Origin of the sequence: Vagococcus allomyrinae (genome assembly GCF_017829975.1) — a bacterium.
GTDB classification, from domain to species: Bacteria; Bacillota; Bacilli; order Lactobacillales; family Vagococcaceae; genus Vagococcus_D; species Vagococcus_D allomyrinae.
The window spans coordinates 1-57671 of the sequence record NZ_JAEEGA010000011.1; the positions used below are offsets into that span (position 1 = coordinate 1).

The following is a 57671-nucleotide window of genomic DNA, read 5'->3' on the forward strand; positions in this document are numbered from 1 at the left end:
CTCTGATGAATGAATAAAAGAGAATAAAATAAGGTTCCAATCCCAAAATCAGGGATTGGACCCTTATTATTTTATCTCTAAAGATAAAAACGAAAGAAACCTATTCGTTTTTCAGCAGCCTCGAAAATTCCCTAAGTCTTTTTGTTTTGAGACAAGCAAGCCACTAACCTTTACCTGTCATCTAGTCCTGACTGCTTTATACCTTTCCCTTAAAATTATAGAGAGGTTTGATGATTTCCTTGATCTCGACCGTCGCCTCAATTTGATTCAAAATTTGTTTTTTCTTTTTATAAGCTCCTGGCGCTTCATCCAAGGTCTGTTTGGTAACTGATTGAGTCCAGATGCCTTTCATGGTCGCCTCATATTTTTCCAAGGATAATTGCTTTCTAGCTGCGGAACGACTTAATAGGCGCCCTGCCCCGTGAGGAGCCGATTGATTCCAGTCTGAATTGCCTTTACCAATTGCCAAAATGCTGCCATCACGCATGTTTAAGGGAATGATCACTGGTTGTCCTAATTCGGCTGAGGTAGCTCCTTTACGTAAAATCCCCCCCTTAACATCAATGTAATTGTGGGGACAGTCAAAAGTCTCCTGCACTTTTTTTCTCCCATTTCATGCCCTTTAAGATAATCTCAGCCATCACTTGCCGATTTCTGGCTGCATAAGCTTGGGCGATGGTCATATCACTTAAATAATCAGCCATTGGGGCGCCTGAAAGATGAGCTTGTTCTCTTAACAGCACCTCTTGAGCTCCTAGCACATTGTCCCTGTTCATTCGTCGTTGCTGCAGATACTTTCCGTAAGCCACTTCTTGATGATAATGGGCAACGTCTTGTCCCAAAGAACGACTGCCACTGTGAATAACGAGGTAAACCCCATCAACGCCCTCTGCTACTTCAATAAAATGATTGCCACCTCCCAGTGTTCCTAAGCTACGACGGGCCTGTTTATAATTGACTGGGGCTTGCAGTTGACCGTAATCAAAGTCAGCGACTGCCTGCCGGTGACTGGCCTTACCTGAAGGAATTCGATTGCGAATCAAACGCTCCAGTTTATCAAAATTTTTCTTTAAGCCTTTTTTTTCTAGCTTGACAACATAGACACCACAGCCAATATCCACCCCTACTAAACTAGGAATAAGCGATTCCTGAATCGTTAAAGTCGCGCCAATGACGCAACCCGCTCCACTGTGAACGTCTGGCATTATTCTGATCTGACTGCCTTTTAAACTAGCCAAGTCGCAGAGACTCTCCACTTGGCCAAGGGTACTTTTTTCTAAATGGTCGGTAAAGACCAGTGCTTCATTATTTTTTCCTTTAATGGTTATCACGTTAACATTCCTCTTTCTTTCCTAGAGGAATCTTTGTCCCCTAGGTGTTGTTTAATTCTTTCCTAATTTGTTTTTTTCCACTCATAAGTCTCACCTCATCTTTTTTTTTACGCAAAAAGACCACACTTCTCCTGAGAAAAGTGCGGCCTTCGATATTGCTATCTTTAGAAGGAGCAAGCTGCTTTCACATTGGCCCTTCTCTTTAGCTGACTTTTCCGATCGTAACTAACACTTAGTTTAAACATCTTGCTTCCTCCTTTCATTGTTTTTTTTTATTACTTTACTCATCTTACAAGAACTATCCCTTAAATGTCAAGGGGCTTTTTACTAGAGGTAATAACAGGTATAATCCGCGAAAGGTGCTGCCTTGACCTGAAAGACACTGTTAGCAGGTACTTCAAAGGACTCGCCAGCGGTATACGTTTGCCAGGCTGTTTCTCCCGGTAGTAGAACGGTTAACTCGCCAGCAGTAATGTCCATTTTTTCTTTTTCAGCGGTGTTAAACTGATACTCTCCTTGACACATAAACCCTAAGGTCAGCCGCTCACCATCTGCCAAATAGACAGTTCGACTTGTCACCTTCCCCTCAAAATAGACATTGGCTTGTTGTTCAATGGTTCCTTCAATTCTCATCTAATCGCTCCTACTCTTTTATGATAATTCACGGTTTCTTTCAGCAGCCGCTTTAACAGCATTCATGACTGTCGCTCTAAACTGGCCTGTTTCTAAGGCGTGGACAGCCTCAATGGTCGTCCCTCCTGGCGAACACACCATATCCTTCAGCTCAGCTGGATGCTTGCCTGATTCCAAGACCATTTTAGCCGATCCTAAGACGGTTTGAGCAGCAAACTGATAGGCTTGTGCCCTTGGTAAGCCAGCTAAAACGGCTCCATCTGCAAGGGCTTCGATAAAGAGGTAGACGTAAGCTGGTGCAGAACCGCTAACGCCAACTACGGCATCAATTAAATATTCTTGAACCAGTTCGACCTTCCCTAGACTACTTAGAATGGTCACAGCCAGAGCCTGCTCTTCCTCTGTGACATACTGATTAATCGATAAGGAAGACATCCCTTCACCGACTAAAGCTGGTGTATTTGGCATCACTCGCATAATCTTAGTGGCTGCTGGTAGTTCTTCAGCAATCGTTGCTAGGGTGACCCCAGCTGCGATGGACAGAATCACTTTTGTTTCATCAACCTCCGTTTTAATTGCCGACAGAACCGTCTTCATCATGTTGGGCTTGACGGCGATGATTGTCAGATCTACTTGACTTACCAAATCTGCTTCGGAAAGGGCTGTCCCGACGCCTAATTCCCCTTTAAGTTGAATCATTAACGGTTCAACATCATAAATAATGATATTCTTTTCGCTGTATAGCCCTGCTTTCAGCAAGCCTTTAATAATGGCTTGTCCCATATTTCCGGCGCCAATAAAGCCAATTTTTTCTGTCATCTTTTTCCCTCACTTCAGGTGCTTAACCACCGATTTTAACTGGTTGATAATGTGCTGTCCACAGGTTTTGTAGCTCCGCCATGCGTTCATCTGACGGTGCTTGAAAGCTCTGCGACTCTCGATTTAACCGGAGATATTTTTCTTTGCCAAACTCGTGATAAGGCAGCAGATGAACGGAACTTACAGCGATATTTTCGGCTTTTAACCAGCTGATCGTCGCGACTGCTGTCTCATCATCTGCATTAATGCCCTCGAGCATGATCAAACGTAAATCGATATTAGCTTGAGCCTCGCTCAGTTTTCTCAAATTAGCTAAGACCAGCTCATTAGAAGTACCTGTATAGGTTTCATGGAGCTGACTATCGATAAATTTCAAATCGTAGAGAAATAAATCCACATAAGGCAACAACCGCTCGTAGTTAGCAAAAGGTGCCACACCACATGTGTCGATTGCCACTGAGATGCCTTTGCGTTTTAGCTGCTTAACAAGTGGCTCAATAAAGGCCATGTCTTGGGTCATCACCTCTCCGCCAGACAGCGTAACGCCACCGCCAGATTGTTCATAAAACAACTGGTCTTTGGCGATTTCTTTAATCAGTTCTGGAAGAGTATAGGATTGACCAACCCGTTCCATTTTGCCATTTTTCTTAGGCATCTCTTCAATTTGATACAGTTGACTTTCAGGATTATGACACCAAGCACAACGGATCGGGCAGCCTTTAAAAAAAACGGTCGTGCGAATCCCTGGCCCATCATGAACGGAAAATTTTTGAATATTAAAAATTACTGGTACCGTCATCCTGCCACCTCTTTCTATTCCATCGTTCTTAGTTTAACCAAAATTTTGTTCGGTACGATTGATAATTTCATCTTGTAAGGCTCGGTCTAAATTATTGAAATAATCACTATAACCGGCCACCCGTACAATTAAGTTCTCATACTGTTCAGGATTTTTTTGTGCTTTGATCAACGTTTCTTTCTCAAAAACATTAAATTGAAGATGATGACCATCCATTGCAAAATAGGTTCTTAACAGCGACGCCATATGAGACAAACCATCTTCACCTGCTACGACTTGTGGGGTAAACTTCTGATTTAGCAAGGCACCACCTGTTTGTAGCTGATCCAATTTAGCCGCTGATTTAATAACAGCTGTTGGCCCTAAACGATCAGCCCCTTTTTCTGGTGAAATCCCATCTGGCAACGGAATACCTGCTTTCCGTCCATTAGGACTAGCTTCCATCACCTGTCCAAAGTAAACGTGACAAGTTGTCGGTAAATATTCAACAATCGTTTTGGCCCCTTTAGGTGTTGGACGTCCGCCGACAACTTTTTGCAAGGTCACATTAACATCTTTCAACAAATCATCTGCATAATCATCATCATTTCCATATTTCGGCGTGTCATTGTGAACTAGCTCAAACACCTCATCATAGCCCTCAAAATTATTCTTACAGGCCACGAGCAGTTCGTCCATGGTTAGGTTCTGCTCTTCAAATACTTGTTTTTTAATCGCCGCTAAAGAATCAGTAATCGTGGCAATTCCCACGCATTGAATATAGCTCGTGTTGTAACGGGCTCCACCGCTGTTATAATCCAGCCCGCGTTTGATACAATCATCGGTAATGACCGATAAGAGGGGTACTGGCATATGCTCCATATACATCCGTTCAATCAAATTATTACCAGCAACTTTCACGTCTACGACGTAATTCAGTTGCTTCTCAAACGCTGCAAAGACCTCCTCATAGCTGGTGAACTGGCGAGGGTCCCCTAGATCCAAAGCCACCTGCTTATGCGAATAAGGATCAAAGCCACGATTCAACACCAATTCAAAGACCTTCGGCACATTTAAGTAACCCGTTAAGACATAAGCTTCCTTGCCAGCTGTCCCTGTTTCGACACATCCGCTAGCGACCCCACTTTCTCGGGCATCGGCCATGGATTTCCCCATGTTTAACAACTCCTGAATAATCGCATCAGAATTATAAAAGGCTGGTTGCCCCCATCCTTTGCGTGAAATTTTGGCCGCTTCCCTTACAAAATTTTCCGGTGTTTTTCGCGAAATTTGCACATTGGAGCTTGGTTGCAGGAGCTTTAACTCATCCATTACTTCCAATATTAAATAACTGACTTCACTGACTCCTGAGGTGCCATCGGGACGTAAAGCACCTGTGTTAATGTTACAAAAATCCGTATACGTGGCACTTTCTTTTAAGGTAATGCCCACTTTAGGCGGTGCCGGCTGATTGTTAAACTGAATCCATAAATTCTCTAACAATTCAAAGGCTTCTTCCCGAGTCAAGGTACCTTCTGCTATTTCTTTGTCATAAAAAGGTTCCAAGTGCTGGTCCAGCTTACCTGGTGAATAGGCGTCCCAATTGTTCATTTCAACGGTCACCCCAATATGGGTAAACCAGTACATTTGAATTGCCTGTCTGAAGGTTTCAGGCTTATTAGCTGGCACCACGTCACAAACCTCTGCCAATTCCAGTAGTTCCTTGCGCCACTGGGGATCGGTTTCCTGAGCTGCCAGTTCACGAGCTAAAGCAGCATAGCGTTCCCCCATAATAATGACACCTTCACAAACTAGTTTCATGCCTTCTAATTCTTCTTTTTTAGCTAAAGCCTCCATGTCATGGTTAAAGTCTAGTTGAGCTATTTCCTGCTCAATCAAGTCAATCGAATCTTGAAAACCTCGTTGATAGATTTTACCATCGGCAACGGTATGACCAGGGCCTCGTTGCATTAAAAATTCTGTGTATAAGCCACCGTCAAATAAGCCATGCCATTCCTCAGGTAATAGACGATTCATCCGAGTCATCATGGCACGCTCATGCCAGTAAGGAATGATAACTTCCTTTTGAATTCGACGGTCTTCTTCCGAAACTTTGAAAAAAACTTTTTCTCGCTTATCCATATTTTCAAAGTCGGCCATCGTGTGACAACATAATTCAGGGAAAGTTGGCGCGGCCCACGGCTTGTGTCCTTTTTCACCTACAATTAATGACCCTTTTTCTAAATACAAACTACGATTTTCCATAATGTACTTAAATGCTTTACCACGTAAGATTGGTGTTGGACAACTTCCCTCATACATCTGATAGGCCTCAGTTAACAGGACGGCCCGTTCAATCGAGATTGACGGACTGCACTCTTGATCACTAATTTGACGCAATCGTTTGATTCTTTCAGTTGAACCTCGACGAGTTGGTTCTAATGTTAAAGTTGACATTTTTTTCCTCCTATACCTTTTAGTCGTGTCTTTTCTTTTGACAAGTCATGCTCACTAATTGTGAAAAAAGTAACTATAGATGGTAAAAAAAATAAGCAATTTCACTTTGATGAATATTTCCATGTCATTTTTCACTTAAAAATAATAAATCGTTTTCATTACCCATTATATATTCTTTGAAATAAATTTCAAGTGATTTTTTCACTACTCCGTGTGGATACCTGCTAAATTTTAATGACAATTTAGATTTGTCCACCATTAGATATTGACATTTTCGAAATCTAATTTATAGTTTAAGAGAATAGGTTCTTTTCCTTGCTCAAGTCTAATTATCACTCACAAACAGATTTGCTTACGCCAAAAAGGGGGCTTTAAGATGGAGAACATTGGGGAACTCGTCAAAAAACTGAGAAAAGAACACGGCTATACCTTAAAAGATCTCAGCCAAAAATTGAATTTGTCCGTGGGATTTCTCTCCCAATTTGAACGTGGTGTCACAACAATCGCCGTTGAGCATTTAGTTAAAATAGCCACTTTATTTAATGTGCCGATTAATCACTTTTTTACACAATCTCCTGCGCCTGAAGAAACCATCGTCCGCAGCTACGATCAAAAGGTCATGCGCATTATTAATGATACGGTTTATAAATCGCTCAGTCCTCACCCACAAGATAAACAGATGATGCCAAAGTTAATTGAAATGTTGCCCGCCTCAACAAATGAGCATGTCACCACTTATCCTCATGAAGGAGAGGAATTTGTTTATGTGCTAGCAGGCATCCTTACCCTCATTATCAATGGCGCTGAACAACAGCTTTACCCTGGTGACTCGGCCCATTACGCCTCCTCCCAGCCTCATAACTGGGCAAATTATACCAACATCGTCGTTAAGTTTTTAGTGCTACACACACCAAATGACTACTAAAAAATGCGCTTAGGGAGATGGCCCCAAGCGCATTTTTTGTGACTCAATTATTCTTATTTAATCCGTTTTTGATACGTACCTTCTGACGTGTTAATTTCTAATCTTTCGCCTGCTTCAATAAAGTCAGGGACGTTGACCACTAAACCTGTTTCCATAATGGCTGGTTTGCCAGAGCCTGTGACAGTCGCCCCTTTTATTGATGGCTGAGTTTCCGCCACTTCCAAAACAACTGTTGACGGTAAGGTGATACCAATCACTTCACTACCATAAAACTGAATTTTTACTTCCATATTATCCAACATAAATTTCAATTCATCTTCGATAATCGCTGTGGGAATTTCATATTGTTCATACGTTTCAGAATCCATAAAGTTGGCTGTGTCGTCTTGGCTATATAAATACTGAACGTCTTTGTTCTCGATGAAGGCTTTTTTGACTTTTTCATCAGGACGCATCGTTGTTTCTGTTGTAGCGCCTGAACGCACGTCTTTCAATTTCATCCGCATAACAGTATTCCCTTTACCTGGCTTGTGATGACTAGCCTCCAACACACGAATTAATTTTCCATCTTGCTCAAAGGTCATGCCGGCCTTTAAATCGATTATTGCTATCATAATATGATCTCCTTTTTCTTAAAAATCTGCGATTTAGTTTAACTAAACAACAGGCTTTTTTCTCTGTAGAGTGCTTCATTTCTTAAAAGACTCCAGCAAAAACAATTCTCATTTATTGTAACAAACTTACGAGCCTTATTCTAGGGGTAACTGCCCAGTCTAGCAAATTTTGCGTCAAAAAAAAGAAAATTTACCAGGATTATGCTAAAATGAGGCAAGCACTCTTAGAGAAAGTAGGGATAGTATGACACGAAAGGTAATTTTTTACGGGGCTATCAGTTTAGATGGATTTCTGGCTCGAGAAGATCAGCAATTGGATTGGCTGTTTGAAACCCCAGGGGGTGAAGAAACCGCTTATGACGAGTTTATTCAACAAATTGACACCACCATTATGGGACGCACTACCTATGAAGACGTATTATCCAAGTATAGTGGCCCAGAATTTATGTATCGAGATAAACGCAATTATGTTTTTTCTCATTCACTCCTTGGTCAAACACCAGCCGAACCTTCGGTAACCTACGTGGCGGGAGACATCGTTCCCTTCATTAAAGAGTTAAAGCAAGAAGAAGGTTCAGGAATTTGGCTAGTTGGCGGCGGCGCTTTGATTCGTCCGTTAATCGAAGAAAACTTAATTGACGAGTGGTATATTCAAATTGCCCCAGTTATTTTAGGCAAAGGCGTTCCCTTGTTTTTTGCTAGTCAAGCCGATCTGCGATTGGAATTAGTGGCCGTTAATCGCTATCAGCAGTTTGTTGAGATGCATTATCGAAAAAGGTCGACATGAAAAAATAAGCTTAGCCATTTACTTGACTAAGCTTATTTTTTATTTCTCCACCTTAACCGTCTCATAGTGATGTAACACCACTCGATATGTATTTGGCTGAACTGCATGCTCAAAAGCCTTAGCTGTTTCACAATAATCGTACATCTTTTCAATATAGGGTGTCATGTCGATAATTTTTTCGCCAATTAAACGAGTGGCTCGCAAGTTGTTCTCAATAGTTGGACTGACCGTGCCAATATATTCATATTCTTTGTTGTGAAGATGCCCAAAATCAACGGGAATTTTTTCTTTACTGTCCTGAGCACTATAAGCAATTAAGCGCCCATAAGGAGCTAGTGCATTCATACCATCAAGCCAGGCATTAGCCAGTGGAATCGTATTAATTACCACTTCAGCACCTCTTCCTGCTGTCACTTCTTTTACCCGTTCTACCAACTCTTCTTTATTGGGATCGATCACCAAATGGGCGCCTAGAGCCAAGGCCTTGTCCCGTCTTTGTTCATCTGGCTCACTAATGATGACCCTTGCCCCTTGTAACTGACATAACTGAGAATTTAGCAGCCCCATAATCCCGGCTCCGATAATCACCACCGTATCGCCAAATTTTAGTTTGGCTTTCTCCACACTGTGAATGCAGCATGCCAAAGGTTCTGTCAACGCCATTTCCTCAAAAGGAATCGCTTTTGAAACCTTGACTAATTGTTGGGTTTGAACTGCTAAGTATTGAGCCATGCCACCACCGATAATCGTTCCTTCAAATGGAAAGCGGGGTTTTGATGCATACCCATTTTGACATTGTGTTCCTTGACCGGTTTTACAAAAATCACATTCACCACAATAGTTGAATGTTGACACTACATGGTCGCCGACAAGATATTCTTTTACCTCTGCACCGACTGCTAGGACAACTCCAGCAGTTTCGTGACCGCCAACAAAAGGAAAACCAAAATGTTTTTTACCACTATAGGCTCGCTGCTCGACCGTGCATAATGAGCAAGCTTTCACTTGATACAACACTTCTTTCGGACCGATTTCCGGTAGCGGAAATTCTTTTAACCTTAAAGTCGCCACATCTTCTAAAACGAATGCCTTCATCCGATCTATCATGCTATTTCCTCCAATTCTCAGCTTTATTTTGAGAGCCAAAAAGCTGAATATTTTCGATCAACTTCTCTTTAAACCCTTGTCCCAAATAATTATACACGCCGTAAATACCATACTGGGATAAATCTTGTTTGTTTAACTCAACGACCATATTGCGTTTTAATTCATTGGAAAGATTGACTTTATTGATTCCTTCTCGGGCCAAACGTGACAAGTTTTCCTCTCCTGTTCCAGAACCACCATGGAGAACTAATGGGACAGGAACTTGCTCTCGCAACTCCTTTAACAAATCAAAACGAATATCAGGCTCACCTTTGTATACACCATGAGCTGTCCCAATCGCAACAGCTAAACAATCAACGCCAGTTTCTGCCACAAAGCGCACGGCTTCAGCTGGCACCGTCAGTCCTGAATAACCGTCAACCTCATAATTATCTGCCCCACCAACATGACCTAGCTCAGCTTCCACACTAACACCAACAGCATGAGCGATCTTAACCAGCTCTTTTACCTGACTGACATTTTCAGCAAAAGGCAGTTCTGATCGGTCAACCATAATTGAAGTAAAGCCAGCACGAATGGCCATAACGCAATTTTCAAAGTTTTTACCATGATCTAAATTAAGGGCAATTGGAACAGCTGAGCGCCTGATTAAGTCAGTGGCAATTCTGCCTAAGTAACAGATATCAGGATTAACGTGATAGGGTACGCCTAATATTAAAGGGCTGTTCATCTCTTCTGCCCCATCGATGGCGGCCCTTAAATTATGTTCATTATCAATATTGGGGGCCGCTACTGCATAATTGTCCACCCGTGCCTGATCTAATAGTTCCTTCATTGTGACTAACATATTTTCCCTCTTTTCTTAAATGATTAAACGGCTAGAATAGTCGTTAAACTGCCGATAATTCCCACAATAATTAGAAGCAACATGACTTTTGTTGTCGAAAGACCTTTGTCGATTAGTTTGTAACAACCCAAGGTTAGCAAAAGCGGGATTGCCCCCGGTAAAATCACATCAAAAAACTGTTCTTGTAGATTGAATGGGGTATTTCCTGGGATAATAATCCCTGTCTTAACCGTCACATAACTGGCAACTAAGCCCCCAATAACGATACAGCCCATTACTTTGGCACCATCGATAAAACGATTGATTAACCCACCTTCCAGTAAAGTTAAAATCGCCTCGCTGCCTTTTTTATACCCCAGCATAAAGCTAAAATGATTGATGCCTAAGACGATGACCGTCATACTAATCAGGTATAAAATCGGGCCTAGCACATTGCCACCTCGTGACATTCCGATAAAGAAAGATAACAATAAGGGGGTTAAAATCCCCTGCATGACCGTATCGCCAATTCCGGCTAAAGGCCCCATCAAGCTAGTCTTAACCGCCGTAATTGCCTCCTCATCCATGCCCTCAGCCCCGAGATATTTTTGTTCCTCCATGGCTCCAATTAACCCTGTAACAGCTGCCGCAAATTGATTTGAGGTATTATAAAAACCGGTATGACGTTGCAAAGCTTGACTCATTTCAACTGATTCTTCTTGATAAAACTTTTTAAAAAATGGCGTCATGGCATGGGCGAAGCCGATTCCTTGCATGCGCTCGTAATTATAAGCCCCTTGAGCGTGAAAGCCCCAAATAATACTGGAACGAATCAAATCACTGCGAGTGATCAAGCCACTGCTTTTGGCAATCGGAGCTGGAGGTTCATCATCTATTATTTGTGTCTCATTTTTCTCTTCTTTCTTTTTAAATTGTAAATACATGATAGTGATAATCAAGCCGATAAATCCTAAGGCAATATTGTCCAATTTGAAATACATAATCAGTAAAAATCCTAAGAAAAAATAGACTTTGGCCTCTCCATGAAAAATTGATTTCAACGTTAGCCCTAACCCCAAGGCTGGTAATAGGCCGCCGATTACCATTAAAGCACCCAGAACATTTTTACCTAAAAAACCTAAAATCCCTGCTACATAATCCGTCCCAAAATAAACAATCATAAAACAAGGTATGACGGTTATCAGAAAGAGTAAGGTCTGAGGAAACAGGACATTTACCAACCAAAACTTTTTGGCTTTTCCCTCTTGAGCATAGCGGTCAGCCAACTGAACAAAAAAAGTATTGACCGTCAATCTACCAAACCACAACAACGTTCCTAATAAACCGATTGGCACAGCAATCGCCAACGCCGCTTCCACATCAATGCCTGCTGTAATCCCTAATGTGGAACCGATAATCGCCGCTAGTGTGGAATCGCTGGGCATGGTGCCTCCAGCCGAGATATTTCCGATGTACAAAATGTTAATGGCTGCTCCAATCATCGTACCTGTTGCCGGATCACCTAAAATTAGTCCGACACAAAATCCTGCTACTAAAGGCTTATTAAAGGTAAAATACCCGACACCGATCACCGTCGACATTGCTAAAAAATAGATCATACTGATTAACAACCCTTGCAAGATACTCATTTTGCGCTCCTTTCCCGATGGGGTCTCACCCCAACTCACCTATTTGCTCTTTTCCAGTAATTCTTTCTCCACTTTAATCTGTCTATCATCTGGCACTAACTGATAGGATATCCTTGTTCCACCTGCCAACATTCGACTCATTGCAGCTCGTTCTTCATCAGAAGCAAAAACATTTTTAATCAACTGACGGCGGTTCTTATTTGCCCCCATTCCCCCTAAAATAATTTCTCGAATAACAATCTCAGCACTTTGCAACGTTTCAATAATTTCAGGTGTTTTGGTTAAAATAAAGATCGATTGAGGTTTTGCTGCTCCTTTTAAAAAGGTAATTGAGTCCTCAATTGTTTTGATAAGTAATTCGATATCAGAGGGTGCCGCAGCTTTATAAATCCTCGCCATCATAGTATTTTTTGCTAAGTCATTGTCAACAATCAAAATGGCGTCAGCCTTTAGATGTTTCAACCAGGCTGTGACCACTTGCCCATGAATCAAACGATCATCAATTCGTGTTAAGACAATCTTTTTCATCAGCTATTCCCCTTTCTTTAGTAAGTCATTGACATAAACAAAGGTCGTCTGCCCTTCTACTGCCAGTCGTTTTACGACTTGCTCAAGCCTTTCACTTTTTCGTGACATAAGGCATTCTAAAAGTATGGGCAAATTCACACCAGTAAAATGTTCGAAGTGATACTTTGCCATCAATGTACAGACATTGTTAAAGGGAGTACCATACATGATATCCGTCAGCACTAGCAACTCCTCGCCTGGAACGTTCTCCTTTAGTCTATCTTCAACTTCTGACTGAAAAGCGTCTAAACAGTGAGCTACATTCAGTGAAACACACTCTATTTTCTCTTGTTTTCCCGCTATCATTTCTGCGCTCTTCATTAGCTCATTTGCTAAACCGCCGTGAGACACAATGACTATCCTGTACATGTTGCTCCTCCTTTATCTCGATTAGTGTCCACTAAAAGTAAGCTCAAGCCAGCTAACTCACCTACAGTCTAGCGCCTTCATTATGCCCTTGCAACTTTCCTTTAGTTCCCGAGCAATGTCCTTTCTGTGTTGTTTTTTGTCGTTAAAAAGAACCTCAGCTCACAAAAAAAGACCCTAATTGGTCTATAAAAAAAAGTCTCACTGATTTTTGTCGCCAAATCCTCAAAAAATAGCACAGTTTATTTTAAGAGAAACTTATCTGTGTTAAAAAATCACCCGATTTCCCCTTAAAGCTGCACTAAATAACCCAAATTCGTCATCCTTTCCCTATAGCTTTTTATTAACTTTACGCTACTAAAAGAAAGATTGAACCTCTAATGATTTCTGCTAAAATGGAGGTATCAAATCAAGGAAGGAGTTTTATGATACTTATGATAGACATTTATCGCAATTCATTAAACAACCGAGAATTTGAATTACTCAACGCCATTCATCACGACACCTTAAGCAAATTAAAACTAAATGTGCTCAATGACATTGGCTGTGATGCCACCACTCTCAGCAATCAATTATTTATTGAACGATCGAATGTTTCTCGAACCCTTAATCGCTTATGTCGCAATGGTTTATTAACTAAAATTCAAGGCCGTCCGACGCTCTATTTTGATAAAACTGCTGTTGCTTATTATTTTCCTGAGGTTTTCCTGCCAGATATACTGCCACTTAACGTCACCTTATTAAGGTATTTAGAAGAAAATTACGCTTTTAATATTCGAACAGGGCATATCTTTGCAAATTTTTTTGGCACCTTGGAACAAGAAGCCTTATTTAACTTAACAGAGGAAGCCAAGGCAGCACTCTATTATCCATCTGAAAGCCTCTCTCTCTTATTGTATGGTCAGGAACATACAGGAAAAAGAGAATTTGCCAAACGCTTATTTGCAGTTGGTCTTAACAGAAGGCTTTTCCCTAACAAGGAGGCCTATTACTATCTCGATTGTAACGACTGTTCAGAGAGCACCTCTTTTAGCAAAACACTCGAAGCGATTTTGATGACGAAAACAACTAGGAAATTTATCGTGATAGACAGCTTTCATCTGTTAACTGATAAGGAACAGCATAAACTAAAAAAAATAATCAATGAAAAAAGCTATTTTTCCCCTCAAGAAAAAATGACCATCCGACCTAATTGCATGTTTTTATTGCTGACGTCTGAGCCTTCTTTTGATCCAAGTCAGTTCACAGATCCCTTTTCCATCACCTTAGATATGCCTTCTCTGGATCAGCGAACCATGAAAGAAAAGTTACTGTTTATTCTGTCCTTTTTCCAAAAAGAAGCCGATGCCATCCAGAAAATCATCCGCTTTTCTTATAACGTCCTAAACTGCTTCACCTTATCTCGCTATCCAAGAAATATTCTTAGTTTAGAACTGGAGATAAAACGAGCCATTGCTTTGGCTTTCCACCAACAAGTTGATCAAAAATCTCCGATTAATTTAACATTTGATCACTTATCAGATAACCTATTAAATAACATGCAAACTGATACCCAAATGATTGATGAACTTTACCATATTTATCATTTATTGACTTCTCCGATCGATAAAAATGACATTGTCTTGATGCCAAATCAAGAGTCTCTATTAACTCGTTTTATCGAGAAGAATATCTTATATGACCGTAATCACTTGCCTTACAACAAACTGCTGATTGCCACCTCTAAGGAATCAACAGACTCCCCAAGAGAGTTGGTACGACCACTACTTAAACAATTCTATAATAAAAAACTTAATTTGCAGCAACTCAGTCACCCGCAGTTGGTCACTGAGATTCAAGTCCATTTTAGTTCATTGGGTTTTGATCAGTCTGCAGCCTTATTAAACGGTCTAGTGGCCTATTTTGATCCGTTACTGAGCAATCAAGATGACTCCCTTGCTGACCACACTTACGAGTCAATGACAGCTGTCACTCAGGCATGTCGTGATTTTTTAAGTTATTTAAAACAGCAGTATCACTTTAAAGCAAATGAACATGAGGCACTTTTTTTGCAAACCTATATTGAAGATGCTTTACTGATAGCTCAAAACAGCAGACCAGCCATTGTAGTGGTAACGGGGACCCTTCCTAGAGGCGAGATCTATACAACCTTTGCTAATAGTTTGCCTTACACGACGAAAGTCATTTCCATGGAAGCGGCCCAGCTCTTACCCCATGCTCAGACGTTAACCAGTCATCTAAAGAGATTAGACGAGGGGAAGGGCATTGTTTTTTTGATCAATGATGACGTCCCTAAAGAAGTCCTCACGCTGTTGAGCACATATCCGCGAGATTATTTAGTTATCGATAAAATGACTATCCAAACCCTTGAAAAAGTGGTTCGTTTGTCTGATAATCCCTTTAACTTTATCGAGGACCTTAGCCGTGCTCTGCAACCTGACGGAACCTGCCTCACTGGCGGCCCAGACACTTTGATCCCGATTATCAAACAAGATATCTTAGATAAATCACTAGTCTTTTTAAACCCAACTAAAATTGTCGACTCTGCTGTTTCAGTGTTTTATGCCATTATTCACGAGCTACAAATGGCTTATGACGACAGCCTATTTATTCGTTTTCTGCTCCATGTTTCCTTTATGGTTGAACGAATGCTATTAGAGAATTGTTTAACGTATCAAAATATTAATCTTTTTATTAATGAACATCACGAAATTAACACGGTTATCGATCGCCAAATGACGATCATCAGAACCACTTACAATATTATTATTCCCCAATCTGAGATAGCGTATATTACTGAGATTTTTTTAGATGGCAAATAAGCATAAAAAAGGTCAACAACTTGCCCTGATGCAAGCTGTTGACCTTTCATTAATCTGCTTTCTTTCCGTTTGCCAACGCAAATAGGATTTTCACACTAAAGCGTTGTTCCTCTATCACAATCGCTCCTGTTGTCTGGTGCTGCCTTAAAGCATGTTCCACAATTGCTAAACCTAACCCCGTCCCAACCAGCTCCTTATTGCGGGACTCCTGCCCTACAACAAACGGTTGCCACAAGGTTTTTACCTCTGTCACAATCGCCTCCCCGGCTGCTAGCTGATTGCTTATTTCAAAAACTAACTGGGAGGTTTTTTTTTCCAATTTAATCTCAATTTCCTGACCAGCACTATATCGAATTCCATTACTTAACAAATTATCGATAATCAGCCCTAATAAATAGTCATTGCCTAAAATTAGTACTTTATCTTGCTGCCAATCAAAATTGGCGCTGACATTAACTTTTTTCTCCTTGGCTGTCAGCAAAAAAGCCACTCGTTCCAATTGTTTTCGCAAAACTGCCAAAAAATCAACCGTTGATAACGGAAAATCCACTTGGCTAATTCTGCTAAACTGCAACATATCTGAAACAATTCGATCCAGCTCTTCTGCTTGCTTTAAAATCACCTGATGATAAGAGCCATCGTCAATGCCATCTGCGATTCCTGAAGCATAGGCTTGAATTACTGCAATGGGGGTTTTTAACTCATGAGTTAAGTCAGCTGTCAGCTGGCGAATTTGCTGATTTTGCTGATTTAATCGTTCTTGATTTTGCTTCAAAGACTGACTCATAACATTAAGGCTGTGGGCTAAGTCTCCCAGTTCATTCGGTGGGTAATCAGTGATTGTCACATAATCTAACGCAGTAATTTTTTCTGCACTTTCTTTAATAACTGTCAATGGTTTTAACAAGTGTTTCGTTGTCATATAAATAAAGCTCATTCCAACTAATAGGACAACTCCTAAAGAAATAAAAAAGAAGCGATTCATAATAGCAGCTGTCTCAGAAAAATGAGCCATCGATGTTCCTACTACTACTACTTGTCGGTCAATAATAGCCATTTTGGCTAAATAGGAGGATTTCTGCTTCGGTTGATCATAGTTTCTGGTGATTTCAGGGGTTCCTTCTGCCAGTTTTTCCATGCTTTCCTCACTCAACCAAAACCGTGTTAACGCAATGCCTTTGCGTTTCATTTTCAACAGTAAATCATCGTTCAAATCATCCAAAATAAATTTGTCTGGCTCACTGGTGACGATGATAACACCGTATTTTTGTTCAAGGGTCTCAGGCTCTCCCTCCCCTGCTTTTAGTGCTGTCATGGCTTTACCAACATTGTGTTCAATCTGATTAGTGTAATAATTGGGCAAGAAAAAATAAGTCAAGGCCAACAAGCCAATAAACACCATAGTTAATACGCCAAAAAGAATGGCTGTCAGCCGTAGACTGATTTTATACTGCCGTTTCAAGTTGATACCCCACTCCTCTCATAGTTTTGATTGTCTCAAAGCCAATCTTTTCTCGCAGTCGTTTAATATGAGTGTCGACCGTCCGATCGTCGCCGTCATAATCCATTCCCCAAACGTGCGTTAACAGTTGTTCCCGCGTTAAAATTTGATTGACGTGTTGAACGAAAAACAACAGCAGTTCTGCCTCGATTTTCGTTAAGGACAGGCTTCGGTCCTCAAGCTGAAACTCTCTTTTAGAGAAATCAAAAAAGCCCCTGCCGATTGGCATCCGCTCTTCAATCCCTAAAAGTTTTTTCACTCTCAACAATAACACTTGGGGATGAAAGGGTTTGGTCATGTAGTCATCGGCGCCTGATGTTAAGGACTCCAACTGATCCTCATGAAGATTTTTGGCAGTTAACATCAAAACTTTAACTTTACTGTGCTTTTTGATTTCTTTTAAGACTTCCAACCCATCTTTTTTAGGCATCATCCAATCGAGAATCGCCAAATGAATCTGTTGCTCATAAAAAATAGTCAAGGCACCGTGGCCGTCCTCAGCAACAAACACCTGATAGCCAGCTTTTTCCAAATAACGCTGGACAATGCGCTGCATATCCACGTTATCCTCTGCCAACAATATATTCATGTTCTCACCTCCCATTATTGTCGCTACTGATTTCGATTTTTAGCTATCGTATTGATTTAAGCCAAACTGCTCAATCAATTCAATCAGTTTATCTGCATAGCGGGGATCAGTGGCGTAACCACCTGCTTGTATTGCTAAGGCTGCTTCACGATAATTAGCCGCACTCAAAACCGGTTGATAGCTGGCTCCTTTTAAAAAGACCAGATGATCTTCCATCCCTTGTTGAAGATTGTCGTATTTTTTAAACTGGTCATCAATGGTGATCCGTTCTCCATCGATGTATTCATCTGTTCTCATTATAACAGATTGGTTATTATGTTCACCTTTGATGCCAAAAAGATTATTAGCAGAGGTCGCCAACTCACTTTGTCCCCAATCCGATTCTAAAATCGCTTGAGCGATGATGATACTAGGGAACAGTTGTGTTTCTGCGTGTATGTTCTGAGCTGGCCCTGCTATTTCATTAATAAAGTCTCCTTGATAAGCTGTCGAATACCATTCATCGCCATAACTTTCCCAACTTGCTTTTGGCTTGTCTACTAACTTAACACTGACAATCGTCGCAACCATCACAACTACAAGAGCAATTAGCCAACTGCTACGTCTGAGTTCATTTTTTATTTGTGTGCTCATCATTATTCCTTCTTTCATGTCTGATTACCTTAATCATAAAGCATCAATGTGACAACACTGTGGCAAAATAAAAAAACTGATGTCTCATTTAATTGAGACCACCAGTTTTTCTGTTGGTTAGTGCAGGATTAAAAGGCTAATAAGAGCTAAGATAGCAGGACCACCCTGTTTTAATATGATGCTTTTAGAACTTGTCAGTCCGCCATAGACAGCAGCTACAATCACAAATAGGATAAACATCGTAGCTATTTCCAAACTATTGGCTGAAATGAACAAACCATATAGGATACCTACTGCAAATAAGCCATTATAAACGCCTTGATTTTTGAATAATGTTTGAATCATGGAATTGTTTAATTCTTCCGGTCTCACGTTAAATGTTTTCGCTGTTTTCTCAGAACTTGTGGCAATTGTTTCCAGATACATAATGTACAAATGTTCCAACGCAACGATAAGACACAGGACAGTCGAGATAATTGACATAGTCATTTCTCCTTATTTCCAAGTAGTAAAGGTTTCAATTGGCAAGCGAATAGAGTTGTAACCTGTTTCCGCCGCTTTTCCAATTGAGACGATCATCACTGGAACATAACGCTCTGGATCCAAGCCAAGGACTTCGGTCAGTTCCTTCGCCTCAAAGCCACCAATCGGATTCGTTTCATAGCCATGAGCTCGCGCAACTAACATCAATTGCATGGCGGCCAAGCTGGCGTCAATCTTGACAATGTCATTCATCTGTTCTTTTGGTAACTGTTGATACAGTGGTAAAATAGTGGCTAACTGTTGCTCCTTCACCTCTTCAGACATTTTTCCTTCTGCTACGGCTGTTTCATAGATTTCCTCACCGTATTCATAACATTCTAAATCCCCAAAAATCACAATCATTGCCGCCGCTGTTTCATTTTGACGTGTATTAAAGCGAACTAATGGTTGCATTTGAGCTTTCACTTCATCACTTTCTGCCACAACGAAGCGCCAAGGTTGCATGTTCACTGAAGAAGGGGCTAATGTCGCTTCACTTAAGATTTCCGTCATTTCTTCTTTCGATATTTTGACAGTGGGATCATAGGCTCTCACTGATTTACGTCCTTTAATAATATCATTCAAATTTGCATTCATTTTATTCGCTTCTTTCTTTTTTGGTTTAATCCATGGTGGTGATATTTTGGTAAATGATCCCTAAGACAGTTATTAATTCCGCTTTTTGAGCGTCATTAATTCCCTGATAAAACTGTTCGAGAACTGCTTTTTTATTGGTTTGACATCCTTGAATAATCGCTTGTCCCGCCGGACTTATTTGAACGTAAACTTCCCGGTTATTTTGTGGATTTCGTTCCCGAGTGACATAGTGTTTCTCTTCTAATATTTTGAGATGGCGCGTCACAGCCCCTTGATCAATCTTTAATACTTTTTGTAACTCCCCCTGCAAGACTCGCTCTTTTTTTGCGAGTATCTGCAAGATTTCATAACGGGTTAAGCTAATATCTGTTTTCCGCTCAAAACATTGAGTCATTTGGTTGCCTAAACTTTTTAAGAGAAACAACAGCTCTTCTGATTGTTTACTTTGCTCCACCTTCTTCACCTCGATTCACTTGACTTAACAACCGTTGACAAGTCAACGATTGATCTATCATAACTTAATTTGAGTGAAAAAGCAACTAAGATGATTTAGAAATCGAGAACGGTTGTTAGTCAAGTGCCCTTTCTAGAGTATGGAAAAAGCAATAAATTCTTAGATTTACAAGAATTTATTGCTTCTATTTCATTATTCTACTACAACAGTTAAAGTCGAATTTTTGCCACTATTATTACTAATTTTAATTTCCATTGTCCCTTTACTTTCTGCTGTTATTGCAAGTGGTTTTCCATCAAAAGAACGGCCTATCCTTTTACCATTACTTACGATTTCAATATCTCCATCCCAAATAGCATTTTCTGGGGAGACACTTACCTTAAACGTAAATGTCTCTCCCACTTTAAGTTTACCACCTTCCGGCCCGATTATTTCCATCTTTGCGGGATAGTTTACAAACTTCTCAATTACATTTACTTCTTGGATATATTCTTTACCCGTAATCAAATTTTTGAAAATTATTTTTGATTGGCCTGCAATAAGCCTATTATTAGGGTTCGCATATATTTCATACTTATCTATATTGAAATATTTAGTTTTTCCTTCCTCCCTAATTGATAACTCATTAGAATAGAAATCACCTAAAATATGATTTTCTTCCAGACCAGGTATACTCACTTCAGGCTCCCAATATTCCTCAGGTTCCAGGAGTGGCAGAATCTCACTCTCTCTAAATGCAAGTAAACGGACTGCACTTGTATCTATCCATTTTTCACTTGTATCATTCAAATTGGTATTAAAAGACCAATTAAAAACATTATGATAGTCATTCCTTGCTAATTGTTCTACAATACTAAAATACTCACCATACTCCTTAACATAGTTACATATTTTCACTTTATAATTTCCAATTTCTTTTATAGGAATTATTAAATTAGTCATATCATTTGGCAACTCACTGACATCATAATAATAATAATCTGTCGCCTCTATTGTTTTTCGTGTTCTCTGTCCAAATCTCTCATCACCTTTTGAAGTAGTACTCTTATTACTGTTTGAAGCCAACAAATCGAGTGAGGCCATTGTTTTTTTATCCTCGCGTTGAATTGTCACAATATAGCCCAGCTCATTTTTTTCTATCGGAAGAGCTAGATAGTCTGTTCCCGATGTATTAGTTTCAAAATAAGTTTTTCCTAGCTGGATTGTCTTAGCACTGCTTAACGTTTTTCCAGTTGGTTTTTCTATGTGAATAAAAGCTATACTTTTTTCTATATTACCAGTCTTTGCGCTAATTTGTACAATCCCTTCCCCTTTCGCAGTTACAACACCATTACTATCAACTGTTGCAAGACTATTATCATTCGACTTCCAGTCAACGTTGCCTAAAGTTCCATTTTCAGGATAAACTTTTATGCCTAGTTCCCTCTTTTCGCCAACTTTCATCGCCCATTTATTTTGAGAAGTAACATCTATTTTTGTTAAGGGAACACTGGTACTCTGATAAGTATCATCCACGTCAATCATACGAGTAGTATATTGATAGGTGAAGGGTTGACTATCTTTCATAACCCCTTTAACAGTAATCGTATATTTCGTATTACTTTCTATTTGAAAATCGTTGTTAGGCTTAAATATTAACGATGAATAGCCACCTGTTGCATAATATCCTGGCACCGCATTCCTCACCGAAACTTCACCACCACTGGAATCATTTGTTACTCTTGCAACTTTTCCCGTCCGTTGATTCAATATTTCAACTTCTGGATTAGCAGTAATACTATATTTTTTTTCATTAAAATGAATAGACCATCGCATATTTTTTTCGTATTTACTCTTTTTAGCTGGATCTGTACTATTTTTATAATCATCAGTGTTATATGGGTTTTCACGATTATATAATTGAAGCGGAAAATAGTCTTGTGTTGGCCATTGAGTAATAAAATCATCGGTATATCTTCCAGCAATGCCTTTATAATCACTTTTCGTATACAGTGAGGTATAAAAATTTTCAGAAGAATTAAAGCCTTCTTTAGAAGATTTCGCGTAACCTGCACCGAACGATACAGCTTGCATTCCCATAATTCCAGCACGATGTCCCGCGGTCTTATTATTTCCATAATCAGTAATAAAACTATCTAAATGGTAATTTAACGAATACTCTTTTATTGATGAATGAATATTTGATGCACTAGCCGACTCTCCCGCCGTAAGCCAAAAACTTTGCGGCATATCATTCGGCTTAGTTAAACTTGCCAATCCATGTGTTTGTGTTCTAACTGAAGCCATTCCAATGGCACCATGTTGAGCAAAAGAAACATCAGCTGTTGAAAGTGGAATAGCTTTCAGGTTCGCAAGCTCCCGATAAAAATTAAGTTGTTTGCTCAAAGTCTGCTGAATAACTGGATTAAATGTCCCTAAATCATATACACCATTCTCCAAAATTGGATTTTTAGTAAATTTACTAACCGTTGGTATATTCATTGCCTCATTGTAGTTCTTTTGAATTACTTTAATTTTGACAACTTCCTCTTCTGGTAAAACTATTACTTTCTTTGAAAATTTCTTTTTTTCATCATTATGTATTTCTTCACTAACTGGCTCTAATGCTTCTTCTGAAAATAAAGGCTCTTTCAATTGCTCAGCAGAATATACCGTTTCAAAACTCTTAGCCCCTAAAATAAACACCCCTAAAACCACGAGCACCTTTCCAAACCCTTTCATCACTAAAATCCTCCTTATTTTTAAAAATTATTAATTCAACTTACCTGAACTCCCTTTAACAAAATAAAAATATCACAATCTCAAAATGCAATGCAACTCTTTTCCTATCTTGTTCAAAAATGAGATCTTTTTAATAACAATTATTCCACTTAATGAAATTCGCTTTCCCGATAGCTAAACTATCAGTGTAAGCCGTTTGAACATTTTTTTATCACTAAACAATAACAGATAATTACGATCAACATTTTTTATAAGGATCTTTAATAGAACTAGCGATTTCTTTCTATTTTTCTCCAAAAAAAAACACAGATAGATTCATCTGTGTTTCTTTCATTTTCATCAATGTGTTGCAAAAATTTAACTATTCAACTTCCATTTCCAACGTCCACTCTATTTGAGTTGTTTGACTACCTGTTGCTTCAAAACTTGCTGGAATTGTTAAAGTTGGATTCAACTTAACCTCGTAATTTTCAGCTTTAGCTGTGCCGCTAGTAAACAAGTTTTTCTTTGTTTGATCGATTGACACGTTGCTGACAACTGATGCATTTGCTGAAGTACCTTTTAAGGTTACATTCATTTTTTTATCAAGGTAATTGGTATCTTTGTAATTGACACCAACTTTCCACCCAGTACTTTTATCCGTACGAGTATCATTAACTTTTACTTTAGAAACTGACTGGCTTTCATCTTCGACAGTCGTTTTGCTAGTTCCATCTAAAACGATTTCTTTAAAGACCATCTTAGCATCGGTTGAAATAGCACCAAAACTAACAGATCCCACTGCTTGTTTTTCTAATAACTTAATAGTCGCTTCGGATGTTCCTGTGGAAGGTTTTGGCGTTTCAGTATCTTGTTTCCACTTAGCAGTTAAGGTGATGTCTCCCTTTCTAGCAGGTGTAGATAATTCACTTTGTAAATACGACTCACCATTACTCCCACTCCAACCATCAAAAATGAAACCTTCTTTAATTGGTGCTTTAAAAATATTAGTTGCTATTCCCGTTGTAATGGCCGAAGTAAAAGTAATTTTTTCTACATGATCTGCAAAAAATGCCTGATAACCAAATGCTTCATTTACAGTTATCCCTTCAGGTAATCTAACTTCTACCAAACCAGAACCTTCAAAAACTTGATCTTCAATTGATGTTACAGTATCTGGAATGTTGATAGTCTTCAATAGTACGCAATCAAAAAATAAATTACGACTTAACTTAGTTATATTTGCTGGTAATACTGCACTTGATAACGACTTGTTTCCATTAAAAGCATATGCTCCTAAATTATTGACACTATTTGGTATTACTATTGCCTTCAAAGTCGTACAATTTTGAAAAGCAAACGTCCCAATTGTCTCAATACCTTCTTTCATAGTAACATTAGTTAATGATTCGCACCCCATAAAAGCTTGATTATCTATTGTTATTAAAGTGCTAGGCAAACTAATAGACTTGAGGCCAGTACCACTAAATGCATTTATTCCAATAGTACTAAGCCCTTCACTAAAGGTGACACTCTCCATCATTTTACGTTTGTAAAATGCGGCTCTGCCAACCTTTTTAATAGATTTGGGAATAGTCACAGATTTTACGGTATCTTTTTCATCTGAGAAAAGAACTAATCCTTGATCGGCAACCTCTGTTACAGTATATTCTATACCATCATTACTTACCTTTTCCGGGATTACTAAATTTTCAGGTAAACCATTTAAACGATGAGTAACAATCGCCACTTCTTTTGTCGTAGCATTCGTTACACTGTAGCCAATATTATTATTATCATAAAACTCAGCTGATGCCTTAACTTTTGCTTTTTCTTCAATCGGTACAATCGTCTCTTGGGTAACTCCTTCAGCTCTCACCTCAGAGCCGCCAATCGTCAAGGCTGCTGCGCCGAAAACTAATACACTACTAAATAAAATAATATGTTTTTTCATCATGATCTCCTTTTGTTCTTAGATTTCAGGTGTCAGCGTCCATTCTAGTCTCGCTGAATACTCACCACTTGTATTTAATGATGCAGGGATTGTTAAGGTTGGATTTAAGGTAACTTCCTTATTTTTAACGCCTGCTTCGTATTTCCCGCTGAAGACTAGTTGACTTCCAGTACCAACTGTTGGAGAGTTGTGCGTGTGAGTACCGCCACCAGAAACATTAGCACTTGCTAGTTTCAAGCTCAAACCATTTTCAATAAAACCATTAGCTGTAGTCGTTATGTCTCTAACATTAACAGTATATTTGCCTTCTTTGGCTACATTCTGGCGTGTGTCTGACAACTTAATTTTAGCTGTTCCTGGTGTGTTTTCTTTCGCTGTTAGTAATGCACCAGTTAATGTTGTATCCGCAAAATTAATTTTGGCACTGGTTGTCACATCAACAAAGCTAATAGCACCAGTAGGTTCAGTCGTGCCTCCCTCTTTAATCATGACAGATGCATCAGATGTTCCTGATTCAGCGTTAACTGCCATTGGGGCAATTAACATTGCTCCCGTACTTGCCACTATTAAACCTGCTAACATTTTTTTATTCTTCATCCTGTTTACCTCTTTCTGTTTTTATGAATACGGTCGTGGCACATAATAGAATGACACTTCCTAGTGATACCAGTTGCTTGTTTGTTGTCTCACCTGTTTGGGGCAATGTTTTTTTACCTGTACTGACTGTTTTACCAGTTGTTCCACTAGTCGTTTTACCAGTCGTTGTTTTACCCGTTGTTGTTGTGTTAGTGGTTGTATCACTAGTGGTAGTGTCACTGGTTGTCGTATCGTCAGTCGTTGACGATGATGACTGTGTTTCTGTGGTACCTGTTTCTTTGGGCTTAATGAGAATCGTGGCATCACTGAGACCGTTGTTTCCTTCAGTTTCAGCCGATGCTCGGTGACCTAAGGTGAAGCCTGATACAGCTAATAAAAAAATCAATACTTTTTTCGACTGTTTTTTAGTCCGTTTTCTTTTTTTCATTTTTTTAGTCTCCATTGTTTCTTTTGACTTTTCTTGCCATTTCTTCTGCCTGTATAACAAACACCCTATAACGAACACCGCCACCAGAAATGCTGCAGCTAGTCCATAGATTCCCAAATTGGTTTGTTTTTTGAAAACCAGTTCGTCATTTAATTCTTTTGCTTCTTTCCCCGTGATCTCAAACTCTTCTTTCCAAGTCTCATTAAGATCTTCTGCCTTAGCAGTCAGCTCTAGATAATACTTGCCTGCCTTAAATTCATTAGTGCCTAATGAAATGGCATAATCGAAGCTTGAGTTTGGTGCTAACTTCATCTCTTCTTGCTTTTCCTCATACACTGCTTGACCATTTTTCTTAAACACTTTAGCTTCAAGTGTTAACCCTCGCAAAATAGCAGCTTGGGGGTTTTGCAGGCGGGCTTTAATGACATTTTCAAAGCTTTGTTGGCCAATTGTGACCCCTTTAAAATTTAATTTATTTGGGATGACTGTGTCATTCTGCCATAGTTTAATTGGAATAACATAAGAAAAGACGTTGCTGATACCTGATTGTTTCTGGTTTTCTTCGGATAATTTTTCCGAGACCCGAATACCACCAAGAACAATACCATCAAAGGTTTCTCCTGGCATCGTCACAGCGACTTCTACTTTTCCGACACTACCTCCATCGACCTCAATCGTCTCCTCCACTTTAGCTAGATCTGTCAGCTGATGTTTTAAGGTCTGATCGTACTCCTTTGCGTCATGCTGGTATTCAATCACCCCATGATCATTGGTAATCGCATTTTCAATAACCGTTGCAAAAGTCATCTTTTCAGCTGTATTATTGTGAATTTCCAACTGCAAGGTCTGCTTGCCATCTGGGCTTAGTTGGATATCGAAATAATCGGCAACATCTTTTCGCTGATTTTCAGTTAGGAGTGGTTTTACGAAATACGTCGCCTGATTGTCCTCAGCATAAGCAACATTGGGTAGTATCAAAGAAAAAAGAACTGTTAGCAACCACCATCTTATTTTCTTCCCTTGTATAATTATCACCCCTTTTTAAACTATTGTAACACTCTCATTTTTAAAAGTCTATGTGATTTAGCCTGATGTCTTAGGAGCGGTTTAATTAAGCCATTACTGATCAGATTTGATCTTGCTTTCGCCCCTTGTGATTTCGGCTGACAATTCGATTATTTTATGTAATATCCGTTATGTTATACAATGGAATTAGCGCAATAGTCAAAGACTCAACATAAGGTTCTGTTATCTTTCACCAACCAAGCTAGCACTGCTACAACCGTCATCTTACAAGGAGGAATCATCATGAAAAATAAATTACTCTGGGTCCTTTTGGTTTTTACCCTGATTTTAACCGCCTGTCAACACCCAACAAATGAACCTAACCAAGAATCCACCGCCAGCAGTTCACTTTCTGAAAGCACCACTGGGGAAACTAGTACCACCTCGACCAGTTCTAAAGCATCTGAACAAGCAATAAGCGACCCGGAAAAACAAGCTCAAGAGATACTCAAATCATTGACGGAAACCTTAGCGACTGCTTTACCGCAAAAAATATTAACGGCAAATGATGGTCAGTTCTTAAGTGCCACCATAACCCAAGACCATTCTCTAACAGTGAATTATTACGCCGAAGACCATCCTATTCCTTTAAATGATACTCAATTACAATCATTAACAGCGATCGCCCGCTTCGTCAAAACAACTTACGCCACTGAAGCAGAAGCAAAAGAAGCCGTCAACTACGTCCCAGTTAACACCGCTGGTCAAGCAGTCGATTTAGGCCACGCCATCACTGGTTATCAAGATGCTGGTGCCGGCTCTGTTTTCTTAAGTTGGCAAGAGGGCAACTGGTCCTTATCGGTTCGCGGCATTAACTTAGAGGGGGAAGATCCACTACCACTAGCCAAAGAGGTTGTGGCACAACTTGAAAAGGTCAGTCTCCCTGCCCCGAAAATAGTGGGACAAATCAACTTGCAAGTCTCCAATAAAGAGGGGGCTATGGGCGCTAACACGCTCACTTGGCAGGAAGGGAACGTGGTCTACTTGCTTGAACATCACGAGCCTCTCCAAGTGATTGAAATGGCCTTATCCTTAAACTAAAACCAACCCCAACAGCTTTCCCTCTTATCGGGGAAGCTGTTGGGGTTGATCATTCATGAACGTAAGTGTCAAGGACGGTCAATTGAGTTAACCGATTCTTTTGTAATTTTCCTAATGAATTGCGAGGTAAGGCCGCTACTTGATAATAGACTTTTGGTCGCTTAAAAGCACCTAAGTGGGGGCCGATCTGTTTGTTCAGGTCTATCGCTTTTAATGGCGTATTATTTTGAGTTACCACATAAGCCACAACCTTTTCCCCCCAATAATCATCCGCCTCGCCAATGACGGCTGCCTCTTTGATGCCTACCACTGCTTGCAAGACGTTTTCCACCGCTAAAGGATAGACATTTTCGCCACCAGAAATTATCAACTCTTTCTTGCGGCCTACCACATACAGAAATCCTTCATCATCCAAATAGCCTAAATCCCCTGTTATAAAAAAGCCATCGGCTGTTTTGGCCATCTCCCCATTCAGATAACCTGGGGAAACATTGGGACCTTTAATCAAAATCTCGCCAACGCCAGCTTCGCCCTCCCTAATTTTGACTTCAACAGGAAATAAGGGCTGACCACTAGAACCTTGTTTGCGCTTGGCATCACGGCTGTTTAAAGCCAATACTTGCGACGCTGTCTCCGTCATGCCAAATGATTGAATAACAGGTAAATCAGCTTTATGACATTGAGCCAATAAAGGGGCGGTCATGGGAGCTCCTCCTAGGAGAAGGCAGCGCAAAGAGCGATTGCTCAAGAAGGCTGGCTGTTTCAATAAAGCCGTTAACATGGTCGGCACTAAAGACAGATGAGTGATCTGTGCGGTATTAACTAGTTCCCCAATTAATGTCGGCTCAAATTTTCCAACTAAATACACCGTATTGCCATATAGAAGGCTTTTATTCATGATGGAATAGCCACTAATATGATACAGCGGCACTGTCAACAGCCAGCGATCCTCAGGTAACATGCCTAGGTTTAACGCTGATCCTAAGGCGCTGGCCAAGTGATTCCCAAAAGTTTGTTTTACCCCTTTGGGAACGCCAGTAGTACCTGAGGTAAACATAATCGTGTTAACCTGTGACGGTTCGTAATGAGTAACTGGCACAAAATCACCCGTGAGCTCCCCTGAACTTTGCCAATCTCCCAAGACGACGTTTGGACATTCAAGAGTGGCTACTTGCTGGGAAAACTCCTTCTCATAAATCACCAGCTCCGCTTGCGAAATATTGATTTGCTGACGGATTTCACTTGAGCTTAAGCGATTGTTTAAGATTACCACTTCCACCATTAAATGGTGAAAGGAAGCCAGTAGCAAATAAAAGTCAGCGGTATTCCCACCAATTACCGCCACTCGTTTTAATTCAGGAGCTTGGTGATGGATCTTGGTAGCTAATTTAAGAGTTGTCTCCGCCAACTCACGAAAAGTCCAGCACTGCTGATCAGCTACTAATGCGATGTGATTGGGGCTGAGACGCCCGCGTTTTATTACCCAATTTTCCATGATTACGGGAATTTAGGGAATTGATCGAAATCAGGCTCGCGTTTTTCCAAAAAGGCATTTTTCCCTTCTTTGCCTTCATCGGTTGTGTAATAAAGCATAGTGGCATCGCCAGCAAATTGTTGCAAACCAGCTAAACCATCTGTGTCAGCATTCATGGCTGCTTTAATAAAGCGCAAAGCTGTCGGACTCTTCTTCAACATTTCCTCTGCCCAAGAAATCGTCTCCGCTTCCACTTGATCCAATGGCACAACCGTGTTAATCCAGCCCATTTCAAGTGCTTCCTGAGCGGAGTACTGTTTGCACATGAACCAGACTTCTTTAGCCTTTTTATGACCAATCACACGAGCTAAATAACCTGAACCATAACCAGCATCAAAACTGCCCACATTTGGTCCTGTTTGCCCAAAGACCGCATTATCAGCTGCAATCGTTAAATCACACACTAATTGCAACACATTGCCCCCTCCGATTGACCAGCCTTTAACCATGGCAATAACCGGTTTTGGAATAACACGAATCAGACGTTGCAAGTCCAGTACATTTAAACGGGGAATATTATCTTCGCCAATATAGCCACCGTTCCCTCGAACACTTTGATCTCCTCCAGAACAAAAGGCTTTGTCGCCTTCACCTGTTAGAATAATTACACTGATTGAGGCGTCATCTCTTGAAATCGTAAATGCCTCAATCATCTCTGAGACAGTCAATGGTGTAAAGGCATTATGCACCTGCGGGCGGTTAATTGAAATCTTCGCAATCGCCCCTTGTTTTTCAAATAAAATATCTTGATACTCTTTAATAGTTGTCCAATTCATCAGCTGAACTTCCTTTCCATAACTACCATATTATACACGATTTCGCCTAAAAGTTTGAAGGAAAAGCATTTTTGTGGTTTAATGAAACGATACAACACACATAACAATCAACTGGAAAGTATCAGATACTTTCTACTAATAAAAAGAGGGAAACCATGACTATGATGGAGTTTTTAGGAATTAAAGAAGAATTAGTATCAGGGGATAAAGTCATTCTTTCCTTGCCGATCACTAAAGAGTTACTGCAACCTTACGGCTTAATGCACGGAGGCGTCTCCGCTATCTTAGCCGAGACAGCTGCCAGTCTTGGGGCCAAAGCTGGACTTGAATCAACTGGTAAGATACCTGTCGGCATGGATATCCAGACCCGTCATCTCAAAAGCACAGGTCTCGGCTCAATCACCGCTACCGCTTTACCACTTAGTCGAGGGAAAAAAGTCCACGTCTGGGAAATTACCATCACCGATCAAAAGGGTGTCACCATCAGCCACAGCACCTGTAGTTTAATGATTATCGACCAACCAAGACACGCCTAAAAACAGCGATTAATCCCTATCGATTAATCGCTGTTTTTTTAGAAATTAACTTCTGCCCACATCAATTCTGTTTTATCTCGCAACTGATCGATTTCTTGCTGATGTTCTTTCAGACTTTCAACAATTGCTGCTTTGGTTGTTTTGGTATAAGCAGATTGGTTTAAGGTCTCATCAAACTGATTAGCTTTGTTCAGCCAAATATCAGAGACAGGTGAATCAAACAATAATAGTTTGACTTGTTTGTCACTGGTCATCGTTAACATCATTCCTTGTTGAGTGGTAGTAATCGCCAAGGGTTGAGGTCGGTCTAAAAACCGCGGCCTTTTTTTCTCAATATTATAGATCGTTTTCCCATCCATATCAGCTAGCGTATAGCCTGTCGGTGACGTTTCCCAACTAGCTAACTCGTTATATTGAGCGGTCGCTTGTCGATACCAATATAAATTGACTCCCATAAAAACAAGTAGTAAGACAGATAGTGCCAAAATACCTTTCATCACAAACCTCATTCGTTTACTGCTTTTTGAAACTGATTCAACCATGCTGACATCCTCCCGTAATAATGTGTCCAGGGATATCTCCAACAAATCGCTGAGTGTCACAATCATCCGTAGATCTGGATAATTACGTCCCACTTCCCAGCCTGAGATCGTTGAGCGAGACACGTTTAGCAAGGTCCCAAGTTGTTCTTGAGTTAACTCTTTGCGCAGACGGTATTCCTTAATTTTTTCACCGATTTGCATCTGTACACCCCCTTCTTTTTCATTATTGGGCATGACTATAAAAAACACTAGCCACTTATCTCGTCAGGCTTATTTTTCGCCTGACACGTATCGTGTCACCTTTAATTGCAAGGGATTGTCACTTGTGCTCACAGGAGAAAAAATAACAACCTTATCGAATTATAGGAAGCTGACGATGAACGTCACTCACTTGTTGAAAGGCCCGACCAATATCAATTAATTTTTGCTCAGAAAAACGATTGGCGATCAACTGAATCCCAATAGGTAAGCCTGTTTTTTGCGAAAATCCAATTGGCATCGTCAATACTGGCACCCCTCCATTAGAAAAAGGTTTATTGAAACGTGGAGACCCTGTCGTCTTTAGTCCTTGCGGTGCTGTGGTCGGCGTTGCTGGCGTCACTAAAACATCCACTGCTTGCAATAATTCAAATAGTTGTTGCTGATAATCCCATCGTAGCGCTTGCGCCTGTAAATAATCAGTCGCAGTATAAGCTAAGCCGGCTTCAATGTCAGCCCTTAATTCAGGGCTGTATAGTTCTTTCTGTTGCGGATAGTCCCGATGATAGGCGGCCGTTTCAGAATCAACAACAATGCCATGGGCTTCATTTGCTGCCGCAAATAATTTAGGCATTTGAGCGGTGCCAATTGTAAAACCACATTTTGCAAGGAGTCGAATAGCCGCTTCAAAAGCCTGCATCACCTCTGGACTGCCTTGAAAATAGTCATCCGTTACAACAGCCAGATGGTAAGAGTTCTCCCCTAAGGACAATTTCTGCTTTCTAGCTGAAATCGTTGTGTCATCTCTGCTATCCTGACCAACTAATTGATTGTAAACCAACGTGACATCCTCCACCGTCCTCGTAAAAATCCCCACAGTGTCAATGCTCCAGCTGGCTGGAATAATTCCTGATTTTGATAGTTGACCATAAGTTGGTTTCAAAGCTGTCACTCCAGTATAAGCTGCAGGCCGAATAACTGACCCTGAAGTCTGGGTACCTATCGCAAATAATGCCATACCACTGGAGACCGCTGCCGCTGAACCTGAACTGGAACCTCCAGGTGTATGCTCATTGTTCCAGGGATTACAAGTAGCGGGTGCACCGCCTCCGCTAGCAAATTCTGCCGTGGTAGTCTTACCAAAAAGGAGGGCTCCCGCCGTCGTTAATTGTTCAATAACAGTGGCATCACGAGTGGGAATAAAACCATTCAACGTTTTGGAGCCGGCTTCCGTTGGGATTCCCTTTGTATAAATGATATCTTTTACCCCATAAGGGATACCAGTTAGTGTTGCCCCTTTGACTAAGCCTTTCTGATCTATTTCAGCGGCTCTTGCCAATAAGGTTGCCACTGGCTGAACGTAAGCCCAAGCCTTGATTTTCGGTTCTAATTTAGCTTGTCGCTGGATAAAAAACTCGGTTAACTCACGAACAGACAACTCTTTTTTCTGCAATTTGGCAACTACCTTAGCAATCGTTAGTTCCTCAGCAATCATCGCTTTCCCTACTTTCTATTTTAAACCTTTAACAAGTGTTGGATAAATTTCTTTTAAGAAATAAGTGAGCGCCAGTCGTTCATGCTTCACCATCTTGTCTGGCAATGCTTCTGGAGCGAAAAAAAGACAATTCGTCGTTTCATTCGTCTCAGTAATGATCTCTCCAAAATAGTTTTCCGTGTAAAAACAGATCATCACAAACGAGCACTGGTCACCATTAGGATAAGTATAGAAACAGTCTTCACCACTGAGCACATTGTACAGAGTTACCTCTTTTGTCTGTAAGCCAGTCTCTTCCAATAGTTCTCGCTTAGCCGTCTCTTCAACGGCTTCATTTACTTCAACTGAACCAGCAGGTAACCCCCAGAACTGGTTATCACTTCGTTCTATCATCAAAATCTCTTTTCGCTCGTTCAAAACGATCAACGATACTCCAGCAACAACTAAAGGGATATGACCAACCCGTTGTCGTAAGTCCATTAAATACTCCATCTACTTCCTCCTCCTTAGTCAATCCGCAGGTTGACTTATCTGCTTGTCCATTAATTATACCAAATTTAGTAGTTAGACTGGCAATTTTGTAACCAAAAAAACGCCGGAGATAGTTAATCCCAAACGTTTCTCCGCTAACTGTTAGTTTCATCATAATTTGATCGGTTAATACTAGATAGTTTCCATTACATAATCCTTCTTCATCGTTAAACTTTCCGCTGAAAAAAAGCTGAAAGTGTCTCTCTTGAGTCTTACTCCTTACCTTGAACCTCTCATGACTAAAGTCACAAGATTCTTGGGAAAAAAGCATACTTGATAGCGTATTTCTTTACTATCAGCGGTGTCTTTTATTTACCAAGCTATCCCCGCAGTTCCTACGGTTAGTGAGTTTATCTAGGCTAATCTTAGACCTTCGGTCAAGATATTGATACTAGCATTAATATCTCGATCGTGATGAGTATGACAAATAGGACAAGTCCATTCTCTCATTTCAAGAGATTTCTTGCCGTCTTTATGGCCACATGCTGAACAAATTTGACTAGATGCAAACCATTTGTCTACTTTGATTATTTCACGCCCATACCAGTCAGCCTTGTACTGTAATTTAGTCACAAAACTGGACCAAGAGACATCGGATATACTTTTGGCTAGCTTATGATTACGCAACATCCCTTTTGTGCTTAAGTCTTCAATACAAATAATATCGTGATTTTTGATGATTTCTGTACTCAACTTATTTAGAAAGTCACTGCGTTGATTCCTTATTTTTTCAGACAGTCTAGCTACTTTTCGCTTTTGTTTTTGATAATTTTTAGCTTCAAACAAATCAATCCCGTTCTGTTTAGCTAATGATGCCCGTTTTGATAACTTCCGTTGTTCACGCTTTAGTTTCTTTTCCATTTTAGCTGCGAATTTATTGTTAGTGATTTTTTGACCATTAGAAAGAATCGCAAAATCTGTAATACCTAGATCAATCCCCACTGTTTTGTTTGCTGTTGGGAACTCAGTTATTTCCTCTTCACATTGTAACGATACGAAAAATTTACCACTGGCATTTCTACGGACAGTGGCACTTAAAATACGACCATTAACGTCACGACTCTTAGAAAATTTAACCAATCCTAGCTTAGGTAATTTCACCTTATTGCCTATAATAGCCACATTATTGTTTGTGTTTTTTGTGGTATAACTTTGAACAGGATTTTTCTTGCTTTTAAACTTAGGGGATTGAGTTTGTTTGTTGAAAAACCGATCAAATGATTCAGCTAAATTCTTAATAGATGATTGTAACGCGATACTATCAACTTCTTTTAACCATGATGTCTCTTCTGATTTTTTCATAGAAGGTAACATGGCAGAACACTTGCCATAAGATAAACCTTTACCCGTTTCCTTAAAGGATGTCTTCCAAGCATTTAACATATAATTATAGACAAATCTAGATGACCCCATTGTTTTATTGATTAAGATTTCCTGCTCGACGTTCGGGTACAATCTAAATTTATACGCTTTATGTCGTAACATTACCATTCACCTCGTTTGCTACTAGTTATTTCTTTTTTTGATGTTGTATGTAGTGTCTAATTTGCTCGTCTGTATTTTCACTAACTGTCGCGACAAAGTAGCTAGGAGTCCAAAGATGACCACCCCACAGACGCTTTTTAAGTTCGGGATACGCTTTCAACAAGAGCCGTGCAGACACGCCTTTAAATGCTTTCATTATATTAGGAATATAATGTTGAGGTTTGCATTCAATAAGTAAGTGAATATGGTCTTTATCTGACTCCATCTCAATGATTTGAATATCATTATCTAATGCAATCTGGTTTAATAATTTTTTAACATATGTATCAATGTCTCCGTGCAAAATATGATGTCTATATGTCACACACTAAACTAAATGATACTGTATAGAATAGACATACCCGCGACCATGATGTACTTCTGACATGAAAAAACCTCCTTGGAAATAGTTTAACATATGTCATCGTTAAATTCCAAAAAGATTTTAATAGATATGATATCGGTTGTTCAACATAGCTAAAACTATGCCACAACTGAAGCCGATTCATCTACACGACTAAAGTCGCGAGTGTTCTCGGCTATTGCATAAATAAATGATCCCGCCCTATTTCTCTCCTCGACGATAGTATATAGGTGAAAAACGGAAAACCTGCTGATTGTCTGTCTGATTGTTTAGACAGTCGATAATTTTGGTACAAATCTCAGCGATAGGGTGTTCGATCGTCATATAGATATCATCAAATAAATCAAACAATTCTAAGCCATCCACTGTGACAATATCAAAGTCTTTCCCATGGTAATGATACTCTTTTAAGGCTCTTAACAAGATTTTTAAGCAAGTATCATTTGAAGCAATAAACGCTGTTGGTACATAATTTTTACTTTTCAGTAATGTTTCTAATCGTTTTTTTAAGGTGGCTTCGCTGCCTGAAATAACGGTAGGCAAGACGCTCTCCTCTGAGGTCATGGCTTGATTGAAAGCTTGCAAACGTTCAACCCGCGGAGTCAAATACTCCACCAATGGCAGACTTAAGTAGGCTATTTGCTTATTTCCTCTGGCAACTAAGCTGGCGACACTCTCGGTGATGGCCTCTTGATTGTCTAGCAATACGCAGGCCCCTTTTTCTGAAGGGAGCCGATCCACATAAACGGTGGCAATATTATTGCGTTTCAATAATTGATAATGCTCTGGATTATTACTAACAGGGAAAATGACCACTTGATCCACGTCTTGGGAAATAGCCTGTTCGATCAGTAAACGTTCTTTCTTTTCATCGTCGGCTGAGTTGGAAATAATCACATGAATCTTTTCAGAATTCAAGCGTTTATCCATTTGTTGGACAATCTGTGTTGAAAAGGAGCTTTCTAAGTTTGCTACGATAATATTAAGCACGGTAATTTTTTTAAATTTCAAATTTCGAGCGCTACTTTTAGGAATGTAATTGGTTTCCTTGATGATTTTCTCGATTTTATCCTTGGTTTTGGCGCTCATAAATTTATAATTATTATTTAAATATTGCGACACAATGGTCTTAGAAACACCGGCCATTTCAGCAATATCTTTAATTGTTACTTGTCCCATTGTTGCCACCTTCTTTTTTTATCATGCCAGTTTTTCTGGATCAACTGATTTACCTAAACATTTTTTAATCAAAAAAACTATGAATGCTGTTTTACTTAGCATTCATAGTTTACCATTAGTACAACTCGACTATCAACTCAATTTCCACTGGTGTATCAAAAGGCAATGTATTAGTGCCAATTGCCGATCTGGCATGGCGGCCTTTTTCACCAAAAACATCTACTAAAAGCTGAGACGCACCGTTAATCACATAAGGTTGTTCAACATAATCATCAGTCGAATTGACAAATGCTAGCATTTTTACCACTTGTTTAATTCTATCCAAATCGCCTAATTCTTTTTTCAACACTGACAAAAGATTAACCACGACTTGTTGGGCAGCTGCTTGACCTTCCTCTAACGTCAGATCCTGCCCCAACTTGCCAGCATAAAGTAACTTCCCATTACGGCGACAGTCGCAACCTGAGGTATACAACACCTTGCCAACAATTTTTGCTGGGACATATTCGGCGACTGGTGTTGGTACTTCTTCTAAAAATAATCCTTTACTAGCTAACACTTCTTCGACTTTTGACATCTTCATCACATACTTTCTATTGAGTTTTGCCGCGAGCGGCGACTGATACGGCTTGTTGATCTAAATAATAGACATCATATAAATTAATGGTACTGCAAATATGATTGGGAATAATCTCTAAACGATCGCCGACTTGAATGGTTTCATCGGTTATCAGCAAAACGCCATGTTCTTCATTCATGCGCTCAAAAATCACCTTTGGATAGCCCTTTACCTGACCAAAGCCCCTTATAAGAGTCGGAAAAATTGTCGGTTGAACATCTGTGGCAAAAGCTTTACTGCCACCATCGATGATAAGTCGGTTGCCATGTCTGCTCACGACCGTCACAAGGACGGTTGCCGCGCAATCAACTTGATGGCACACGCCATAAGACAGTTGCATGGCATCGTTAAAGACATAGGTACCAGGGCGAACTTCGGTTACACCTTCCACAGCCAAAACACCGGCAATACTCAAAGAGGAACCGACACTCACATCCTCAATCTGGATTCCCGCTGCTCTAAGCTCTTTAGCCAAGGTAACCATCGCCGTTCCTTCTTCAATACCTGCAGAGTAGGCATCTTTTGTGGCCGTGCCATCTAATAGTTTAGAGCCGCGATACGTATAAATCCCTGTTAAGTTAAGCTGTTTAAACTGGCTGACAGTTTTGGCAAATGGGAGGGCTTCCTCCAGTTCAACACCTGTTCGTGCCAACCCAGTATTGATTTCCAAACGGACCTCCACAGAGATACCCGCGGCTTCAGCCAAGCGATTCAACTGTTCTGCCCCCGTCACGGTGTCCACACTAAAGATGAAACGCTCACTTTTTTGAGCCAGTGCTAGGCCTCGATTTATTTTGTCCGTTGAAACCAAAGGATAAGCTAAAAAGATATTGCGAATCCCCCCGTCAATCATGACTTCTGCTTCTCCAAGCTTGGCAACAGTAATCCCAACAGCGCCGTAAGCGAGCTGCCGTTTGGCAAGCTCAGGATTTTTATGAGTTTTAATATGAGGCCGTAGTTGAGTGCTTGGCGCATTCGCAACTTTTTCTGCCATCTGTGCCAAGTTATTCTCTAAAATCTGTTGATTAATCAACACTACTGGTGTTTCCATTAGCTCACGTCTTTTCTAAATTTAAACTTTTTCCAAGGGGTGATGTACGCCATCATAAAGGCTTCCTCTTGAGGAATGCGACCAATGACGTTCCACTGTCCTTGATTCTCTCGTTCTTTTAAGGCAATTTGTAATTCACCTGCATAAATCCCATAAGACTGATTAGCGATCACTATATCTCCTCTTTGGATTTTTTGCTGGCGCGGATTCTCGGCAATCACCTGCTTCTGATATTTGGAGCGGGGAGTCGTCGAACGCACCATGTAATTGGAAATATCTCCCCGTTGGAAGTGCAAGACGTCAAAACAAATTGCTTCTTCAATCGGGCTTAATTTGTCTGCCAACTCAATCGTCAAGGTCACAACATTGGGATTAATCAGAGCCAAAGCTTTTAGTTCTGACTCTGAGGCAAAAGCATTGCCGACAATGATATCATCAATCTCCGAGCAAGCCCACATGGCGCGAGCTTGTAGCTCCATCGGTAAATAGCGGTCGCGTTCAAGAGTCGGCTGCCCCTCACTAATGTCCCAGGGCCCATACTGGGCTCCTTGGGAGGTCACAAAAGCGGCAGTATGAAGCCCTTTTTCATGAAATTTACGAGTTGTCTCAATGAAAAAATCCTCGTCCAACCCTGTATAGGCTTGGGGATAAAAGTTATGACAACCCACAATCTGTTCTTTGTTAGGCTCAAAATCCAATATATTGGAAACATAACTCGTATCGTTACTTAAATTAACCTCAATCAATAATTTTTCTGGATTATAGGACATCAGCGCTTCTTCTGATCCTGAAAAACTACGGTCTAAACGAAAACCTGCCGCCCCTAGCTCTTGAAAGAAGGATAGATCGTCTAACTCAATTCCCATTTTGGCAAAAAATGAAGCATAGACATCTACATAGGTGGCCATTCCTTTTTGATTGCCATACGCGATTAAAGGTTGATAGTTAGCCAAGAGCTCTTCCTTACTCAACTCCGGTGATAAAAAACAGGTAAAGATTCGACTGTAACCATATTTAGCGGCCAAATCAATGTAAGCCATGTTTTCAGCATCTGTGGTTTTTTCTGGATAAATCGAAATCCCTAACTGCTTACTCATGTGACTCGCCTACTTCAATTTGATTTAAGTATTGTTTTTCCGCCGCCTTAAGGAATGGCATATAACAAACAATCGCCACAATAAAGTTCACTAAGGCTAAGGCGCCCCCACGCCAAGAACCCGTTGCCAAGAAGCCACCTATAATGGGTGGTGTAGTCCAAGGAACCATGACGACGGTTTTTGGCACTAATCCCATGCTCAATGCAGCATAAGAAATAACGGTTAAGATCATCGGGATGACTAAGAAAGGAATAAATAAAATGGGATTTAAGACAATCGGAAAGCCAAACATCACCGGTTCATTAATATTAAATATCCCAGGTGCTAATGATAATTTCGACACCACCGAATACGGCTTATTGCGTTTAGTAAAGAGGAGCACGCTGACGACTAAGGCCAAAGTGGCGCCCGTTCCCCCTAAATAGATAAAGGAATCAAAGAACGGTTTCGTGACGATATTCGGAATAGCCACACCATTTTGGAGAGCCGCAATGTTTTGATCAATGGCAGGTAAATAGACACTTTGCATGATCGGTTCTAAGACGCTCCCACCATTTAAACCAAAGAACCAGAAAAGATGATTTAGCAACACGATAATTAGAGCAGTTGGCAGTGTATTAGCCATTTTAACGATCGGGGCTTGCAATAGATCGTAAAAAGATTGATGAATATCACTGACACCAAAGAGGTCGAACAGGACTTTAAGCAAACCAAAAATAATAATCGTTAAGATTGCCGGAACTAAAGAGGCAAATGATTTAGAAACAGCTGGCGGTACACCATCGGGCATTTGAATTACCATCTTTTTGTTATTGCTTAAACGAATAAAAATTTCAGCTGAAATTAACGCAACGAAAATGGCAATAAATAAGCCTTGTGCGCCCATCCAAGAAAATGGTAACCCTAAATTTCCACCTTCTTCATTTTTTAATGGCAACATAATGGTCACCAAGGATGTTAAGGCAATCGCGCCAGTAGTAATTTGATCCTTACCGTAATTTTTTGCCAAAGCCGCCGCAATCGTAAAGGTTACCACTAAGGACATGATGTTAAAACTGCCTTGAGAAATATAACCTGCTAAGGTTTTCCATGAATCACCACCAAAGATACTGTTCATCATGTTTTGATACGCTTCAATCGGTAAATTATTCACCAAAACAGCTAATGACCCGATAATCATCATCGGCATGATGACGACAAACCCATCTCTAACAGCAACTAAATGCCGTTGAGCGCCGATTCTCGAGGCAATCGGCACAAACTTTTCATCTAAAAAATTGATAAACTTATTCATAATCAATCTCCTTTTCCCACATATTTATTTTTACATTAACCGGTTAATATAGACTGTAAACGTTTTTCATTTATTTGTCAATATTTTTTATTTTTTTAACAGCAACCACAAAAAAACTAGCGACTTTTTAATCAAAAAATCAACTAGTTTTTTTCAATTTAATAGACTTATTCTACAATTCTTCACCATTTGATGCGATTACTTTTTTATACCAATCAAAAGAATCTTTTTTATACCGATTGCCTGTTCCCCGTCCTAAATCATCAAAATCAACATAGACAAACCCATAACGTTTTGACATTTCAGCTGTACCCGAACTAACTAAATCAATCGGCCCCCAGGGTAAGTACGCCATCACTTCCACACCATCTTTAACTGCTTCTTTCATGGCCTTGATGTGCTCTCTTAGATAATCAATCCGATACTGGTCATGAACGGTCCCATCAACAAAAAGATCTTCATAACCAAACCCATTTTCAGCCACCATTAACGGTTTTTGATAACGATCCCAGTACTGACTCATGCAGTAATAAAACCCAAGAGGATCGATGGTCCAGCCCCAATCATTACCGGTCAAGTAAGGATTTTCAGTAATATCTGCCGCGTCCATCGTATTTTTCTCCGCATCGACTGTTCGTGAATAATAATAAGAAAAAGCTAAAAAATCACTGGTATTATTCTTTAGTAATGTTTGATCTGCCTCGGTTATCTTTACCTCAATGCCCTGCTCGTTAAAATAACGAAGCATTGATCCGGGATACGCCCCTCTTAAAGCCACGTCTGAAAAGAAGTATTGCATACGATTGCGCTTCATAGCAAAGGTCACATCTTCTGGTTTACAGGTTCGTGGGGCAAAGGTGCAGTCCGCCAACATAATTCCAATTTGATTCTCAGAATCAAGGGACTTAGCGATTTCCTTCAGTTTAGCATTGATCAAAAACTGATGGTGAATCGCTTGATACTGGGCTTCTTCAAAGTTATCACTGCCATCAGTTACTAATCCTAGGGACTTGAAACCACAATATTGAATCAAATTGATCTGATTAAAGGGAATCCAATATTTGACCTTGCCAGCATAACGTTTTAACAACGTCTCGCCGTAATGAACCATATAATCAATGACTTGCGGATTTTTAAACCCTCCTAGCGCGACAATATTCAGTGGAATATCGTAATGAAGCATGGTCACAATCGGCTCCATCCCATTGGCAATCACTTCAGCGATCACCTTGTCATAAAAAGCTAAGCCCGCTTCATTTGGCTGGGCCTCATCCCCTTGTGGAAAAATCCGCGGCCAAGCAATCGACAAGCGAAAGGCGTTAAATCCCATCTCTTTCATCAGACGGATGTCCTCTTTGTACCGATGATAAAAATCATTGCCATGTCGCTTAGGAAAATAAGCCTCTTGATCTTTTAACGCGGCGGCTAAACTAGCCCGCGTATGTTCATTTTCAACTAGCTCTTTGCGATTCAACCCAGGTTCATAACGGTGAATATCAGAGGTTGACAGAGAACGGCCATCCACATCATACGCTCCCTCAATCTGACAGGCCGCCGTTGCACCGCCCCATAGAAAGCCCTCTGGAAACCCCTTTTCTAATGGATACATTATCATCATTCCTTTCGTTTAAACTAATTGACTGCCATTTGAAGCAATCACTTGCTTATACCAGTCAAAACTTTTTTTCTTGATTCGCTGACCCGTTCCTTTGCCTTGATCATCATAATCCACATATATAAACCCGTAACGCTTACTCATCTCCGCAGAAGATGAACTCACAATGTCAATCGGTCCCCAAGCGCAATAGGCGATTAGTTCAACGCCTTCTTCGGCACAGCGTCTAAGCTGTTCAATGTGCTGACGGTAATAATCAATTCGATAATCGTCATTAATTCTTCCCGACTCTACTTGATCAATGGCGCCAAAACCATTTTCACCGATTAACAATGGCACTTGATAACGATCCCAGTATTGTGACAAACAATTATAAAAACCTAAAGGATCCATCCGCCATTCCCAAGGTGTTGGTTCTAAATAAGGATTTTGTTCAAAGGTGTTAGGATCCATTGAATTGGTTGCCGCGCTGATTGTTTTACTTGCGTAGTAACTGATGGCTAAAAAGTCCATCGTATTTTCCTTTAATAAGGTTTCATCTCCTGGTTCGAACTTAATGGCTAGTTGCTGATCGGCAAAATACTTCAGAGCATACCCTGGATATTGGCCACGCAATTGAACATCGGCAAAGAAATACTGCATGCGATTACGGGCCATAGTTAAAACCACGTCTTTAGGGTCGCAAGTCGCTGGATAAAAGGTACAATCCGCTAACATCGTGCCGATTTGAGCGGCGGGATCAATTATTTTTCCGAGGGCCTTGGTTTCAGCCGCTGCTAAAAATTGATGGTGGACAGCTTGATACATCAACTCCTCCATATTATCTGATTGCCCATCGTAAATCCCCAAGGAGCCAAATTGAACAATCGGCACTAAATTCACCTGATTAAAAACAATCCAATACTTAACTTTCCCTTTGTAACGTTTCAATAACACTTCGGCGTAGCGCTTGAAAAAACCGATCACTTGGCGATTAGCAAAGCCCCCGTATTCAGTAATTAAGTTCAAGGGGATATCGTAGTGGCTCATGGTGATAATCGGTTCCATACCCAAGCGAATAATCTCATCGATTAACCCATCATAAAATGCTAGACCGGCCTCGTTAGGCACTAATTCGTCGCCATTCGGAAAAATTCGCGACCAGGAAATGCTGGTTCTAAAGGTCTCAAAACCCATTTCCTTTAACAGCGCCAAATCCTCCTTATATGTATGATAAAAATTAATCCCATGTCTTTTAGGGTAATAGCCAACGGTATCATTAATAGCAGCGGCTATTTCTGCAAGAGTCCCACCTCCCTCTTTTTCAATTGCGCTGCGATTGATTTGCGGGTCATACAGATGAATATCGGAACTGGATAAACCTCTGCCATCTTTGGCATACTCTCCTTCAATCTGACAAGCAGCCACTGCGCCGCCCCAAAGAAAATCTGATTTAAAACCTGATGGTGTTGTTTTCATTCACTCTACCTCTCCTCGTACGCGAGAAGGCTTTCTCTTTTATTTTGTTAAAATCAGCTCAAACATCTCAACCAGCACTTTTGTTAACCGCAATTCACTGGAAATTGTCATCATCGTATCTTGTGCATGAGTAAATAACAGACTAGGCTCGTGTTCGATTCCCCGAGTTTCGTCTTGAATGACTTTCGTTTGTGATTGATGGGCTTTGACAATTTTATCGTGAGCCTCGCTTAATTTTAATGTCGCTTCTTTAAATTCTGCCTTTTTGGCGTGTTCAATGGCTTCATTTGCTAACACTCGAGCATCCCCGGCATGTAGGATGATTTGCATCGCAACTGGTACCAATTCATTGTCTTCCATAGACATGGATTTTCCCCCATTCGCTACATTTATTTTTCTTCGGCAAGCACTTGTTTTTCATATACTTTAAAAAATGGCAACCAGATAAACAAGTAGATCACAAATAACAAGGCATAAACAATCAGCGCTCGCCAATCTTCTGTAATCATCACACTTGAAAAGGGCGCTGGAATCTGCCCAACTTGAATCATTTTACTTGGGATTTTCAATAAATCTGTCCTCATCGCGATCCAAACTACGATAGGCCCAATAATTGAATTCACCCACATCGGCAACATCAGCATCGGATTCATAACGACTGGCCCACTAAACATGATTGGTTCGTTGATATTAAAAATCGAAGGGCCAATGCAAATCCGACCGATTGTCTTCAACCTAGGCGATTTTGACCAAAGCATCAACACGTTTAAGCCTAAGGTGGCCCCCATTCCTCCCATGGTTATTAACGCCGCCGTAAAGACCGTCTCGCTTGTCACAATATAGGTCGCAGCCTGTCCAGCTTCAACTGCGGCAATATTGGCGGAGATTCCCGCCATAAAAATCGGCGTTGTCACAGGGCCAAACAGCCAGCTGGAGATGCCCATTGAATAAAAGAAAGAAGGAATAAAGCACACCAGAATAAAGCCTGGCAGGGTTTGCCCAAAACTTTGAAGAAGTGAAAAAAGTTTTACAATTAAATCAAACATGTCTAAATCAAATTTAAAGGTTATCAGAGCTGACAAACCTACGGCAATTGAAATTGGGATAATATTATTGATCCACTCCACCACAAAATCAGGAACCTCCGAGTTTTTTAACACGTTTAGTTTGCTATAATTATGAAACACAATTGCTACCAGCAAACCGGAAATCATCCCTACTAAAATTCCGGTTGGGCCTAATCGACCAAATTCAACCGTCATATTGCCATCAGCAAAAACCGGTTTGATATACATTAAAAACACACAGATCGAGACCAAACTGGCTGAAACTGCATAACCAGGATGACGTAACTTTTCCATCGCCTGGTTAGTCACCATAAAGGCGGTAATCAACCCGATCATGCCAAAGGTATAATCTGCTAGCTTTCCCAGATCTGGCAAAACAGCCAGATAAGACCTAAAAACATTGTAAAAGAAGACTAGTGAGCCAGTTAAGATAAAAGGTATCAATTTTTGCATGGCCCCTGATACAGCCGCAACCCAGGGCCTCTTGGTTAACTTTTGCATGGCCGGTGCAAATGAATTCGCCAACCAATCCATAAATTTAGTCATACTCGTTTCCTCCTTAAGTCAAATTAGCTAATGCTAAATCCAGCAGTTTATCCCCATCCAGCATGCCATAAATGTCTTGAGGAATAACGATGACTGGCACATTGTACGGTTTCGCCATCTCCGCCATTTCCTCCTGATAACTAGCATAATGAGGTCCTAATAATAAAATATCCACACTAGAAAAATATTGCGGGGCCTCACTTTCGCTTCGTGCTTCAATTGAGGCTTCAATGCCTCTCTTTTTGGCTGCTTTCCTAGCTTTTTGAGCAAGCAGTCCACTGGACATCCCTGCCCCGCAGCAAAGTAACATACGAATGTTTTCCATCTCTCATTCACTCCTTTATTTTTTTGACACCCTTATCATCTCCTAAAACCGTCATACCTCTCAACTAAACCTTTTCACCACGTCGTGCACTTGAAGGAGTTAACTCGTTGCACCCCCTCAGGAAAAACACTGGTTGAGACCCCTTACATTTCTTTCTATAATAAACTCGTGTATCATCAACCTATCACAATTAAAGAGACCGTTATCGCATAGAGACGGTCATCATCAGAGATCGATTAGGCGATAGCCATGAAGGACGCTGGCGACTTGCTTTATCCGATTTTTTATCGACTTTACTAGGAGGTTACATCAGTGAAAGAGAAGCAAAGAGAACTACTATTGTTTTTAGTTGAAAAGGAGCAGCCCTTGACTTCCAAACAATTAAGTTCCCACTTAGGTATTTCTCAACGAACCATTAAAAACTATGTCAAAGAACTAAACAGCCACGACTCTCAGCTCGTCATTGCCTCAAGCCAACAGGGGTATTTGGCGATCAAAGACTCTGCAATGGCCTTGCTTGAACACGCTGAGCAAGTTGTGACCATCCCTCAGGATTATATGGAACGAGCCTACTACATCATCAAAAAATTATTGATCAGTCACGAGATTGTCAGTATCTTTGATCTATGTGAGGAACTTCATATCAGTTACTCCACATTAAAAAATTTACTTACTAAGATGAATGGCACATTTGAATCCTTTCATCTCCACTTCTCCTCCACTAACAACTACTTAAAAATTGTCGGGGAAGAGAAAGACAAGCGCAGTCTGATGTCCCATATTATTTACACGGAAACCAACAATAATTTTTTTAACTGGAATGGTCTTTTCCAAAGTTATGGGGAAGCCTACATTAAAAATCTGTCTGCCGTCATCAAAGATGTCTTTAAACAAAACCATTACGACATCAATGATTTTTCATTTATGAGTTTAATTTTACATTTGACGATTTTGATCAATCGAGTTAGGAGTGGGAAATACATTGAAGGGGAAACCATCTTGAACATTGAGCAAAAAGAAAAAAAGATTATGGAGGATCTTTGCGAGGCAATTGAAACCTCGTTTGACATTACTTTAACCCCTTCAGAAATCAGTGAAATATATATTCTATTTAAAACCGACGTTAACTTATCCCTTGTTCAAAATACAAAAGAGGTCAAAGAATTGGTTGGCGGGCCAATTTATCATAAAGCTATTGCCTTAATTGAATCCGTTAATCAGATGTACAAAATTGATTTAATGACCGATCATTTTATTATTCCTTTTGTGCTCCACTTGAAACGGCTGAAGACACGCTTAAAGTACCATACTTACAATAAAAACCCTATGATTCAAAGCATTAAACAAAGTTTTCCACTGATTTATGAAATAGCCGTGTATTTATCCATGCAACTGGAAAAGGACAATCAGGTTGTCATGGTTGAAGATGAGGTCGCCTTTATCGCTTTACATGTGGGAACTGAAATGGAGCGGCAACAAAAAAATGCTGAGAAGATTAAATGTGTCTTGCTTTGCCCTGATTATATGGCTATCTGTACTCGGATTGAAGGCTTTTTATTGGCCAACTTTAACCATGATTTGCATTTAGTCGCCTCGGTTCGTTACCAGCATCAACTTGACGCCTTAGATTTTGACTTGCTGATTACCACTTTTGAAATCGAGCCGACCAGTCAATACAAAATTTTCCAAATCAATCTTTTTGATGTGGAACGATCTAAGTCAGCACTTTACCAAGTTATCAATCAAATCAAAACGCAATCTAAAAATAACATTCTCAAACAAAATTTTGATCAATATTTTCAACCTGCTATTTTTTTTGTTAACCCGCCGTTTTCAACCAAAGAAGAATTAATCAGTCAATTGTCGCAACAGATGGCCACACTTGATTACGTATCTGAATCGTTTGGTCCCCATGTTCTGGAGCGAGAACAGATGTCTGCCACCTCCTATGGACAGATTGCTATTCCTCATTCCATTCATATGGATGCTATTAAAACCAGTGTCTCAGTGATTATCATGACCGAGGGTTTCCTTTGGGATGACACCCTCGTTAACATTATCTTGCTGACAGCGATTAACGATGTGGACCGCCGAAATTTTCGGATTATTTACGAGGCCATTTTAGAGCTATTTGAAGAAAAAGACATCGCCCAACTGGCCAGCTCACTGTTAACCTTTCAAGATTTTAAGCAGTTTGTAGACGCTAATGTTTAAGGTGTCACATGCTAAAAATTATTCGCTATATAGTTCCTATTAAATAATGACGATCAGTCGTTAAACTTCCAGCTAAAAAGAAGCTGAAAGCACCACTCTTTGTTCGTCATTATGTTGATAATCCAGTGGAACTATATGTTTGGATTATTTTACGGGATGTATATAGACAAAAAAATACTATTAAATCATACACCGAGCTTTCGCAGTGCGATTTAATAGTATCGACGTCTATGCCATGACCTTTCCAGAATAAAACTGATCGAACAATCAAACTAAGAATGGGAGCTATTCGACTCCCATTCTTTTGCTTGTTAGTCGGATAAAATATATGAATCAAGCTTTTGTTCATAAGCCTTCGGAATCTGGTTGGTTATCAACGTGACCTGATCTGTAACAGAAGCAAATTGATGAAAGGATTCTATCTCAAACTTTGTGCTATCACTTAAGACAAACGCTTGTTTAGAATGATTAATCAACGTTGACTTGAGTTCAGATTCATTAATGTCGGCATTGGTATAGCCCATCTTTAAGCTAACGCCATTAGCACCGATAAACACTTTGTCAAAGCTGCATTTCTCGATGGCTTGAATGGCGATGGGTCCAATAAAACAACCGGTCTTTCGTTTCATCTCACCACCAATAATAAAGGCTTTGAGGTTCATTTTTTCCAAAATAGAAATGTGCATAATCCCATTAGTAAAAACCGTTATCTCCTTGTTTGCCAGATGATTAAGAACAGCCGCAGTCGTTGTACCACCATCAAGAAAAATCACATCACCATCTTCTATTAAACTGGCAGCTTTTTTACCGATAGCCTCTTTTGATTCACTAAATCGTTGCAATCGCTGAGGCACGGAAAGCTCGCGACTAGTGTCAATTAACTTGGCAGCACCACCGTGAAACCGTTCGACTAATCCATGCTTCTCCAAGTACATTAAATCTCGACGGATCGTTTGCTCTGAGGTTCCAACTTTTCTAGCAATTTCATCAATGTAAACAACCTCACTATTTTTTAATTCGTCCAGAATTTTTTCCCGTCTCGTTAATGGAATCACTGTGTCTCCCCCTCTGCTTTATGTCTGACTCTGACCCACGGCCATGTTCCACATTGTCTACTATTTTATCTTTGGTCAGAATGGATTTATTCCTGACTCCACAGTCTCATGCTTACCTCATTATTTTACCAAACTATCTGGTCTAGAACAAACTCTGACTGCGCTCAACATTGTGCTAAACACGTCACCTCAGAGAAGGTTGCACTTTAGTGAGCAGTCTAGCCGTTTCATCTAACAATTCCTAAACAGATGTTAGTTGTGTAAAGGGATTGTCTATTTTAATAACCTGAGCATGGGAATCACCAACGCCCACATACAAGTCACAACTGCCGTCACCACGATCGACAAGACCACCACTAAAGATGACATCTTCAAGATCTGGTCGTTTCGCCTCACCAGCTGCAAACTCCGCTCTGACTGCCACTAGTTTCATCTCAGAATACGCCCCTGTTTTGGGGTTAATCGTAAAGGCCATAGAATAATAATGGCGACATTCTTCTTCGTCAAAACAGGCAATATGGCCAAGTACGCCAACTGTTTCCGAATCGAGTGGGTAAATCGCATTAGCGCCACCCCATTCCTCTGGGATAAATTGTGACAATAAAGGAGCGGCTAAAATCAGCTCATGGCTTAACTCTTCTAACTGGTTAACGTAAGTCAAGCCAATTTGACCACGACCGCCAAACTCTCCCTGAGGTCGCGTCAATACCATTATGCGGCCATCCACTAGTTCAGCTAAACGTAAATCTTTCATGCCTTTTGGCCCTTCAAAAAAGCGTGTCAAAGACATCACATCTTTTCCTCGGTAAAAAATTGTGCGCCAGCCCAAAGCCTCAGGGTTTTCTGGTAAGGGATAAATTTCAACCCCACCTAAAATAAGTTCCCCATTAATTCTGGTAACAAAAGGGTCCTGCAACTCAAAGGTAGGATAATCTGGCAATACTTCCCACTGAAGGTCAGAGACTTTGCCAAAAAAATGAATGGTCGCTTGCTCACTGTCCCGTCGCTCTACTCGACCGGCAATGATTTCCCTGCCATGATCGTCAAAAGGCGCCGTAATATTGTAAACATCTACCTCTGACAAGCCTTTAAAGATTAATTTTTTTCCTTTTACACCATCGGTTACGTGCTGACTTAATAACTCTTCACATCTTTGTTTCACGATTAATTCCCCACCATTTCTTTAATATCATGGACACGCATGCAGGCTACTTCTCGATTGCCTACAGCGGTCAGTAGTTGTTGCTCTTGACTACAGGCTGCCGTCGCATAAATACAACGAGGATGGAAGGGGCAGCCAGTTGGTAATTTTTTAATATCGGGTATATCGATGCCCTTTAAAGGCAGTTCGACTTGTTTAAACTGACCGTTAATCCCTTGAGGGACAGCCTGAATCAGCGCTTTAAAATAAGGATGAAGCGGGTCTGTTGTGGCCTCTTTAATCTGAGCCTTTTCAATGATTTCACCTAAGTACATAACGACCAGTTGACCATAGTCTGAAATATAACGGGCGGTTGCTAAATCATGGGTGATGTAGACAAAGGAGACGCCATATTTTTGATTCATGTCTCTCATTAGCTGCAACAAAGAAATTCGCAGAGAAACATCCACCATTGAAACCGGTTCATCCGCGACGATCAATTTAGGTTTTACCCCCAAAGCTCGGGCAATTAAAACCCGTTGCCGTTGTCCACCACTTAATTGATGAGGGTATTTATCGATGTAATGTTCCACAGGAACTAGTCCTACATCGGTTAACAGACGAGCCACTTCCACACGAGCTTCCTGCTCATTTGCCACAAACTTATGCTCAAGCAAGGGACTGCTCACTGAATGACAGATGGTTTTATAGGGGTTTAAAGCGGCAAAGGAATCTTGTTGAACCATTTGCACACTTAAACGATAATTCCGATAGGCTTTTTTATCCATCTTGCGAATATCCTGACCATAATATTTTATGGCCCCAGCAGTCGGCTGATGAATATCAACAATCGTTTTCCCTAAAGTGGTTTTGCCACAACCACTTTCGCCAACAATTGCCACACTTTCACTTTCAAAAACTGTTAAATTGATGTTTCTTAACACCGTGACCGTCTCGCTTTTTTTACCAAAAGAAAGGGTCAGATTTTCTATTTCCAAGATTGGGATAGGATTAGCTTTCATTGGACTCCTCCTGATAACGATTGATACAGCGGGCCACATGGGTTTCGCTTACTTCAAACAGCTGACAACTATCACTGGCTAAGCCTTGACAACCGACTTCCTGAGCACGCTGACAACGATTTTTAAAACGGCAACCACCATCTGCCTTTAGCATATCATAGGTGCCACCGGCAATGGCCTGTTTACTACTAATCTCGTCATTCATTGTGGGAATCGCTCCAAGTAACGCTTTCGTATAGGGATGAGCCGGAAAGCGATAAACGTCTTCGGTCTTGCCAATTTCGACAATTTGCCCAGCATACATCACCACAATCCGATCAACCATGGCGCTAATAATTGAAATATCATGAGTCAAAAAGATGATGGTCACATTTTTTTCACGGTTAATTTTTTTCAAAATATCGAGAATGTACCACTGAGTGATAACATCCAAAGCCGTTGTCGGTTCATCTAAAATAATAATCGACGGGTCCAACAATAAACTTAAGGCAATTAAAACCCGCTGCTTCATGCCCCCACTTAGTTCAAAGGGATACATCTTTAAGACATTCTTATCCAGACGGACATAGGCGCAAAGCTCTTCCACTTTTAGCCGCAGCGCCTCTGCGTCGAGAGCCTCCGCTCGTGTCGTATGGGCCTGATAGGTGTCAACAAAATGATCATAGACTGTTTGAATCGGGTTTAAGGCACTTTGAGCCGCCTGAAACACTGTGGCAATCTCTTTCCAGCGAAACTCATTTTCCTGTTGAGAATCAAGCTCTAGCACATTCAATGCCTGGCCGTCGTTTTTTATAAACTGAACCTGCCCACTGGCAATCACCCCTGGGGCATCGATCAGGTTTAAAATCGCAAAAGCCAAGGTGGACTTGCCACTACCACTTTCACCAATGATTCCCATCATTTCGCCTCGATAAATATCCAAATCAATTTGTTCAATCGCTTTGATTTTTTTGATTTCTTTTTGCTGCTTTAAATTAAACTCGACCGATAACTCTCTGACGGTCAAAATCGGATTAGTCATTCATTTCGCTCCTCATTCTTGGATTAAAAGCATCTTCCAACCCTTTAGAAAACATAAAACAGGCCGTTTGAAAAATAATAATCCCAACAATCGGGGTGATCAAATAGATAGCCGCACTTGAACCAAACATCGCGCCTGATTTTGTCATGGCCAAGTTCAACATCATGCCCCAGTGCTCCCCTTTAAAGGGTGCTAGACCTAACATCATCAAGCCCACGGAAGCCAAAACGGAAGCCCGCATAATCAACACAAAATTAACGGCAATATAAGGAATTAAAGAGGGAAAAATATCATTGATGATGATGTGTTTCTTAGACATGCCTAACATATTACTGGCCATAATAAAGTCACTTTCCCGCAAACTAATAACCTGACTGCGAATACTGCGAGCCAAGCCAGCCCAATTCCATAGAGACAGCAATAAGCCAAACATCACAGGATTGCCCGCATTAACGACTAGGGAAAGCACCATTAAGACTGGAAAAGCCGGCACTGTAATCACCACATTGGTAATTAACATTAAAATACTATCGGTTCTACCACCAATAAAGCCAGAAATCGTGCCAATTAAAGTGCCAATGGCAATTGTAAAAACCCCAGCAAAGGTGGCTATCAAAATCACATCTTTGGTTCCCAGAATAAATTGCAACAACGTATCTCGTCCAGAAAAATCAGTTCCTAGCCAGTGCTGCAGGGAGGGCCCTTGAAAGCGCAAGCCATACTGGGCAGGTAAATCACCAATCAACAGACTGCCAAATATCGCGAATAATATCAACACCAACAAAATAGACATGCCAACTTTGGCTTGACCGTTAAGCATGATCACTTTAAAAAACAACTGGATTTTTTTTAATCTATTTTGCACCATGGGACCTCCTTAATCTAGGATCAATATAGCCATAAAGGAGATCCACAATAAAGTTACAAACAATCACCGTCATAATAATCATAAAAAACAGACCTTGCATTAAAGGTATATCTCTAACGGCTACACCAGTATTCAGGAAGAAGCCTACTCCGGGATAGGAAAAGACATTTTCAATCAAGGGCGCGCCCCCCACTAGCATGCCAAAGGTTGTCCCCAAGGCGGTAATCATCGGCAGTGAGGCATTTTTCCCGACATATTGCTTGCGGATAACCTTGTTGCTTAAGCCACGAGCCCGGGCGTACTTAATATATTCCTGATTCATGACGTTTGCCGCACTGCCTCGCATGTTGACAATCCAATTGGCAAACTGGACGATAAACAATGAGAGGACCGGCAAAATGGCATGGGTGAGAACACTGCCAATAAAGGCAAAAGAAAAGCCGGGATCAACTGTAGCGCTATAAGCTCCTCGAGAGGGTAATAAGCCCATTTGGACTGCAAAGATTGACACCAATAAAAACCCAATCACATAGTCCGGCACTGAACCAAAAATCGATGAAACAATATCGGTAATGGCATTGGCTTTTTTATCTTGCTTCCAAGCCACATAGAGCCCCATCTTCGTCCCGACAAAATAAGAAAGTATCGTTGCCAAACCGGCTGAAAACAAGGTCCAGGGTAGAGCGGCTTTAATGATGTTGACCACTGGCGTCTTAAAACGAATGGACGTGCCTAAATCACCCGTTACCAATCCTTTGACAAATTGCACCATCTGTTCCACAATCGTTTTATTCGGGTCATAATTCAACATGGTAATCGCCCGCTTGACTGCTTGTTCCTCGGAAATCCCTTGAGTGGTTCTTAATTCATTGGCAAGCACATGAACCGGATCTCCCGGCATTAATTTAACAATCAAAAAGGTCATAAAAACCGCCACAACAATCGTGACAGCCACAACTAATAATCTATTTTTCACGGTAACCTCCTTACAGATCAAGGCCGGGATAAACTCCCAGCCTTTGTCTGACGATCTTTCTCTGGCTTATTTGATGGCGTCTTTTAGGGTCCCTTCGACTAACAGCGTCGCAAACATCGGTTCCGCTACCCCGCTGAAACGAGGGTCTTGAATCAAGGTGTCGGCTTTCACGCCTAAATCGATGTCACTCTTTAAGGTTCTGACTGGGAAGCCTTTTTCAAGATAAGGAATAAACAAGGCATTTTCTGCTGTGACACTCATTAATTCTTTTAGCGTGGCCTCGTAGTCTTCACCAGAATCCACAAACAGTTGTTTCGTTAAATCGATAACATTGACCTCTTCACCTTCCGCATTTTCCAGCATCAAGCTGCCATCTTTCTCATTAGCCGCTAAGCCAAACAACCACAATCTGCCGCGGTACAGCTGTTCGTATGTCCCATAGGCATTGGCATAGATAATATTAGACGGTGGAGCAAATTCAATGGCCACACTATGCTCGCCATTTCTTAGATGAGCATCATAAGCGGCACTTTCCATCGGTTTGAAGGTCACGTCAAAGCCAAATTCTTTTAGGGCACTAACATAGGCTTCTCCTGGCAACAAAGCTGATCCCCAACCGCTATTAGCCGTCAGGTCAAATGAGACTTTTTGATTGTTTTGATCGACCCACTGATCATTTTTATCTTTTTTCCAACCAGCGTCTGTTAAGAGTTTTTCCGCTTTTTCTGGCGCGTAATCATATTGTGTTAAATTTTTCTTTGACCACTCATCAACACTGTGAATTTTTTGTAATGAGACTGGCAAACCGGACAAACTAGCTTCTGATGGCAAACTACCGACCTCTGCTAATGGCAATAATTCCTCTCGATTCAGCAAGTAGGACATGGCTTGTCTAAAGGCTTTCTCTTTGGCAAATTCCTTCTGAACATTAAAGACCACGGCCATCTGAGAATACTCCGGCAAGAAAAATTCCGTATAAGCTGGGATCTTTTTGCGCATTTGTTCAATCAAATCTAAATTCATGCCGCCGCTATGTATATCCAAGGTGCCTTCTACCATGGCATTAGCCGCAATTTCCGGTGTGGTCACACGAACGATGTTTACTTTTTCAAAACCTGTTTCCGTATAAAAATGCTCATTTTCAACTAAGCTGGCTTGGTCGGTGGTCATTTTTTTGACGGTATAAGCGCCAGAACCAACCATCTCTGTTACTTTTGGCTGATACTCGTCTAATTCTTGATTAAGGCTTTCTAAGGCCTGATTGCCTTCTTCCGTCATCCAAAAGGTATTGGTTTCCGGATGCCAGTCACGCTTCGTATTGGCGATTTCTTCGTATTGTTTGGCCCACTTGCCATATTCCGCTGCTGAGCCTTGAATCCGGACATCTGTCAGTAAGTTGGCCATTAAACTACTGTCGACTTTAAAATGAAAAGTCATCGTATTGGAGTCGTCGTAGTCAATTTTTTCTAAAAATTCCCACACTTGTTTTTTGCCGACCCACATGTAATAACTAGTGGCAATATCTTCAGTCGTAATTTTTTCACCATTGCTCCACTTAATGTCATCTTTCAGTGTAACGGTTACTTTTTGGTCATCTTGGGTAAAGGATTCCGCTAAATGGGGCTTGAAATGTTCATCTCCCACTGGGGTAAAAGCGAATAAAGCTTCTTGGACATAGGGATCTAATCCACCTCCAACATAACCACCAATAAAGGGATTCCCGTGCGCCGTTGGAGGGATGACGTAATCACCGTTTAACGTCAGTTCATTTGGTGTTGTCTTCCGTTCGGTACTTTCATTTGATTGGCACCCTGCTAAAGCTAACAAGGCGATTAGTGCTAATCCGATAATTTTTTTCATCTTATTCTTCCTTTTCTGGTTTCATATTTTGATCAATCATGGTGACTAAATTAGCGATTTTAGTTGCGGATATCTCTTTGGTTGGGCTGTTAGCGCTTAGATAAAGCTTAAGCTTTGGTTCTGTTCCAGAAGGTCGGGCACATAACCAAGAGCCATCTGCCAACACGTGTTTCACTACTAAGGCTTGTTCAAATTCAAGTGGCACTGACTCTGAAGAAGAGCGGCGAATCCCTAACTCATAATCTTCTGTATAAGCTAAGTCATTTAAAGGCAGTTGTTTGAATTGTTCGTAGAGCCGTTTAATGGTTGCTTGACCCGCCCTGCCTGTCAGCGTCCAAGAAATCAAGCGCTCTTCGTAAAAGCCGTATTCATTAAATAAAGCCGTTAAACGATCTCCCAAAGTTTGCTGGCGATCCAGATAATAATTGGCCATGACGGCTAAGGCTAGGACGATTTGAATGCCATCTTTATCCCGGGTTAAAGGTTCCATCAAATAACCAAAACTTTCCTCATAACCTCCAACAAATCCAGCTTCGCCCTTTCGATTAATCACATCGCCAATGTATTTAAATCCCGTTAAGACATTTTCAACCTGAACACCGTGGGCTTTGGCAATCTCCGCCCCTAGCTCCGACGTGACAATGGTTTTAACGATATAACTGTCCGTCCCTAGTTGCTTAAATTTAATAAAGAAATCAATCAACAACGCACCTAACTGGTTGCCACTTAACAACTGGTATTCGCCTAATCGATCCTTGTATACGACTCCCACACGGTCGGCATCTGGGTCTGTCGTAATCAGAACGTCCAAGTCATACTTGCGACCATAGTCAATCAGCAAATCATAAGCGCTGACATCCTCTGGATTAGCGCTTTCAGTTTGTGAAAAATAGGGGTCAGCTGCCATCTGTTCCTGAACGTACACCACATCCCTAAAGCCATAGTCAGCCAGCATCTCTTTAACTGGTTCCCGAGAGGTACCATGCTGAGGGGAAAAGCCGATTTTCAATTTTTTAGAAGTCTCCACCATCGTGGCAATTCCTGCCAATTCCTTAATATACCTATTTTGAAAGCTCTGGTCCAAGTAGCTAATTCCCTGACGACTGGTCGAGTACGTAAAAAAATCACCATTATTCTCAATACAGTCAATCACCTTGGCAATTTCCTTCGGCAACATTTGACAACCTGTCTCATCATAAATTTTATAACCGTTGTATTCTGGTGGATTATGAGAGGCCGTTATCACAATTCCACATTGAGCTTTTAGCTGTCTCACACCAAAAGATACCAGAGGTGTGGCAGCTATGTCTTTAAATAAATGAACTTTAATCCGAAAGCCAGCCAACACTTCTGCTGTATGTTCAGCAAATTCTTTTGAATACAAGCGATTGTCATAACCAATCACAACAGCAGGTTGTTCCAAATCAGCGTACTTGGTCAACAAATACTGGGCCAACCCACGAGTTGCTCGAGCTACGGTCAACACGTTCATGCGATTGGTGCCGATGCCGATTAACCCTCGCATCCCCCCTGTACCAAATGGTAACTCCTGATAAAACATGTCATTTAACTGATCTTCTGTGGCTTCTATTAATTGTTTTTTCAATTGGTTATCGATTCGCATAGAGTCTAACCATTCTTTTTGATTCTTTTCCACGTCTTCCTCCAATAACTTATCATTTAGCAAACGTTATCACAACACAATGTTACATTTTTTTACATTTAAAGTCAATAACTTTTGTAAATAATTGTTAAAAACTGTAAAAAGTTGACGATTTCATCGGAAAATAAGCTTTACATTTCAACTCCCCTTCAAAATTAATCATATTTTTACAAAAAATGACATCTTAACGCGTATTTCAGACAATACAAAAAAGACTGATGGTTTATCAGCCTATCTTGTCTACTATGATATTAAGTTGTTTGAAAATAGCTGTCGCCAAAGCAAGACGGCCATTAGTGCCAAGACCAGACACTGAACACCTACTACAATTAATTCAGT

General features: G+C 40.6%; 53 protein-coding genes and 1 pseudogene (1 of these 54 running past the window's edge). 6 read left to right on the forward strand and 48 right to left on the reverse strand.

Features of this window, described 5'->3' with window-relative positions; genetic code table 11:
* Positions 1 to 196: 196 nt before the first annotated feature.
* The 6 genes from I6N95_RS27475 to hypD all read right to left on the reverse strand — a co-directional run bounded on the left by I6N95_RS27475 (position 197) and on the right by hypD (position 6018).
* The gene (locus I6N95_RS27475; protein WP_347340568.1) at positions 197 to 598 is read right to left on the reverse strand and encodes an RtcB family protein; all 402 of its coding nucleotides are present in this window, start codon (positions 596 to 598) and stop codon (positions 197 to 199) included.
* Positions 582 to 1331, reverse strand: a complete 750-nt coding sequence (locus tag I6N95_RS27480) for an RtcB family protein (RefSeq protein WP_347340569.1) — start codon at positions 1329 to 1331, stop codon at positions 582 to 584. The genes I6N95_RS27475 and I6N95_RS27480 overlap by 17 nt, the downstream gene beginning before the upstream one ends.
* 327 nt (positions 1332 to 1658) lie before the next feature.
* Positions 1659 to 1964: a pyrimidine/purine nucleoside phosphorylase gene (gene ppnP, locus I6N95_RS16075; RefSeq protein ID WP_209529815.1), complete on the reverse strand. Its 306-nt coding sequence runs from the start codon at positions 1962 to 1964 to the stop codon at positions 1659 to 1661.
* Between the two features lie 18 nt (positions 1965 to 1982).
* The gene (gene proC / locus I6N95_RS16080; RefSeq protein WP_209529817.1) at positions 1983 to 2783 is read right to left on the reverse strand and encodes a pyrroline-5-carboxylate reductase; all 801 of its coding nucleotides are present in this window, start codon (positions 2781 to 2783) and stop codon (positions 1983 to 1985) included.
* Positions 2784 to 2805: 22 nt separating this feature from the next.
* Positions 2806 to 3582, reverse strand: coding sequence for a glycyl-radical enzyme activating protein (locus I6N95_RS16085; protein WP_209529819.1), 777 nt, complete (start codon positions 3580 to 3582; stop codon positions 2806 to 2808).
* Between the two features lie 33 nt (positions 3583 to 3615).
* Complete coding sequence (hypD, locus tag I6N95_RS16090; RefSeq protein ID WP_209529821.1) at positions 3616 to 6018, reverse strand: trans-4-hydroxy-L-proline dehydratase; 2403 nt, start codon at positions 6016 to 6018, stop codon at positions 3616 to 3618.
* A gap of 376 nt (positions 6019 to 6394) precedes the next feature.
* On the opposite strand from hypD, the gene I6N95_RS16095 reads away from it, so the two are divergent.
* A complete protein-coding gene (locus tag I6N95_RS16095; protein ID WP_209529823.1) occupies positions 6395 to 6943 on the forward strand; it encodes a helix-turn-helix domain-containing protein in 549 nt (182 codons plus the stop codon).
* 53 nt (positions 6944 to 6996) lie between these two features.
* On the opposite strand, the gene efp is transcribed toward I6N95_RS16095, so the two are convergent.
* Complete coding sequence (gene efp / locus I6N95_RS16100; RefSeq protein ID WP_209529825.1) at positions 6997 to 7557, reverse strand: elongation factor P; 561 nt, start codon at positions 7555 to 7557, stop codon at positions 6997 to 6999.
* Positions 7558 to 7801: 244 nt separating this feature from the next.
* Between efp and I6N95_RS16105 the strand changes: the two genes are divergently transcribed.
* Positions 7802 to 8344, forward strand: a complete 543-nt coding sequence (locus I6N95_RS16105; RefSeq protein WP_209529827.1) for a dihydrofolate reductase family protein — start codon at positions 7802 to 7804, stop codon at positions 8342 to 8344.
* A gap of 39 nt (positions 8345 to 8383) precedes the next feature.
* Here I6N95_RS16105 and I6N95_RS16110 read toward each other — a convergent pair whose 3' ends face one another.
* The 5 genes from I6N95_RS16110 to I6N95_RS16135 are packed head-to-tail and all read right to left on the reverse strand — an operon-like array spanning position 8384 to position 12862.
* A complete protein-coding gene (locus I6N95_RS16110) occupies positions 8384 to 9451 on the reverse strand; it encodes an alcohol dehydrogenase catalytic domain-containing protein (RefSeq protein WP_209529829.1) in 1068 nt (355 codons plus the stop codon).
* A gap of 1 nt (position 9452) precedes the next feature.
* The gene (locus I6N95_RS16115; RefSeq protein WP_209529831.1) at positions 9453 to 10298 is read right to left on the reverse strand and encodes a class II fructose-bisphosphate aldolase; all 846 of its coding nucleotides are present in this window, start codon (positions 10296 to 10298) and stop codon (positions 9453 to 9455) included.
* A gap of 23 nt (positions 10299 to 10321) precedes the next feature.
* Positions 10322 to 11926 carry a PTS system mannose/fructose/sorbose family transporter subunit IID gene (locus tag I6N95_RS27120; RefSeq protein WP_245249589.1) on the reverse strand — a complete coding sequence of 535 codons (1605 nt, stop codon included), beginning with the start codon at positions 11924 to 11926 and terminating at the stop codon, positions 10322 to 10324.
* A gap of 39 nt (positions 11927 to 11965) precedes the next feature.
* Positions 11966 to 12454, reverse strand: a complete 489-nt coding sequence (locus tag I6N95_RS16130; protein ID WP_209529832.1) for a PTS sugar transporter subunit IIB — start codon at positions 12452 to 12454, stop codon at positions 11966 to 11968.
* Positions 12455 to 12457: 3 nt separating this feature from the next.
* The gene (locus tag I6N95_RS16135; RefSeq protein WP_209529834.1) at positions 12458 to 12862 is read right to left on the reverse strand and encodes a PTS sugar transporter subunit IIA; all 405 of its coding nucleotides are present in this window, start codon (positions 12860 to 12862) and stop codon (positions 12458 to 12460) included.
* A gap of 422 nt (positions 12863 to 13284) precedes the next feature.
* On the opposite strand from I6N95_RS16135, the gene I6N95_RS16140 reads away from it, so the two are divergent.
* Positions 13285 to 15681 (forward strand): PRD domain-containing protein, encoded by a 2397-nt coding sequence (locus I6N95_RS16140; RefSeq protein ID WP_209529836.1) that lies wholly within the window; start codon positions 13285 to 13287, stop codon positions 15679 to 15681.
* Between the two features lie 49 nt (positions 15682 to 15730).
* Here the strand turns inward: I6N95_RS16140 and I6N95_RS16145 are convergent, their stop codons facing one another.
* The 10 genes from I6N95_RS16145 to I6N95_RS16190 form a co-directional block, all read right to left on the reverse strand.
* Complete coding sequence (locus I6N95_RS16145; RefSeq protein WP_209529838.1) at positions 15731 to 17143, reverse strand: sensor histidine kinase; 1413 nt, start codon at positions 17141 to 17143, stop codon at positions 15731 to 15733.
* On the reverse strand, positions 17127 to 17771 hold the full coding sequence (locus tag I6N95_RS16150; protein ID WP_209529840.1) for a response regulator transcription factor: 645 nt from the start codon (positions 17769 to 17771) through the stop codon (positions 17127 to 17129). Before I6N95_RS16150 ends, I6N95_RS16145 begins: the two co-directional genes overlap by 17 nt.
* 39 nt (positions 17772 to 17810) lie before the next feature.
* Positions 17811 to 18404, reverse strand: coding sequence for a glycoside hydrolase family 73 protein (locus I6N95_RS16155; protein ID WP_209529842.1), 594 nt, complete (start codon positions 18402 to 18404; stop codon positions 17811 to 17813).
* Between the two features lie 117 nt (positions 18405 to 18521).
* Positions 18522 to 18887, reverse strand: a complete 366-nt coding sequence (locus tag I6N95_RS16160; RefSeq protein ID WP_209529844.1) for a DUF1304 domain-containing protein — start codon at positions 18885 to 18887, stop codon at positions 18522 to 18524.
* Between the two features lie 12 nt (positions 18888 to 18899).
* On the reverse strand, positions 18900 to 19523 hold the full coding sequence (locus I6N95_RS16165) for a nitroreductase family protein (protein WP_209529846.1): 624 nt from the start codon (positions 19521 to 19523) through the stop codon (positions 18900 to 18902).
* 25 nt (positions 19524 to 19548) lie between these two features.
* The gene (locus tag I6N95_RS16170) at positions 19549 to 19977 is read right to left on the reverse strand and encodes a MarR family winged helix-turn-helix transcriptional regulator (protein ID WP_347340570.1); all 429 of its coding nucleotides are present in this window, start codon (positions 19975 to 19977) and stop codon (positions 19549 to 19551) included.
* A gap of 192 nt (positions 19978 to 20169) precedes the next feature.
* Positions 20170 to 22698: an Ig-like domain-containing protein gene (locus tag I6N95_RS16175; RefSeq protein WP_209529847.1), complete on the reverse strand. Its 2529-nt coding sequence runs from the start codon at positions 22696 to 22698 to the stop codon at positions 20170 to 20172.
* A 361-nt stretch (positions 22699 to 23059) separates the two neighbouring features.
* Positions 23060 to 24631, reverse strand: coding sequence for a leucine-rich repeat protein (locus tag I6N95_RS16180; protein WP_209529849.1), 1572 nt, complete (start codon positions 24629 to 24631; stop codon positions 23060 to 23062).
* Positions 24632 to 24649: 18 nt separating this feature from the next.
* Positions 24650 to 25228, reverse strand: a complete 579-nt coding sequence (locus tag I6N95_RS16185; RefSeq protein ID WP_209529851.1) for a hypothetical protein — start codon at positions 25226 to 25228, stop codon at positions 24650 to 24652.
* A complete protein-coding gene (locus I6N95_RS16190) occupies positions 25218 to 26690 on the reverse strand; it encodes a WxL protein host-binding domain-containing protein (protein WP_209529853.1) in 1473 nt (490 codons plus the stop codon). Before I6N95_RS16190 ends, I6N95_RS16185 begins: the two co-directional genes overlap by 11 nt.
* 273 nt (positions 26691 to 26963) lie before the next feature.
* On the opposite strand from I6N95_RS16190, the gene I6N95_RS16195 reads away from it, so the two are divergent.
* Positions 26964 to 27761, forward strand: a complete 798-nt coding sequence (locus I6N95_RS16195) for a hypothetical protein (protein WP_209529855.1) — start codon at positions 26964 to 26966, stop codon at positions 27759 to 27761.
* Between the two features lie 49 nt (positions 27762 to 27810).
* Here the strand turns inward: I6N95_RS16195 and menE are convergent, their stop codons facing one another.
* Both menE and menB read right to left on the reverse strand, forming a co-directional pair.
* On the reverse strand, positions 27811 to 29256 hold the full coding sequence (menE, locus tag I6N95_RS16200) for an o-succinylbenzoate--CoA ligase (RefSeq protein ID WP_209529856.1): 1446 nt from the start codon (positions 29254 to 29256) through the stop codon (positions 27811 to 27813).
* A 2-nt stretch (positions 29257 to 29258) separates the two neighbouring features.
* Positions 29259 to 30071 (reverse strand): 1,4-dihydroxy-2-naphthoyl-CoA synthase, encoded by an 813-nt coding sequence (gene menB / locus I6N95_RS16205; RefSeq protein ID WP_430727546.1) that lies wholly within the window; start codon positions 30069 to 30071, stop codon positions 29259 to 29261.
* A 155-nt stretch (positions 30072 to 30226) separates the two neighbouring features.
* On the opposite strand from menB, the gene I6N95_RS16210 reads away from it, so the two are divergent.
* Positions 30227 to 30607 carry a PaaI family thioesterase gene (locus I6N95_RS16210; RefSeq protein WP_209529858.1) on the forward strand — a complete coding sequence of 127 codons (381 nt, stop codon included), beginning with the start codon at positions 30227 to 30229 and terminating at the stop codon, positions 30605 to 30607.
* Between the two features lie 38 nt (positions 30608 to 30645).
* Here I6N95_RS16210 and I6N95_RS16215 read toward each other — a convergent pair whose 3' ends face one another.
* The 15 genes and pseudogenes from I6N95_RS16215 to I6N95_RS16285 form a co-directional block, all read right to left on the reverse strand.
* Entirely contained in the window at positions 30646 to 31350 is a 705-nt protein-coding gene (locus tag I6N95_RS16215) for a helix-turn-helix domain-containing protein (protein ID WP_209529860.1), read from the reverse strand.
* Between the two features lie 151 nt (positions 31351 to 31501).
* Positions 31502 to 32842 carry an amidase gene (locus tag I6N95_RS16220; RefSeq protein WP_209529862.1) on the reverse strand — a complete coding sequence of 447 codons (1341 nt, stop codon included), beginning with the start codon at positions 32840 to 32842 and terminating at the stop codon, positions 31502 to 31504.
* A gap of 15 nt (positions 32843 to 32857) precedes the next feature.
* Entirely contained in the window at positions 32858 to 33334 is a 477-nt protein-coding gene (locus I6N95_RS16225) for an NUDIX hydrolase (protein WP_209529864.1), read from the reverse strand.
* A gap of 393 nt (positions 33335 to 33727) precedes the next feature.
* Complete coding sequence (tnpB, locus tag I6N95_RS16230; protein WP_209529866.1) at positions 33728 to 34858, reverse strand: IS200/IS605 family element RNA-guided endonuclease TnpB; 1131 nt, start codon at positions 34856 to 34858, stop codon at positions 33728 to 33730.
* 25 nt (positions 34859 to 34883) lie between these two features.
* Positions 34884 to 35285: pseudogene (gene tnpA, locus I6N95_RS16235) on the reverse strand (IS200/IS605 family transposase).
* A gap of 177 nt (positions 35286 to 35462) precedes the next feature.
* Positions 35463 to 36440, reverse strand: a complete 978-nt coding sequence (locus tag I6N95_RS16240) for a LacI family DNA-binding transcriptional regulator (protein ID WP_209529868.1) — start codon at positions 36438 to 36440, stop codon at positions 35463 to 35465.
* 115 nt (positions 36441 to 36555) lie between these two features.
* Positions 36556 to 37023, reverse strand: coding sequence for a RidA family protein (locus I6N95_RS16245; protein WP_209529870.1), 468 nt, complete (start codon positions 37021 to 37023; stop codon positions 36556 to 36558).
* Positions 37024 to 37033: 10 nt separating this feature from the next.
* Positions 37034 to 38110, reverse strand: a complete 1077-nt coding sequence (locus tag I6N95_RS16250) for an alanine racemase (RefSeq protein WP_209529872.1) — start codon at positions 38108 to 38110, stop codon at positions 37034 to 37036.
* Positions 38110 to 39207: a DUF871 domain-containing protein gene (locus I6N95_RS16255; protein ID WP_209529874.1), complete on the reverse strand. Its 1098-nt coding sequence runs from the start codon at positions 39205 to 39207 to the stop codon at positions 38110 to 38112. Before I6N95_RS16255 ends, I6N95_RS16250 begins: the two co-directional genes overlap by 1 nt.
* Complete coding sequence (locus I6N95_RS16260) at positions 39200 to 40501, reverse strand: PTS sugar transporter subunit IIC (protein WP_209529875.1); 1302 nt, start codon at positions 40499 to 40501, stop codon at positions 39200 to 39202. The genes I6N95_RS16255 and I6N95_RS16260 overlap by 8 nt, the downstream gene beginning before the upstream one ends.
* Positions 40502 to 40673: 172 nt before the next feature.
* Positions 40674 to 42110 carry a glycoside hydrolase family 1 protein gene (locus I6N95_RS16265; RefSeq protein ID WP_209529877.1) on the reverse strand — a complete coding sequence of 479 codons (1437 nt, stop codon included), beginning with the start codon at positions 42108 to 42110 and terminating at the stop codon, positions 40674 to 40676.
* Between the two features lie 18 nt (positions 42111 to 42128).
* The gene (locus I6N95_RS16270; RefSeq protein WP_209529879.1) at positions 42129 to 43574 is read right to left on the reverse strand and encodes a glycoside hydrolase family 1 protein; all 1446 of its coding nucleotides are present in this window, start codon (positions 43572 to 43574) and stop codon (positions 42129 to 42131) included.
* A 39-nt stretch (positions 43575 to 43613) separates the two neighbouring features.
* Positions 43614 to 43940, reverse strand: coding sequence for a PTS sugar transporter subunit IIA (locus I6N95_RS16275; protein ID WP_209529881.1), 327 nt, complete (start codon positions 43938 to 43940; stop codon positions 43614 to 43616).
* A 23-nt stretch (positions 43941 to 43963) separates the two neighbouring features.
* Positions 43964 to 45187 (reverse strand): PTS sugar transporter subunit IIC, encoded by a 1224-nt coding sequence (locus tag I6N95_RS16280; RefSeq protein ID WP_209529883.1) that lies wholly within the window; start codon positions 45185 to 45187, stop codon positions 43964 to 43966.
* A 13-nt stretch (positions 45188 to 45200) separates the two neighbouring features.
* On the reverse strand, positions 45201 to 45512 hold the full coding sequence (locus I6N95_RS16285) for a PTS sugar transporter subunit IIB (protein WP_209529885.1): 312 nt from the start codon (positions 45510 to 45512) through the stop codon (positions 45201 to 45203).
* Positions 45513 to 45824: 312 nt separating this feature from the next.
* On the opposite strand from I6N95_RS16285, the gene I6N95_RS27740 reads away from it, so the two are divergent.
* Complete coding sequence (locus I6N95_RS27740; RefSeq protein ID WP_209529887.1) at positions 45825 to 47726, forward strand: BglG family transcription antiterminator; 1902 nt, start codon at positions 45825 to 45827, stop codon at positions 47724 to 47726.
* Positions 47727 to 48037: 311 nt separating this feature from the next.
* Here I6N95_RS27740 and I6N95_RS16295 read toward each other — a convergent pair whose 3' ends face one another.
* From I6N95_RS16295 to I6N95_RS16335, 9 genes are all read right to left on the reverse strand, one after another.
* Positions 48038 to 48781 carry a DeoR/GlpR family DNA-binding transcription regulator gene (locus I6N95_RS16295; RefSeq protein ID WP_209529889.1) on the reverse strand — a complete coding sequence of 248 codons (744 nt, stop codon included), beginning with the start codon at positions 48779 to 48781 and terminating at the stop codon, positions 48038 to 48040.
* A gap of 241 nt (positions 48782 to 49022) precedes the next feature.
* Complete coding sequence (locus tag I6N95_RS16300; RefSeq protein ID WP_209529891.1) at positions 49023 to 49943, reverse strand: DUF1861 family protein; 921 nt, start codon at positions 49941 to 49943, stop codon at positions 49023 to 49025.
* A 2-nt stretch (positions 49944 to 49945) separates the two neighbouring features.
* Positions 49946 to 50944 (reverse strand): ABC transporter ATP-binding protein, encoded by a 999-nt coding sequence (locus I6N95_RS16305; protein WP_209529892.1) that lies wholly within the window; start codon positions 50942 to 50944, stop codon positions 49946 to 49948.
* Positions 50934 to 51965 (reverse strand): ABC transporter ATP-binding protein, encoded by a 1032-nt coding sequence (locus tag I6N95_RS16310; protein WP_209529894.1) that lies wholly within the window; start codon positions 51963 to 51965, stop codon positions 50934 to 50936. The genes I6N95_RS16305 and I6N95_RS16310 overlap by 11 nt, the downstream gene beginning before the upstream one ends.
* The gene (locus tag I6N95_RS16315) at positions 51958 to 52830 is read right to left on the reverse strand and encodes an ABC transporter permease (protein WP_347340571.1); all 873 of its coding nucleotides are present in this window, start codon (positions 52828 to 52830) and stop codon (positions 51958 to 51960) included. Before I6N95_RS16315 ends, I6N95_RS16310 begins: the two co-directional genes overlap by 8 nt.
* Positions 52820 to 53809: an ABC transporter permease gene (locus I6N95_RS16320; RefSeq protein ID WP_347340572.1), complete on the reverse strand. Its 990-nt coding sequence runs from the start codon at positions 53807 to 53809 to the stop codon at positions 52820 to 52822. The genes I6N95_RS16315 and I6N95_RS16320 overlap by 11 nt, the downstream gene beginning before the upstream one ends.
* A gap of 66 nt (positions 53810 to 53875) precedes the next feature.
* The gene (locus I6N95_RS16325) at positions 53876 to 55669 is read right to left on the reverse strand and encodes an ABC transporter substrate-binding protein (RefSeq protein WP_209529897.1); all 1794 of its coding nucleotides are present in this window, start codon (positions 55667 to 55669) and stop codon (positions 53876 to 53878) included.
* 1 nt (position 55670) lies between these two features.
* Positions 55671 to 57326 carry a phospho-sugar mutase gene (locus I6N95_RS16330; RefSeq protein ID WP_209529898.1) on the reverse strand — a complete coding sequence of 552 codons (1656 nt, stop codon included), beginning with the start codon at positions 57324 to 57326 and terminating at the stop codon, positions 55671 to 55673.
* 249 nt (positions 57327 to 57575) lie between these two features.
* A protein-coding gene (locus I6N95_RS16335) for a CPBP family intramembrane glutamic endopeptidase (RefSeq protein ID WP_209529900.1) crosses the window boundary here: on the reverse strand, positions 57576 to 57671 show its final stretch. 654 nt of this gene lie beyond the right edge of the window; only the last 96 of its 750 coding nucleotides appear in the window; its start codon lies beyond the right edge, outside the window; it ends in the stop codon at positions 57576 to 57578.

Bases quoted from the DNA above. Each gene is read 5' to 3' on its own strand.
- I6N95_RS16085 (WP_209529819.1), bottom strand. From the start codon at position 3,582: ATGACGGTACCAGTAATTTTTAATATTCAAAAATTTTCCGTTCATGAT.
- I6N95_RS16285 (WP_209529885.1), bottom strand. From the start codon at position 45,512: ATGGAAAACATTCGTATGTTACTTTGCTGCGGGGCAGGGATGTCCAGT.
- proC (WP_209529817.1), bottom strand. From the start codon at position 2,783: ATGACAGAAAAAATTGGCTTTATTGGCGCCGGAAATATGGGACAAGCC.
- I6N95_RS16265 (WP_209529877.1), bottom strand. From the start codon at position 42,110: ATGTATCCATTAGAAAAGGGGTTTCCAGAGGGCTTTCTATGGGGCGGT.
- I6N95_RS16115 (WP_209529831.1), bottom strand. From the start codon at position 10,298: ATGTTAGTCACAATGAAGGAACTATTAGATCAGGCACGGGTGGACAAT.
- I6N95_RS16185 (WP_209529851.1), bottom strand. From the start codon at position 25,228: ATGAAGAATAAAAAAATGTTAGCAGGTTTAATAGTGGCAAGTACGGGA.
- I6N95_RS16255 (WP_209529874.1), bottom strand. From the start codon at position 39,207: ATGAGTAAGCAGTTAGGGATTTCGATTTATCCAGAAAAAACCACAGAT.
- I6N95_RS16240 (WP_209529868.1), bottom strand. From the start codon at position 36,440: ATGGGACAAGTAACAATTAAAGATATTGCTGAAATGGCCGGTGTTTCT.
- I6N95_RS16105 (WP_209529827.1), top strand. From the start codon at position 7,802: ATGACACGAAAGGTAATTTTTTACGGGGCTATCAGTTTAGATGGATTT.
- I6N95_RS16150 (WP_209529840.1), bottom strand. From the start codon at position 17,771: ATGAATATATTGTTGGCAGAGGATAACGTGGATATGCAGCGCATTGTC.
- I6N95_RS16160 (WP_209529844.1), bottom strand. From the start codon at position 18,887: ATGTCAATTATCTCGACTGTCCTGTGTCTTATCGTTGCGTTGGAACAT.
- I6N95_RS16270 (WP_209529879.1), bottom strand. From the start codon at position 43,574: ATGAAAACAACACCATCAGGTTTTAAATCAGATTTTCTTTGGGGCGGC.
- I6N95_RS16130 (WP_209529832.1), bottom strand. From the start codon at position 12,454: ATGAAAAAGATTGTCTTAACACGAATTGATGATCGTTTGATTCATGGG.
- I6N95_RS16215 (WP_209529860.1), bottom strand. From the start codon at position 31,350: ATGCAAATCGGTGAAAAAATTAAGGAATACCGTCTGCGCAAAGAGTTA.
- I6N95_RS16250 (WP_209529872.1), bottom strand. From the start codon at position 38,110: ATGGAAACACCAGTAGTGTTGATTAATCAACAGATTTTAGAGAATAAC.
- I6N95_RS16110 (WP_209529829.1), bottom strand. From the start codon at position 9,451: ATGATAGATCGGATGAAGGCATTCGTTTTAGAAGATGTGGCGACTTTA.
- I6N95_RS16275 (WP_209529881.1), bottom strand. From the start codon at position 43,940: ATGTCTATGGAAGACAATGAATTGGTACCAGTTGCGATGCAAATCATC.
- I6N95_RS16245 (WP_209529870.1), bottom strand. From the start codon at position 37,023: ATGAAGATGTCAAAAGTCGAAGAAGTGTTAGCTAGTAAAGGATTATTT.
- menE (WP_209529856.1), bottom strand. From the start codon at position 29,256: ATGGAAAATTGGGTAATAAAACGCGGGCGTCTCAGCCCCAATCACATC.
- I6N95_RS16180 (WP_209529849.1), bottom strand. From the start codon at position 24,631: ATGAAAAAACATATTATTTTATTTAGTAGTGTATTAGTTTTCGGCGCA.
- I6N95_RS16135 (WP_209529834.1), bottom strand. From the start codon at position 12,862: ATGTACAGGATAGTCATTGTGTCTCACGGCGGTTTAGCAAATGAGCTA.
- I6N95_RS16175 (WP_209529847.1), bottom strand. From the start codon at position 22,698: ATGAAAGGGTTTGGAAAGGTGCTCGTGGTTTTAGGGGTGTTTATTTTA.
- I6N95_RS16305 (WP_209529892.1), bottom strand. From the start codon at position 50,944: ATGAAAGCTAATCCTATCCCAATCTTGGAAATAGAAAATCTGACCCTT.
- I6N95_RS16280 (WP_209529883.1), bottom strand. From the start codon at position 45,187: ATGACTAAATTTATGGATTGGTTGGCGAATTCATTTGCACCGGCCATG.
- I6N95_RS16220 (WP_209529862.1), bottom strand. From the start codon at position 32,842: ATGATTGCTGAGGAACTAACGATTGCTAAGGTAGTTGCCAAATTGCAG.
- I6N95_RS27120 (WP_245249589.1), bottom strand. From the start codon at position 11,926: ATGAGTATCTTGCAAGGGTTGTTAATCAGTATGATCTATTTTTTAGCA.
- I6N95_RS16155 (WP_209529842.1), bottom strand. From the start codon at position 18,404: ATGAGCACACAAATAAAAAATGAACTCAGACGTAGCAGTTGGCTAATT.
- ppnP (WP_209529815.1), bottom strand. From the start codon at position 1,964: ATGAGAATTGAAGGAACCATTGAACAACAAGCCAATGTCTATTTTGAG.
- I6N95_RS16225 (WP_209529864.1), bottom strand. From the start codon at position 33,334: ATGGAGTATTTAATGGACTTACGACAACGGGTTGGTCATATCCCTTTA.
- efp (WP_209529825.1), bottom strand. From the start codon at position 7,557: ATGATAGCAATAATCGATTTAAAGGCCGGCATGACCTTTGAGCAAGAT.
- I6N95_RS16195 (WP_209529855.1), top strand. From the start codon at position 26,964: ATGAAAAATAAATTACTCTGGGTCCTTTTGGTTTTTACCCTGATTTTA.
- I6N95_RS16165 (WP_209529846.1), bottom strand. From the start codon at position 19,523: ATGAATGCAAATTTGAATGATATTATTAAAGGACGTAAATCAGTGAGA.
- I6N95_RS16310 (WP_209529894.1), bottom strand. From the start codon at position 51,965: ATGACTAATCCGATTTTGACCGTCAGAGAGTTATCGGTCGAGTTTAAT.
- I6N95_RS16095 (WP_209529823.1), top strand. From the start codon at position 6,395: ATGGAGAACATTGGGGAACTCGTCAAAAAACTGAGAAAAGAACACGGC.
- hypD (WP_209529821.1), bottom strand. From the start codon at position 6,018: ATGTCAACTTTAACATTAGAACCAACTCGTCGAGGTTCAACTGAAAGA.
- menB (WP_430727546.1), bottom strand. From the start codon at position 30,071: ATGAATTGGACAACTATTAAAGAGTATCAAGATATTTTATTTGAAAAA.
- tnpB (WP_209529866.1), bottom strand. From the start codon at position 34,858: ATGTTACGACATAAAGCGTATAAATTTAGATTGTACCCGAACGTCGAG.
- I6N95_RS16260 (WP_209529875.1), bottom strand. From the start codon at position 40,501: ATGAATAAGTTTATCAATTTTTTAGATGAAAAGTTTGTGCCGATTGCC.
- I6N95_RS16140 (WP_209529836.1), top strand. From the start codon at position 13,285: ATGATACTTATGATAGACATTTATCGCAATTCATTAAACAACCGAGAA.
- I6N95_RS16325 (WP_209529897.1), bottom strand. From the start codon at position 55,669: ATGAAAAAAATTATCGGATTAGCACTAATCGCCTTGTTAGCTTTAGCA.
- I6N95_RS16210 (WP_209529858.1), top strand. From the start codon at position 30,227: ATGACTATGATGGAGTTTTTAGGAATTAAAGAAGAATTAGTATCAGGG.